Origin of the sequence: Kitasatospora sp. NPDC101157 (genome assembly GCF_044768255.1) — a bacterium.
Taxonomy (GTDB): Bacteria; Actinomycetota; Actinomycetes; order Streptomycetales; family Streptomycetaceae; genus Kitasatospora.
Genome location: NZ_JBIWPL010000004.1, coordinates 112,285 through 169,136, shown reverse-complemented (window position 1 = coordinate 169,136; position 56,852 = coordinate 112,285). Strand labels below are relative to the sequence as shown.

47 protein-coding genes (2 of these 47 only partly in view) are annotated in these 56,852 nt (G+C 72.1%); 30 read left to right on the top strand and 17 right to left on the bottom strand.

All coding sequences use genetic code 11. The annotated features are described in order from the left end of the window. From ACIRVF_RS10470 to ACIRVF_RS10460, 3 genes are all read left to right on the top strand, one after another. Window positions 1–1,273 carry the 3' portion of a DHA2 family efflux MFS transporter permease subunit gene (locus ACIRVF_RS10470; protein ID WP_402815897.1) on the top strand. Its footprint begins 350 nt before the window's first position, so the window shows 1,273 of its 1,623 coding nt (coding positions 351–1,623); its start codon lies beyond the left edge, outside the window; it ends in the stop codon at window positions 1,271–1,273. A 215-nt stretch (window positions 1,274–1,488) separates the two neighbouring features. Beyond that, window positions 1,489–2,118 (top strand): TetR/AcrR family transcriptional regulator, encoded by a 630-nt coding sequence (locus tag ACIRVF_RS10465; RefSeq protein WP_402815896.1) that lies wholly within the window; start codon window positions 1,489–1,491, stop codon window positions 2,116–2,118. A gap of 235 nt (window positions 2,119–2,353) precedes the next feature. After that, window positions 2,354–3,400 carry an endonuclease/exonuclease/phosphatase family protein gene (locus ACIRVF_RS10460; protein ID WP_402815895.1) on the top strand — a complete coding sequence of 349 codons (1,047 nt, stop codon included), beginning with the start codon at window positions 2,354–2,356 and terminating at the stop codon, window positions 3,398–3,400. A gap of 1 nt (window position 3,401) precedes the next feature. On the opposite strand, the gene ACIRVF_RS10455 is transcribed toward ACIRVF_RS10460, so the two are convergent. Then, a complete protein-coding gene (locus tag ACIRVF_RS10455) occupies window positions 3,402–5,156 on the bottom strand; it encodes an NAD+ synthase (protein WP_402815894.1) in 1,755 nt (584 codons plus the stop codon). Between the two features lie 176 nt (window positions 5,157–5,332). Between ACIRVF_RS10455 and glnA (ACIRVF_RS10450) the strand changes: the two genes are divergently transcribed. Further along, a complete protein-coding gene (glnA, locus tag ACIRVF_RS10450) occupies window positions 5,333–6,694 on the top strand; it encodes a type I glutamate--ammonia ligase (RefSeq protein ID WP_380419757.1) in 1,362 nt (453 codons plus the stop codon). A 179-nt stretch (window positions 6,695–6,873) separates the two neighbouring features. After that, window positions 6,874–7,581: a class E sortase gene (locus tag ACIRVF_RS10445; RefSeq protein WP_402815893.1), complete on the top strand. Its 708-nt coding sequence runs from the start codon at window positions 6,874–6,876 to the stop codon at window positions 7,579–7,581. Between the two features lie 33 nt (window positions 7,582–7,614). Here ACIRVF_RS10445 and ACIRVF_RS10440 read toward each other — a convergent pair whose 3' ends face one another. Continuing rightward, window positions 7,615–8,406: a beta-glucanase gene (locus tag ACIRVF_RS10440; protein ID WP_402815892.1), complete on the bottom strand. Its 792-nt coding sequence runs from the start codon at window positions 8,404–8,406 to the stop codon at window positions 7,615–7,617. A gap of 335 nt (window positions 8,407–8,741) precedes the next feature. Here ACIRVF_RS10440 and ACIRVF_RS10435 point away from each other — a divergent pair, with 335 nt between their 5' ends. Continuing rightward, complete coding sequence (locus ACIRVF_RS10435) at window positions 8,742–9,968, top strand: glycosyltransferase (RefSeq protein ID WP_402815891.1); 1,227 nt, start codon at window positions 8,742–8,744, stop codon at window positions 9,966–9,968. 112 nt (window positions 9,969–10,080) lie between these two features. Next, a complete protein-coding gene (locus ACIRVF_RS10430) occupies window positions 10,081–13,107 on the top strand; it encodes a bifunctional [glutamine synthetase] adenylyltransferase/[glutamine synthetase]-adenylyl-L-tyrosine phosphorylase (protein ID WP_402815890.1) in 3,027 nt (1,008 codons plus the stop codon). Between the two features lie 72 nt (window positions 13,108–13,179). On the opposite strand, the gene ACIRVF_RS10425 is transcribed toward ACIRVF_RS10430, so the two are convergent. Next, window positions 13,180–14,145, bottom strand: a complete 966-nt coding sequence (locus tag ACIRVF_RS10425) for a phosphatase PAP2 family protein (RefSeq protein ID WP_402815889.1) — start codon at window positions 14,143–14,145, stop codon at window positions 13,180–13,182. A 317-nt stretch (window positions 14,146–14,462) separates the two neighbouring features. Here ACIRVF_RS10425 and pulA point away from each other — a divergent pair, with 317 nt between their 5' ends. The 4 genes from pulA (at window position 14,463) to ACIRVF_RS10405 (ending at window position 25,252) form a co-directional block, all read left to right on the top strand. Further along, window positions 14,463–20,000, top strand: a complete 5,538-nt coding sequence (gene pulA, locus ACIRVF_RS10420) for a pullulanase-type alpha-1,6-glucosidase (protein WP_402815888.1) — start codon at window positions 14,463–14,465, stop codon at window positions 19,998–20,000. A gap of 575 nt (window positions 20,001–20,575) precedes the next feature. Further along, window positions 20,576–22,906: a M4 family metallopeptidase gene (locus ACIRVF_RS10415; protein ID WP_402815887.1), complete on the top strand. Its 2,331-nt coding sequence runs from the start codon at window positions 20,576–20,578 to the stop codon at window positions 22,904–22,906. 250 nt (window positions 22,907–23,156) lie between these two features. Further along, window positions 23,157–24,917 carry a carbohydrate-binding module family 20 domain-containing protein gene (locus ACIRVF_RS10410; protein ID WP_402815886.1) on the top strand — a complete coding sequence of 587 codons (1,761 nt, stop codon included), beginning with the start codon at window positions 23,157–23,159 and terminating at the stop codon, window positions 24,915–24,917. 110 nt (window positions 24,918–25,027) lie between these two features. After that, window positions 25,028–25,252 (top strand): hypothetical protein, encoded by a 225-nt coding sequence (locus ACIRVF_RS10405; protein ID WP_402815885.1) that lies wholly within the window; start codon window positions 25,028–25,030, stop codon window positions 25,250–25,252. Window positions 25,253–25,342: 90 nt separating this feature from the next. Here the strand turns inward: ACIRVF_RS10405 and ACIRVF_RS10400 are convergent, their stop codons facing one another. Further along, window positions 25,343–26,095: an SDR family oxidoreductase gene (locus tag ACIRVF_RS10400; protein ID WP_402815884.1), complete on the bottom strand. Its 753-nt coding sequence runs from the start codon at window positions 26,093–26,095 to the stop codon at window positions 25,343–25,345. Window positions 26,096–26,527: 432 nt separating this feature from the next. Here ACIRVF_RS10400 and ACIRVF_RS10395 point away from each other — a divergent pair, with 432 nt between their 5' ends. Together ACIRVF_RS10395 and ACIRVF_RS10390 are read left to right on the top strand one after the other, a co-directional pair. Then, window positions 26,528–27,589, top strand: coding sequence for an alpha/beta hydrolase (locus ACIRVF_RS10395; protein ID WP_402815883.1), 1,062 nt, complete (start codon window positions 26,528–26,530; stop codon window positions 27,587–27,589). Window positions 27,590–27,763: 174 nt separating this feature from the next. After that, on the top strand, window positions 27,764–28,561 hold the full coding sequence (locus tag ACIRVF_RS10390) for a hemerythrin domain-containing protein (RefSeq protein ID WP_402815882.1): 798 nt from the start codon (window positions 27,764–27,766) through the stop codon (window positions 28,559–28,561). A 215-nt stretch (window positions 28,562–28,776) separates the two neighbouring features. Here ACIRVF_RS10390 and ACIRVF_RS10385 read toward each other — a convergent pair whose 3' ends face one another. Continuing rightward, the gene (locus ACIRVF_RS10385) at window positions 28,777–29,412 is read right to left on the bottom strand and encodes a DUF6891 domain-containing protein (RefSeq protein ID WP_402815881.1); all 636 of its coding nucleotides are present in this window, start codon (window positions 29,410–29,412) and stop codon (window positions 28,777–28,779) included. Between the two features lie 69 nt (window positions 29,413–29,481). On the opposite strand from ACIRVF_RS10385, the gene ACIRVF_RS10380 reads away from it, so the two are divergent. Next, a complete protein-coding gene (locus ACIRVF_RS10380; protein WP_402815880.1) occupies window positions 29,482–30,444 on the top strand; it encodes a DUF1152 domain-containing protein in 963 nt (320 codons plus the stop codon). 14 nt (window positions 30,445–30,458) lie between these two features. On the opposite strand, the gene ACIRVF_RS10375 is transcribed toward ACIRVF_RS10380, so the two are convergent. Both ACIRVF_RS10375 and ACIRVF_RS10370 read right to left on the bottom strand, forming a co-directional pair. Further along, the gene (locus tag ACIRVF_RS10375; protein ID WP_402815879.1) at window positions 30,459–31,004 is read right to left on the bottom strand and encodes an FHA domain-containing protein; all 546 of its coding nucleotides are present in this window, start codon (window positions 31,002–31,004) and stop codon (window positions 30,459–30,461) included. 148 nt (window positions 31,005–31,152) lie between these two features. Beyond that, complete coding sequence (locus ACIRVF_RS10370; protein ID WP_402815878.1) at window positions 31,153–31,701, bottom strand: DUF1697 domain-containing protein; 549 nt, start codon at window positions 31,699–31,701, stop codon at window positions 31,153–31,155. A gap of 138 nt (window positions 31,702–31,839) precedes the next feature. Here ACIRVF_RS10370 and ACIRVF_RS10365 point away from each other — a divergent pair, with 138 nt between their 5' ends. Then, a complete protein-coding gene (locus tag ACIRVF_RS10365; protein ID WP_402815877.1) occupies window positions 31,840–32,310 on the top strand; it encodes a pyridoxamine 5'-phosphate oxidase family protein in 471 nt (156 codons plus the stop codon). 79 nt (window positions 32,311–32,389) lie between these two features. Here the strand turns inward: ACIRVF_RS10365 and ACIRVF_RS10360 are convergent, their stop codons facing one another. Then, window positions 32,390–32,746 carry an arsenate reductase family protein gene (locus ACIRVF_RS10360; RefSeq protein WP_402815876.1) on the bottom strand — a complete coding sequence of 119 codons (357 nt, stop codon included), beginning with the start codon at window positions 32,744–32,746 and terminating at the stop codon, window positions 32,390–32,392. Between the two features lie 140 nt (window positions 32,747–32,886). Here ACIRVF_RS10360 and ACIRVF_RS10355 point away from each other — a divergent pair, with 140 nt between their 5' ends. Then, window positions 32,887–34,104: a cytochrome P450 gene (locus ACIRVF_RS10355; protein WP_402815875.1), complete on the top strand. Its 1,218-nt coding sequence runs from the start codon at window positions 32,887–32,889 to the stop codon at window positions 34,102–34,104. 177 nt (window positions 34,105–34,281) lie between these two features. Further along, the gene (locus ACIRVF_RS10350) at window positions 34,282–35,445 is read left to right on the top strand and encodes a PP2C family protein-serine/threonine phosphatase (protein ID WP_402815874.1); all 1,164 of its coding nucleotides are present in this window, start codon (window positions 34,282–34,284) and stop codon (window positions 35,443–35,445) included. On the opposite strand, the gene ACIRVF_RS10345 is transcribed toward ACIRVF_RS10350, so the two are convergent. Beyond that, window positions 35,357–36,049, bottom strand: coding sequence for an exonuclease (locus ACIRVF_RS10345; RefSeq protein ID WP_402815873.1), 693 nt, complete (start codon window positions 36,047–36,049; stop codon window positions 35,357–35,359). The genes ACIRVF_RS10350 and ACIRVF_RS10345 overlap by 89 nt on opposite strands. 105 nt (window positions 36,050–36,154) lie before the next feature. Next, window positions 36,155–37,567, bottom strand: a complete 1,413-nt coding sequence (gene glnA / locus ACIRVF_RS10340) for a type I glutamate--ammonia ligase (RefSeq protein ID WP_402815872.1) — start codon at window positions 37,565–37,567, stop codon at window positions 36,155–36,157. 422 nt (window positions 37,568–37,989) lie between these two features. Here glnA (ACIRVF_RS10340) and ACIRVF_RS10335 point away from each other — a divergent pair, with 422 nt between their 5' ends. Next, window positions 37,990–38,457, top strand: coding sequence for an RDD family protein (locus ACIRVF_RS10335; RefSeq protein WP_030282685.1), 468 nt, complete (start codon window positions 37,990–37,992; stop codon window positions 38,455–38,457). A 100-nt stretch (window positions 38,458–38,557) separates the two neighbouring features. Here the strand turns inward: ACIRVF_RS10335 and ACIRVF_RS10330 are convergent, their stop codons facing one another. From ACIRVF_RS10330 to ACIRVF_RS10300, 7 genes are all read right to left on the bottom strand, one after another. Beyond that, window positions 38,558–39,256 carry a DUF4191 domain-containing protein gene (locus ACIRVF_RS10330; protein WP_402815871.1) on the bottom strand — a complete coding sequence of 233 codons (699 nt, stop codon included), beginning with the start codon at window positions 39,254–39,256 and terminating at the stop codon, window positions 38,558–38,560. 100 nt (window positions 39,257–39,356) lie between these two features. Further along, a complete protein-coding gene (locus ACIRVF_RS10325) occupies window positions 39,357–39,566 on the bottom strand; it encodes a hypothetical protein (RefSeq protein WP_402815870.1) in 210 nt (69 codons plus the stop codon). A gap of 244 nt (window positions 39,567–39,810) precedes the next feature. Next, window positions 39,811–40,764: a lipoyl synthase gene (lipA, locus tag ACIRVF_RS10320; RefSeq protein ID WP_270147375.1), complete on the bottom strand. Its 954-nt coding sequence runs from the start codon at window positions 40,762–40,764 to the stop codon at window positions 39,811–39,813. Window positions 40,765–40,938: 174 nt separating this feature from the next. After that, on the bottom strand, window positions 40,939–41,736 hold the full coding sequence (lipB, locus tag ACIRVF_RS10315; protein ID WP_402815869.1) for a lipoyl(octanoyl) transferase LipB: 798 nt from the start codon (window positions 41,734–41,736) through the stop codon (window positions 40,939–40,941). 145 nt (window positions 41,737–41,881) lie between these two features. Continuing rightward, window positions 41,882–43,825, bottom strand: a complete 1,944-nt coding sequence (locus ACIRVF_RS10310) for a helix-turn-helix domain-containing protein (protein WP_402815868.1) — start codon at window positions 43,823–43,825, stop codon at window positions 41,882–41,884. A 129-nt stretch (window positions 43,826–43,954) separates the two neighbouring features. Continuing rightward, window positions 43,955–45,328, bottom strand: coding sequence for an MFS transporter (locus tag ACIRVF_RS10305; protein WP_402815867.1), 1,374 nt, complete (start codon window positions 45,326–45,328; stop codon window positions 43,955–43,957). A gap of 175 nt (window positions 45,329–45,503) precedes the next feature. Next, window positions 45,504–46,124: a TetR/AcrR family transcriptional regulator gene (locus tag ACIRVF_RS10300; protein ID WP_402815866.1), complete on the bottom strand. Its 621-nt coding sequence runs from the start codon at window positions 46,122–46,124 to the stop codon at window positions 45,504–45,506. Window positions 46,125–46,501: 377 nt separating this feature from the next. On the opposite strand from ACIRVF_RS10300, the gene ACIRVF_RS10295 reads away from it, so the two are divergent. The 12 genes from ACIRVF_RS10295 to ACIRVF_RS10240 form a co-directional block, all read left to right on the top strand. After that, window positions 46,502–46,786: an acyl carrier protein gene (locus tag ACIRVF_RS10295; RefSeq protein WP_402815865.1), complete on the top strand. Its 285-nt coding sequence runs from the start codon at window positions 46,502–46,504 to the stop codon at window positions 46,784–46,786. Continuing rightward, window positions 46,776–48,032, top strand: coding sequence for a beta-ketoacyl-[acyl-carrier-protein] synthase family protein (locus tag ACIRVF_RS10290; protein ID WP_402815864.1), 1,257 nt, complete (start codon window positions 46,776–46,778; stop codon window positions 48,030–48,032). The genes ACIRVF_RS10295 and ACIRVF_RS10290 overlap by 11 nt, the downstream gene beginning before the upstream one ends. Next, complete coding sequence (locus ACIRVF_RS10285) at window positions 48,032–49,123, top strand: beta-ketoacyl synthase N-terminal-like domain-containing protein (RefSeq protein WP_402815863.1); 1,092 nt, start codon at window positions 48,032–48,034, stop codon at window positions 49,121–49,123. The genes ACIRVF_RS10290 and ACIRVF_RS10285 overlap by 1 nt, the downstream gene beginning before the upstream one ends. Then, a complete protein-coding gene (locus ACIRVF_RS10280; protein WP_402815862.1) occupies window positions 49,120–50,646 on the top strand; it encodes an FAD-dependent oxidoreductase in 1,527 nt (508 codons plus the stop codon). The genes ACIRVF_RS10285 and ACIRVF_RS10280 overlap by 4 nt, the downstream gene beginning before the upstream one ends. Further along, window positions 50,643–51,575: an AfsA-related hotdog domain-containing protein gene (locus ACIRVF_RS10275; protein ID WP_402815861.1), complete on the top strand. Its 933-nt coding sequence runs from the start codon at window positions 50,643–50,645 to the stop codon at window positions 51,573–51,575. The genes ACIRVF_RS10280 and ACIRVF_RS10275 overlap by 4 nt, the downstream gene beginning before the upstream one ends. After that, on the top strand, window positions 51,572–52,243 hold the full coding sequence (locus ACIRVF_RS10270; protein ID WP_402815860.1) for an HAD-IA family hydrolase: 672 nt from the start codon (window positions 51,572–51,574) through the stop codon (window positions 52,241–52,243). The genes ACIRVF_RS10275 and ACIRVF_RS10270 overlap by 4 nt, the downstream gene beginning before the upstream one ends. Then, window positions 52,240–52,950, top strand: a complete 711-nt coding sequence (fabG, locus tag ACIRVF_RS10265) for a 3-oxoacyl-ACP reductase FabG (protein WP_402815859.1) — start codon at window positions 52,240–52,242, stop codon at window positions 52,948–52,950. The genes ACIRVF_RS10270 and fabG overlap by 4 nt, the downstream gene beginning before the upstream one ends. Before the next feature lie 68 nt (window positions 52,951–53,018). Next, window positions 53,019–54,296, top strand: coding sequence for a hypothetical protein (locus ACIRVF_RS10260; RefSeq protein WP_402815858.1), 1,278 nt, complete (start codon window positions 53,019–53,021; stop codon window positions 54,294–54,296). Between the two features lie 30 nt (window positions 54,297–54,326). Beyond that, complete coding sequence (locus ACIRVF_RS10255; RefSeq protein WP_402815857.1) at window positions 54,327–55,859, top strand: MFS transporter; 1,533 nt, start codon at window positions 54,327–54,329, stop codon at window positions 55,857–55,859. Beyond that, window positions 55,856–56,236, top strand: a complete 381-nt coding sequence (locus ACIRVF_RS10250) for a 3-hydroxyacyl-ACP dehydratase FabZ family protein (RefSeq protein ID WP_402815856.1) — start codon at window positions 55,856–55,858, stop codon at window positions 56,234–56,236. Before ACIRVF_RS10255 ends, ACIRVF_RS10250 begins: the two co-directional genes overlap by 4 nt. After that, window positions 56,233–56,721: a 3-hydroxyacyl-ACP dehydratase FabZ family protein gene (locus ACIRVF_RS10245; RefSeq protein WP_402815855.1), complete on the top strand. Its 489-nt coding sequence runs from the start codon at window positions 56,233–56,235 to the stop codon at window positions 56,719–56,721. The genes ACIRVF_RS10250 and ACIRVF_RS10245 overlap by 4 nt, the downstream gene beginning before the upstream one ends. 6 nt (window positions 56,722–56,727) lie before the next feature. Next, window positions 56,728–56,852, top strand: the 5' end (the start) of a protein-coding gene (locus ACIRVF_RS10240) for an ACP S-malonyltransferase (RefSeq protein ID WP_402815854.1). It continues 823 nt past the right edge of the window; the window shows 125 of its 948 coding nt (coding positions 1–125); the start codon lies at window positions 56,728–56,730; its stop codon lies off the right edge, out of view.

Here is a 56,852-nt window from a genome sequence, read left to right as displayed (position 1 = left end):
CTACCGCGGCCTGATGGGCGTCGGCGCCGCGCTCGCGATGCCCGCCACGCTGGCGATCATCATGAACGTCTTCGAGCGCGAGGAGCAGCCCAAGGCGATCGGCATCTGGGCCGGCGCGGTCGGTCTGGCCATCGCCATCGGCCCGATCACCGGCGGCCTGCTGATCGAGCACTTCTGGTGGGGCTCGGTCTTCCTGATCAACGTCCCGATCGTGATCGTCGCGGTGATCGCGATGGCGATCCTGGTGCCCGAGTCCAAGGACCCCGACCCGGGCGCGCTCGACCCGATCGGCGTGCTGCTGTCGATCGTCGGCCTGGTGGCGCTGATCTACGGCATCATCAAGGGCGGCGAGCTGGCCGACTTCACCGCCTTCGCGGCCTGGGGACCGACCCTGCTCGGCGTGGTCGCGCTGGCCGCGTTCGTCGTCCACGAGCGCCGCATCCCGTTCCCCGCGCTGGACGTCACCTGGTTCCGCAACAAGGTGTTCAGTGCCTCCGTGGTCGTGGTCGGCGTGATCTTCTTCGCGCTGATGGGCGTCTCCTTCTTCGGCGTCTTCTACATCCAGAGCGTGCGCGGCTACAGCGCACTCCAGGCCGGTCTGCTGATGCTGCCGCTGGCCGTCGCCCAGCTGCTGTTCGCCCCCCGGGCCCGGCTGGTGGTCGAGCGCCTCGGCGTCGCCGCCACCGCCGCGGGCGGCATGGTGCTGGTCGCGCTCGGCTTCGTCGGCTACACCGTGCTGACCGCGACCACCCCGATCTGGGTGCTGATCGTGCTCGGCCTGGTGATGGGTACGGGAATGGCGCACGTCATGCCGCCGGTCACCGTCGCGATCATGGGGTCGCTGCCCCGGGAGAAGGCGGGCGCCGGCTCGGCCGTCAACAACACCTTCCGCCAGGTCGGCGGCTCGCTCGGGGTCGCGGTGCTCGGCGCGGTGCTCTCCACCGTCTACCGCGACGGGATGTCGGACACCCTCACCCACCTGCCCGAGGGGCTGCGCGACAAGGCGGGCGAGTCGCTGGAGGCCACCCTGGCCATCGCCGACCGGCTCCCCAACGGCGCGGGCAAGGCGCTGGTCGCCCCGGCGAACGACGCCTTCATCCACGCCATGCACGTGGTGGCCTCGCTCTCCGTCGGAATCTCGCTGGTCGGCGCGCTGGTCGCCTGGTTCCTGCTGCCGCGCCGCGCCGCGGCCCCGGCCGGCCCGGGCGGTCCCGGTGGCCGGGCCCCCGAGCAGCAGGACCGGGCCCGGGAGGCCGCGACCGCGGAGGCGTGATCCCGTGGGCGCCCGACCCGCGGAGGCCGCCCACGGGCGCTGACCAGCGGGTCGACCGACCTGCGAGTCGACTGAGCGACAATGGCCCTGCCGACCGGTGCGTCCGGTCGGCAGGGCCTCGGTCCAGGGTGGGGACGACCCCGCCCGCGGGCCGGATCGACCGACACACCACGGCGCCCGCGGGCCCGGGACCCAGCGAGGGAGAGACAGCCGGGATGAGGACGGACACGCCGAGCGCCGACACCGGGCAGCCCTGCGCGGCGGCACGCCGCGGCCGGCCCCGCAGCGAGGCCGCCGAGCAGGCCATCTTCACCGCCGTCGAGGACCTGATGGCGGACGGCAACACGCTGTCCGAGCTCACCATCGAGGGCATCGCCACCGCCGCCGGCGTCGGCAAGGCCACCATCTACCGGCGCTGGCCCAACAAGGAGGCCCTGCTGGTCGACGTCGTCAGCCGGCTGGAGGAGCCGATCCCGGCCCCCACCGGCGGCGGCGCCCGCGAGGACCTGATCGCGATGGTCGACTACATCCGCCGCCGCGGCCTCGCCAAGCGCACCCGCTGGGTGCTCAAGGCGGCGCTCGGACAGATGCAGACCCTGCCCGAGCTGTACACCGCCTACCGGGAGCGGGTGATCAGGCCGCGCCGGGAGGTCGGACTGCACCTGATCCGCCAGGCCGTCGCCGAGGGCGTGATCCGCGACGACCTCGACGTGGAACTGCTCGGCGACCTGCTGATGGGGCCGATCCTCTACCGCAGCATCCTGTCGGAGGACTCCGACCTGGAGGATCCGGAGCTGTCCCGCAAACTGGTCGACTCCGTCCTCGACGGCGTCGCACCCCGCTAGAGCCTGTCCCGGGGCGTCCTCCCGGACCCCGCCGCGCGCCGGAGCGCATGCTTCGTGCCCGACGTGGCCTGGCTCACCAAACCGGGCCACGCCGGAACCCGGTCCCGGGGGCGTGCGTCTGTCCCGGCATAGGCTGAGCCGGGTATCCGATCAAACCGGCACCGGTCCGGCGCCGCGCCCGTACCCCCACGGACCGGACACCGGACCGGCGACGGCACGAGCGACGGGAGCCACGATGGCGCAGGCGGACAGCACCGAGCGGACCGCGGTCCCCGGGGGTGCGGACGCGCCCGCCGACCGGACCGGCGGCTTCCTCGGCCTGCGGCACTGGGGCCGGGACGCCCGTGGCAGCAGCACCTGGCGGCGCGGGCTGGTGATCGCCCTGCTGGCCCTGCTCACCGCCGTGCTGCTGGCCTTCCACGCCGAGATGACGAACGGCGTCGGCAACCTCGGCAGCCTGCTGGAGACCTTCCTGCCCTGGGTCGGCCTGGCCGTCCCGGTGCTGCTGGTGCCCGCCCTGCTGCGCCGCTCCGCCACCGCGCTGCTCGCCCTGCTGGTGCCCGCCGTGCTGTGGGCCAACCTGTTCGGCGGGCTGGTGTCCGACAAGAGCGGCGGCAAGGGCGACTGGACGGTGGTCAGCCACAACGTCGAGGCCGGGAACACCGACGTGCCGGGCACCATCCGCGGCCTGGTGGCCTCGGACGCCCAGATCGTGGCCCTGCAGGAGCTGGCCGGGAACCAGCTGCGCTCGTACGAGACCGGGCTCGCCGGGACGTACCCGTACCACACGGTGGAGGGGACGGTCGGGCTCTGGTCCAAGTACCCGATCAGCGACGTCTCCCCGGTCGACCTGAAGATCGGCTGGACCAGGGCCTTCCGGGCCCGGGTCACCACCCCGCAGGGCCCGGTCGCGGTGTACGTCGCGCACCTGCCGTCCGTCCGGCTCAGGGCCGAGAGCGGCTTCACCGTCCACCAGCGGGACGTCAGCGCGCAGGCGCTCGGCGACGCCGTCCAGGCCGAGCCGGAGAAGAAGGTGCTGCTGCTCGGCGACCTCAACGGCACCATGAACGACCGCAGTCTGGCGCCGGTCACCTCGCAGATGCGCTCGGCCCAGGGCGCTGCCGGGGACGGCTTCGGCTTCAGCTGGCCCGCGGCGTTCCCGATGGCGCGGATCGACCAGATCATGAGCAAGGGCGGCCTCAAGCCGGTGGACTCCCGCACCCTGCCCCGGGACGGCAGCGACCACCTCGCGGTGGCCGCCACCTACCGGTACTCCTCCTAGTTCAGCCGCGCCGCCAGCGGTTGGTGATCGGCAGGCGGCGGTCCCGGCCGAAGTTCTTCACCGAGATCTTCGGGCCCGGCGGGTACTGGCGCCGCTTGTACTCGGCGGTGTCGACCAGCCGGACCACCCGGTCGACGACCGCCGGGTCGAAGCCGGCCGCGACGATCGCGTCCCGGCCCTGGTCGCCCTCGATGTAGCGGTCCAGCACGCTGTCCAGCAGGTCGTAGTCCGGCAGCGAGTCGGTGTCCACCTGGTCCGGCCGCAGTTCGGCGGACGGCGGCTTGCTGATGGTGTTCTCCGGGATCGGCGGCACCTCGCCGCGCCGTTCCGCCTCCTCGTTGCGCCAGCGGGCGAGGCGGAAGACCAGCGACTTGTAGACGTCCTTGATCGGGCCGTACGCGCCGACCGAGTCGCCGTACAGGGTCGAGTAGCCGACCGCCAGCTCGCTCTTGTTGCCGGGCGCGAGCACGATGTGCCCCTCCTGGTTGGAGATCGCCATCAGCAGGGTGCCGCGCAGCCGGGACTGCAGGTTCTCCTCGGCCAGGCCGGTCAGTTCGGTGGCGCCCAGGTAGGCGTCGAACATCGGCGCGATGGAGACGGTCCGGAAGTGCAGTCCGGTGCGGCGGGCCAGTTCGGCCGCGTCGTCCCGGGAGTGCTGGGAGGAGTAGCGGCTCGGCATCGAGACGCAGTGCACGTTCCCGGCCCCGACCGCGTCCACCGCGATCGCGGCCACCAGCGCCGAGTCGATGCCGCCGGAGAGGCCGATCAGCACCGACCGGAAGCCGTTCTTCACGACGTACGCCCGGGTCCCGGAGACCAGCGCCGCCCAGATCTCCGCCTCGTCGGACAGCCGTGGCGCGATCTCGGCGGTGAGCCTGTCGGCGGGGGCCGGTGACGGTTCGTCACCCAGCTCGGTGCGGACCAGGTGCAGCCCGTCGCTCAGCAGCAGGCCGTCGGTGTGGTCACTGCTCGCGGCCGGCAGGTCGAGGTCCAGGACCAGCAGGTGCTCCTCGAACTGCGGGGAACGGGCCAGGACCCGGCCGTCCGCGTCGACCACGATCGAGTCGCCGTCGAAGACCAGTTCGTCCTGGCCGCCGACCATGTTGACGTACGCCAGGGCGCAGCCCGCCTCGACCGCGCGGCGGCGCACCAGTTCCAGCCGCTGGTCGTCCTTGTTCCGCTCGTACGGCGAGCCGTTGACCACCAGCAGCAGCCCGGCGCCGGCCTCCCTGGCGGCGGTGACCCGCCCGCCGTCCTGCCAGATGTCCTCGCAGATCGCCAGTGCGACGTCCACCCCGTGCAGCCGCAGCACCGGCAGCTGGTCGCCGGGGACGAACCAGCGGAACTCGTCGAAGACGCCGTAGTTGGGCAGGTGGTGCTTGGCGAAGCGGGTGACCACGTCGCCCCGGTACAGCACCGCGGCGCAGTTCTGGGGTGACCCGGCGGGCCGGCCGAAGCGTGGCGAGGCGTGCTCGGAGCGCCCGAGGTAGCCGACCACCACCGGCACCCCGCCCAGCCCGTCGTCGGTCAGCCGGCCGGCCAGCTCGACCAGGGCGCCGCGCGAGGCCTCGACGAAGGAGTGGCGCAGCGCGAGGTCCTCGACCGGGTAGCCGGTCAGGACCATTTCGGGGAACGCGACCAGCTGGGCGCCGGCTTCCACGGCCTGCTTCGTCCAGCGCACCACCTCGTCGCCGTTGCGGGCGAGGTCACCGACCCAGGGGTCGATCTGGCACAGGGCGACACGGAGATTGGGCATGCCTCGAAGTGTAATCGTCTAACTGACGCAATGTCCTCCGAGGGCGGGCCCCGAGGGGGTCGGCCCTGCCGTGGCGCCCGATGATCGGCCATGATGGGGGCAGTCGCTCCGCGGGGGTCCCTCGGGGTCCTCCCGGGCGTAACACGAGCGTAAAGAGCAGAGGTGAGACTGTCCCCATGGGCAAGCAGCAGCAGTTCGTGCTTCGGACGCTCGAAGAGCGTGACATCCGGTTCGTCCGGCTGTGGTTCACCGATGTGCTCGGGTTCCTGAAGTCGGTCGCGGTGGCGCCGGCCGAGTTGGAGCAGGCCTTCGAGGAGGGCATAGGGTTCGACGGCTCGGCGATCGAGGGATTCGCCCGGGTGTACGAGTCCGACATGATCGCCAAGCCGGATCCGACCACCTTCCAGATCCTGCCGTGGCGCTCGGAGACCCCGGGCACCGCGCGGATGTTCTGCGACATCCTGATGCCGGACGGCTCGCCCTCCTACGCCGATCCCCGGTTCGTGCTCAAGCGCACCCTGGAGAAGGCCTCCGACCTGGGCTTCACCTTCTACACCCACCCCGAGATCGAGTTCTTCCTGCTGAAGAACCTGCCCGGCGACGGCACCGCGCCGATCCCGGCCGACCAGTCCGGCTACTTCGACCACACCCCGCGCGGGGTGGGCCACGACTTCCGCCGCCAGGCGATCACCATGCTGGAGTCGATGGGCATCTCGGTCGAGTTCTCGCACCACGAGGGCGCCCCCGGCCAGCAGGAGATCGACCTGCGCTACGCCGACGCGCTGTCCACCGCCGACAACATCATGACCTTCCGGCTGGTCATGAAGGAGGTCGCGCTGGAGCAGGGCGTGCACGCGAGCTTCATGCCCAAGCCGTTCTCCGAGCACCCCGGCAGCGGCATGCACACCCACGTCTCGCTGTTCGAGGGCGACCGCAACGCCTTCCACGAGTCCGGCGCCGAGTACCAGCTCTCCAAGGTCGGCAGGTCGTTCATCGCCGGCCTGCTGCGGCACGCCGCCGAGACGGCCGCCGTCACCAACCAGTGGGTGAACTCCTACAAGCGCATCTGGGGCGGCTCCCAGCGCACCGCCGGCGCCGGCGGCGAGGCCCCCTCGTACATCTGCTGGGGCCACAACAACCGCTCGGCGCTGATCCGGGTGCCGATGTACAAGCCGGGCAAGCAGGGCTCCACCCGGATCGAGGTCCGCTCGCTGGACACCGGCTGCAACCCCTACCTCGCCTACGCCGTCACCCTCGCGGCCGGCCTCAAGGGCATCGAGGAGGGCTACGAGCTCCCGCCGGGCGCCGACGACGACGTGTGGGCGCTGTCCGACTCCGAGCGCCGCGCCCTCGGCATCCAGCCGATGCCGCAGAACCTCGGCGAGGCCATCGACCTGATGCAGCGCAGCGAACTGGTCGCCGAGACCCTGGGCGAGCACGTCTTCGACTTCTTCCTGCGCAACAAGCGCCAGGAGTGGGAGGAGTACCGCTCCGAGGTGACGCCGTTCGAGCTGCGCAAGAACCTCCAGGTGCTCTGAGGGACTGCCGGAGGAGGCCCGCCCGGTGACGGTCGCCGGGCGGGCCTCCTCGCGTTCCCGGGGCCCCGGCACTGCTGCGTTCGGGGGACGGGCGCCGCCCCGGAGTGTGTCCGCTTGCGGTCGGGCGGGGCGGGGCGCTGGAGTGGCGGCCGGTTCGGTGGCGGCGACGGGAGCCCGGGATGGCGCGGGAGCGGGGCGTGGTGGTGCGGGCGGTGGCCCGGTGGGTCGGGGACGGGCTGTTGACGTTCGGCCTGCTGGTGGCGCTCTTCGCGGTGTACGTGCTCTGGTGGAGCAACGTGGTCTCGGACCGGGCGGCGGACCGGGCCGCCGGGCGGCTGCGCGACAGCTGGTCGGCCGCCGCGCCGCCGACCGCGGCCGCGGATTCCCCGGTGGCCGGGCTGGGCCGGGGTGACCTCGGTTTCCTGCACGTGCCCGCGATGGGCCGGGACTACCAGGTGCTGATCAGGTCCGGTACCGACGAGGAGACCCTGGCGGACGGGGTTGCCGGCGCGTACACCGTGCCGTACCGCGCGGTCCCTCCCTGGGAGGGCGAGGGCAACTTCGCCCTCGCGGCGCACCGCGACGGCCACGGCGCGAAGTTCCACGACCTGGACCAGGTCGGCCCGGGTGACGCGGTGGTGGTCGAGACCAGGGACCGGTGGTACGTCTACCGGGTCGACGGCGTGCTGCCGGAGACCTCCCCGGACGACGTGGGCGTGATCGCGCCCGTCCCCACCGGTTCGCCGTACCGCTCGCCGGGGCGCTACATCACGCTGACGACGTGCACCCCGGAGTACACGTCGCTCTACCGGCTGGTGGTGTGGGGGAGCCTGGTCCGGGAGGAGGCGATGGCGCCCGGGCGGGTGCCGCCGGCGGAACTGCGCTGAGCGGCGCCCGCCCGGGCCGTACGGTCGGGGCTCCTACCCGGGGCGTTCGACGCTCAGCAGGTCGACCTCCATGGTGACCGGGTCGGTGCGGGTCGGCGGTTGGTGGAACGTTCCGTCGCCGATCGAGAGGTTGAGGATCAGGTAGGCGGAGAAGTCCGGCCCGACGCCCGTCCCGTCGGACCACACGGGGGTCAGCCGGTCCCGGGACGGTCCGACGTACCAGGTGTCGTCGTCGGCGCCGAGCCTGACGGCCACGTACACCCACTGCTCGGGGCCGATGTCCGGGCCGGAGTAGACGGTGCTGTTCTCGCGCACGTGGTTGACGAACTCGATCCGGTCCGGGTGGTCGGCGTACCACTCGAACAGGTCGAGCTCGTTGCCGCCGTCCCGCCAGGTCCACAGGCAGGGCCAGGCGGCGGTGCCCGCGGCGGGCAGTCGGACGTGCACCACCACCAGGTCGCCGGTGCGCAACTGGAACCCGCTGCCGCCGGAGTCGCAGGAGTCGCCGGTGGTCAGGAGTCCGGTGTCCCAGTTGCCGTCGGCGCGGTGCTGGGCGGTGACGGTCAGGTGTCCGGCGGCCGTGGACAGCGCGTCGGTGGTCAGCCGGTCGAGTTTCCAGCTGTTCGGGTTGTCGGTGCAGTTGGCGTAGGCGGCGGTCTGCCAGCCCCACCGCCGGCCCGGTCCCAGGTCCAGCGCGGTGAAGCGGTCCAGGAGGACGGTGTGCTGCGACCGCGGAGCCACGGCCACCGCCGCGGCGGGGGCGGCGGCCGACGTCGCGGCGGTCGTAGCCGCCATCGCCAGCGCCACCAGCAATCGGATAGCCATGCCGTTCACGATCCACGCAGGGCGTCCCGTCCGCGCCGCGGGCGGAGCCGACCGGATGAATTCCGGGCGGACGCATCGACTGGCGGGGCCCGTAATGGCGTGTTAAGGGCGGCGGCCGGTGGATTCATGATAGAAGAAATGCGGGTTGTGGCGGTGGCCCGATGTCAGTGAATTCTCTCGAATTCGGCATGAATTCACCGATCGGCAATTCGGAACAGTCAGTGAGGAACAGTTATGTACGGACTCGCTCACACCGGCGTCGCTTCGCTGGCGCTCCTGGCGACCGGCGGCGCCGCCGCCGCGATCGGCGCGGCCGTGAAGTGGCTCGCCCGGCGGTGACCGATTCACTGACCGTGCTGATCCCGGCACACGACGAGGCGGACTTCATCGCGGACGCGGTGAGGTCCGCCTTCGGCCAGACGGTGCGGCCGCGCACCGTGCTGGTGCTCGCGGACTCCTGCACCGACGACACGGCGGAGATCGCCCGGCGGTGCGGCGCCGAGGTGCTGGAGGTCGACTGCAGGAGCAAGCCGGAGTCGCTCAACCTCGCCCTCGCGGAGGTGACCACCGAGTTTGTCGCGCTGCTCGACGCGGACGGCTACTTCGCCTCCGACCGGGCGCTGGAGATGTGCCTGGAACGGATGCGCGCCAAGGGATTCGGGGGCGTCTGCATGTCGGTCACGCCGCACAGCGTGAAGGGCGTGTTCCAGCGCTCGCGCGTGATCGAGTGGGCCGCGGCCCACCGGATGTCCCGGACGGTCGAGTCGTGGCACGGGTGGGTCGCCGTGCTCTCCGGCTGCGCGGGCGTGTACCGCACCGAGGCGGTCCGGGCGGTGGGCGGCTGGTCCACCGACAGCCTCTGCGAGGACGTCGAGCTGGCGCTCAAGATGAACCGCGCCGGGCTGAACGCGGGGTTCGTGCCCGGCGCGTTCGTGTGCGTCCGCGATCCGGGCAGCTGGTCCGTCTACTGGGCGCAGACCCACCGGTGGGCGGCCGGCTGGGCGCAGGCGCTGTACAAGCACCGCGGTCTGTTCCTCCACAGCTGGGGCTTTACCCGGGTATTCGGCGCGATGCTCGTGGACAGCGTCCTGATGGCTTCCGGATACCTCTCGCTGCTTTATCAGCTGGCCACCAGGTTCACCCATTTCGACGCATTCCGGTGGATGGGTGTGTGGTTCCTCGTGATGGTGGCCCTGACTTTCGGGACGGCCGCCCTGCAAATCGGGATCCGGCGGACGCTCAGCTGCTATCCGGCGTATCTCGTCGTGGGCACCATGGGCACCGTCGTCTCCCTCTGGGTGATGTTCCGGGAATGGGTCCTGGGCCGACATCTGATCTCCTGGACGGGCCGTCAGGGGCGCCGGGTGGAGATCACCCGGATGTCGGAGCGGCGGCGGCTGGTCCTCGCTCTGACGGGTGCGGGCGCGGGGCTCGTCGGCGTGTTTTCCGGCCGCGTTCTCGACCGGGAGTACCTGTTCCTGATCGGCGCCGCCGCGACCGCTTCGGTGCTGTTGTCGGCCCTGCTCTGGCACCTGGTGAACCGGATGCCGGAACGGGTCTGACGTCGTAACCACCGCCCGCGCCACGGTCCCCGTGGCGCGGGCGGACCGGCTCCTGGGAAGGTAGGTCCAGGGCCGCGTGACCGCGTGGGCCACTGGGCGTTCCGGGAGAGCGATGACGGTGGAGGAGCAGCGGGCCGGGAGCCGGGTCAGCCGGCCCGAGATCAGGTTGGTCCGGCGCGGGTTCACCGACCCCGCGAAGGCCGTGCGGCTGCTGGACGGGCCCGGCCTGGAGGGCCTGGCCGACGACCCTGTGCTGCTGGACGCGCTCGGCGCCACCGCCGACCCCGACCTCGCGCTGCTGGGCCTGGCCCGGCTGCTGGAGGCCGCCGACGAGTCCGAGCGGCACACCCTGCGTGACACCCTCACCACCTCCAAGCCGCTGCGCGACCGGCTGCTCGGGGTGCTCGGCGTCTCCACCGCGCTCGGCGACCACCTGGCCCGGTACCCCCACGACTGGCACGCGCTGGTCACCTTCGAGCTGCGCGACATGCACCCCGGCCCGCAGGACTTCCGCCGCGCCCTCGCCGAGGGCGTCAAGGACGACGCCCTCGGGCCGGCCAACGCGCTGCGGGTCGCCTACCGCCGCTGCCTGCTGGCCATCGCCGCCCGCGACCTCACCGGCACCACCGACCTCGCCCAGACCGCCGCCGAACTCGCGGACCTGGCGGGCGCCACCCTGCAGACCGCCCTGGACCTCGCCGCCGAGCAGGACCCGGAGGCCGCCGCGGCCTGCCGGCTCGCGGTGATCGGCATGGGCAAGTGCGGCGGCCGCGAACTCAACTACGTCTCGGACGTCGACGTCATCTTCGTCGCCGAGCCGCGCGAGGGCGTGGACGAGCACGAGGCGGTCAAAGCCGCCACCCGGCTGGCCGCCGCGCTCACCCGGCTCTGCTCGGACACCACCGGCGAGGGCACCATCTGGCCGGTGGACGCCAACCTGCGCCCCGAGGGCCGCAACGGCCCGCTGGTGCGCACCCTGGCCAGCCACCTCGCCTACTACCAGCGCTGGGCCAAGACCTGGGAGTTCCAGGCGCTGCTCAAGGCCCGCCCGGTCGCCGGGGACGCCGAGCTCGGCGCCGCGTACGTCGAGGCGCTCGCCCCGATGGTCTGGCAGGCCGCCGCCCGGGAGAACTTCGTCGCCGACGTGCAGCAGATGCGCCGCCGGGTGGTCGACTCCATCCCGGCCACCGAACTGGACCGCCAGCTCAAGCTGGGCCCCGGCGGGCTGCGCGACGTCGAGTTCTCCGTCCAGCTGCTCCAGCTGGTGCACGGGCGCACCGACCCGGCGCTGCGCAGCGGCAACACCCTGGAGGCGCTGGCCGCGCTCTCCCGCGGCGGGTACGTCGGCCGGGCGGACGCCGCCTCGCTGGACGCCGCGTACCGCTTCCTGCGCTCGCTGGAGCACCGCATCCAGCTGCACCGGCTGCGCCGCACCCACCTGATGCCCACCGCCGAGGAGGACCAGCGCCGCCTCGCCCGTTCGCTCGCCGCGCTGATCAACGACGACACCCGCTCCGACCCGGTGGCCGCGCTGCAGCGGGAGTGGAAGCGGCACGCGGTGGAGGTCCGGCGGCTGCACGAGAAGCTCTTCTACCGCCCGCTGCTCGACGCGGTCGCCGAACTGCCGCCCGGCGCCGCCGGGTTGACCCCGGACGCGGCCCGGGCCCGGCTGGAGGCGCTCGGCTACGCCGACCCGGCCGCCGCCCTGCGGCACATCAGCGCGCTCGCCTCCGGGGTGAGCCGCAAGGCGGCGATCCAGCGCACCCTGCTGCCCGTGCTGCTCGGCTGGTTCGCCGAGTCCGCCGACCCGGACGCCGGGCTGCTCAACTTCCGCCAGGTCTCCGACGCACTCGGCCGCACCCCCTGGTACCTGCGGCTGCTGCGGGACGAGAGCGCCGCCGCCGAACAGCTGGCCCGGGTGCTGTCGGCCGGCCGGCTGGCCCCCGACCTGCTGCTGCGCGCCCCCGAGGCGGTGGCCATGCTGGGCGACCCGCAGGGCCTGGCCCCGCGCGGCCGGGCGGCCCTCCAGTCGGAGGTGCTGGCCGCCGTCGGCCGGGCCGGGTCCACCTCCGCCGCCGTGGCCGCCGCGCGCTCGGTGCGCCGACGGGAGCTGTTCCGCACCGCCGCCGCGGACGTGCTCGGCCGGCTCGGCGAGGACCCGGCCGAGGCGCTGGACGCCGCGGGGGAGGCGCTGACCGCGCTCAACGCCGCCACCCTGCAGGGCGCGCTGCGCGCCTGCACGGCCGGCTGGGAGGCCGAGCACGGGGACCTGCCGACCCGGATCGCGGTGATCGCGATGGGCCGCTTCGGCGGGCACGAGCTGGGTTACGGCTCGGACGCCGACGTGCTCTTCGTCCACGAGCCGCTGCTCGGCTCGCTGGAGCAGGAGGCGGCCCGGGCGGCCCAGGCGATCTGCAACGAGCTGCGCACCCTGCTGGCCGCGCCGTCCACCGAGCCGCCGCTGCTGGTCGACGCCGACCTGCGGCCCGAGGGGCGCAGCGGTCCGCTGGTGCGCACCCTGGCCTCGTACGCGGCGTACTACCGGCGCTGGTCGCACGCCTGGGAGAGCCAGGCGCTGCTGCGGGCCGAGCCGGTGGCCGGGGACGAGGAGCTGGGCGCCCGGTTCCGGCAGCTGATCGACCCGCTGCGCTACCCGGGCGCCGGGGTGCCGGAGCGGGACCTGGTGGAGATCCGCCGGATCAAGGCGAGGATCGAGGCCGAACGGCTGCCGCGCGGCGCCGACCCGACCACCCACACCAAGATCGGCCGGGGCGGACTCGCGGACGTCGAGTGGACGGTGCAGCTGCTCCAGCTCCAGCACGGGCACGAGGTGCCCGCCCTGCGCACCACCCGGACCAGGGCCGCGCTGGCGGCCGCCGCCGCGGCCGGGCTGGTGGAGCGGGCCGACGCGGAGGTGCTGGAGGCGGCGTGGGTGCTGGCCTCGCGGGTGCGCTCGGCGGTGATGCTGGTGCGCGGACGGCCGGGGGACAGCTTCCCCGGGGACGCCCGGGAGCTGAGCGGGGTGGCCCGCTACCTCGGGTACGGCGCCGGGCACAGCGGGGAGCTGGTGGACGACTACCGGCGCACCACCCGGCGGGCCCGGGCGGTGGTTGACCGGCTGTTCTACGGGGCCGAGTGAGGCCTCGCATAAGGAAAGGGCCCCTCGGGAGGGGCCCTTTCCAGGTCTTCGCGTTCTCGCGTCTTGGTGTCGCTAGCGCCGTGCGCTGCTGACCGCCGGTTCGCTCCACTGCTCGGGCACGGTGACCGGCCGGCCGGCCGTCTCCCGGGCGGGCACCTGCGGCAGCTTGTAGACCCACTCGTGGTAGAGCCAGCGGGCGGTGAGGAAGCCCACCGTGAGGCAGATCTCGCCGCCGACGGCGTCCATCCAGAAGTGGTTGGCGGTCGAGATGATGACCGTCAGGGTGGCCAGCGGGTACAGCAGGCCGAGCACCCGGACCCAGGTCCGGCGGGCCAGGAAGAAGATCGCCAGACCGCACCACATCGACCAGCCGATGTGCATCGAGGGCATCGCCGCGTAGAGGTTGGAGACGTGCGCGGCGGGCCCCGAGGCGAAGGAGCCCCAGGTGTGGTGGGCCTGGACGGTGTCGATGAAGCCGCCGTCGGTCATCAGCCGGGGCGGGGCCAGCGGGAAGAAGTAGAAGCCGACCAGGGCGATCCCGGTGGTGACGAACAGCACCGTACGGGCGGCGACGTAGCGGCCCGGGTGGCTGCGGTAGAGCCAGACCAGCACGCCGATGGTGATGATGAAGTGCAGCGTCGCGTAGTAGTAGTTCATCCCCGTGATGAGCCACCCGACGCCGTCCACGGCGTGGTTGACCGAGCGCTCGACGGCGATGCCGAGGTGGTGCTCCAGGTCCCAGATCCAGCGGGCGTTCCGCTGCGCCACCGCCTCCTGCTCGGGGACGGCGTTGCGCACGATCGAGTAGAGCCAGTAGCTGATCCCGATCAGGGCCAGCTCGATCCAGATCCGCGGGCGGGCCGGGGAGCGGCGCTGGTCGCGGATGCGGTCGCGCAGGGCGGCGGTACGGGACTGGGCGGCGCGGGTGGCTCCTTCGGGCTGCCGGGCCGTGCCGGCCCGGGCTGCCTCGGAACCGCCGTCGTGGGCCGCGTCGGCGCGCGCGGCGTCGCCCTGCTGGATCTCGGTCGGTTCCCCCATGGACGAGAAGTCTGCCAGACCACTCGTCGCCGTCCGCTCATCCTCCGGAAGTGGATTCTTCACCGGTTGTCCCCCTCCAGGGGTAGGGGGCGGATCCCACCGGGGTAGGGGGTGCGGGGGGATCTGGTGCTTACCGGTGGGGCGGACATACGTCCCATTGTCACGCGGTACGCCGTTGGGACGTAACCGGGGTCGGCGGCGGCCCCGCCGACCTGGATTTTCCCGGCACGAAACCGTTTCTGCATCTTGCTGAAACATATTGCAGGCCGCTAGCTTCCTGGGAAATCGATCGCCCCTTCCCCTAAGGGAGCCCCTCAGTGGCCGATACGCCGCTCCGCCCCCGACGGAGCCGTCCTCGCCGCGGCGCCCGCGCCGCACGGACCAGACCCGGCCGCACGGCCGTCCTGCTGGCCGTCGCGCTGACCGCCGCCACCCTCGGCGGCGCCCCCGCGGCCCTCGCCGCCGCCCCGCCGCCCCCGCCCTCCGACGCCGCGCTGGCGGCCACCGCCGGGCGGCACGACCTCACCCGCGAGCAGTTCTACTTCGTCCTGCCCGACCGCTTCGCCAACGGCGACACCGCCAACGACACCGGTGCCGAGGTCCCCAACGGCATCACCGGCGGGCGGCTCGACAACGGCTTCGACCCGAGCGACAAGGGCTTCTACCACGGCGGCGACCTGGCCGGCCTCATCCAGAAGCTCGACTACATCCAGAACCTCGGCACCACCGCTATCTGGATGGCCCCGATCTTCAAGAACAAGCCGGTGCAGGGCAGCGGCGCCGACGCCTCGGCCGGCTACCACGGGTACTGGATCACCGACTTCACCCAGGTCGACCCGCACTTCGGCACCAACGAGCAGCTCAAGGAGCTGATAGCCAAGGCGCACGCCCGCGGCATCAAGGTCTTCTTCGACGTCATCACCAACCACACCGCCGACGTCATCGACGATGCCGAGCAGCAGCACGGCTACCGCTCGACCGGCGCCTACCCGACCCTCGACGCGGACGGCAACCCGGTCGACGAGACCGCGGTCGCCGACGCCGGGGCCCCCTGGCCGAAGATCACCAAGGACTCCTTCCCCTACACGCCGGTCTTCCGCAACCCGGCCGACGCCAAGGCCAAGAGCCCCTCCTGGCTCAACGACCCGGCGCTGTACCACAACCGGGGCGACTCGACCTTCGTCGGCGAGTCCGCCACCGAGGGTGACTTCAACGGTCTGGACGACCTCGACACCCAGAACCCCCGGGTGGTCAAGGGCTTCGAGCAGGTCTACCAGCAGTGGGTCAAGGACACCGGGGTGGACGGCTTCCGGATCGACACCGTCAAGCACGTCGACATGGCCTTCTGGCAGCAGTGGGCCCCCGCGCTCAAGGACTTCGCCGCCAAGCAGGGCAACAAGAAGTTCTTCATGTTCGGCGAGGTCTACTCCGGCGACCCGGCCGTCACCTCGCCCTACGTCACCAAGGGCAAGCTGCAGGCCACCCTGGACTTCCCGTTCCAGGGCGCGGCCCGCTCCTACGTCTCCCAGGGCGGCTCGGCGAGGAACCTCGCCGACCTCTACGGCCAGGACTACCGCTACACCAGCGCCGACACCGACGCGTACGAGCTGCCGACCTTCCTCGGCAACCACGACATGGGCCGCTTCGGCTCCTTCCTGCTCGCCGACAACCCGGGCGCCGACGACGCGACCCTGCTGAAGAAGGACCGGCTCGGCAGCGAGCTGCAGTTCCTCACCCGCGGCCAGCCCGTCGTCTACTACGGCGACGAGCAGGGCTTCACCGGCGCGGGCGGCGACAAGGACGCCCGGCAGGACATGTTCGCCTCCAGGACCGCCTCGTACAACAGCGACCGGGTGCTCGGCGGCCCCTCCGGACCGGCCGACCGGTACGGGCAGGGCGGCGAGCTCTACCGGGGCATCGCGGGCCTGGCCGAGCTGCGCCGCGACAACCCGGCGCTGGCCGACGGCGCGCAGATCGAGCGCTACGCCGCCGACGGCGCGGGCGTGTACGCCTTCTCCCGGATCGACGCGGGCCAGCAGGTCGAGTACCTGGTGGCGGTCAACAACGCCGCCGAGGCGAAGACCGTCACCCTGGACACCTTCTCGGCGGGCATGGGCTTCGACCGGATCTACCCGTCGGCGGGGGACCGGCTCACCAGCGGCGGGGACCGCAAGGTGACCGTCACCGTCCCGGCGCTGTCCTCCGTGGTGTTCAAGGCCGGCGGCAGGCTCGCCCCGGTCGCGGCCGCGCCGCAGCTCTCGGTGCAGCCGCCCGCCGACGGATCCACCGGGCTCGTGACGGTGGGCGCCAAGGCGGACGGCGGCTTCAACCGGGTCGGCTTCGCCGCCCAGATCGGCAACGGGCCCTGGCAGACGCTGGGGACGGCCGACACCGGGAGGTACGCGGTCACCCAGGACCTGAGTGCGGTCGCCCCCGGCACGGTCGTGCGCTACAAGGCCGTCCTGCAGGACTCCAGCGGCCATCTGCGCTCGGCCACCGCGAGCTTCACCACCGGAACCCCCGCGCCCAAGCCGGTGCCCACCGCCGGCGCCCGCCCGTACGCCGTCGTCCACTACAACCGGCCGGACGGCGACTACGAGGGCTGGAACCTCTACGCCTGGGGCGACCTCGCCGACGGCGAGGGCACCCAGTGGCCCGCCGGGCACCCCTTCACCGGACGGGACGCGTACGGTGCCTTCGCGTACGTGCGGCTCAAGCCCGGCGCCTCGGACGTCGGCTTCATCGTGGAGAAGAACGGCGTCAAGGACGTGGACGCCGACCGCCACATCGACGTCGGGGCCACCGGAGAGGTCTGGCTCAAGCAGGGCGACGCCACCGTCGGCACGGTGAACCCCGGCCCGGCGAACACCCCGCCGGCGAACACCGCCGTCATCCACTACAGCCGGGCCGACGGCAACTACGACGGCTGGGGCCTGCACGACTGGACCGGCGCGGCCGACCCCACCGACTGGGGCAAGCCGCTGATGCCGGTGCGCCGCGACGCCTTCGGCGCCGTCTTCGAGGTGCCGCTCGCCCCCGGGGCGACCAGCCTGAGCTACATCCTGCACAACGGCAACGACAAGGACCTGCCCGCAGACCAGTCGCTGGACTTCGCCGTCAACGGCAAGGAGGTGTGGATCCTCGGCGGCCGTGAGGGCTACCTGCTGCCGCAGAACCCCGCCGCCTCCTCGCAGTTGGACCCGGGCAGCGCCAAGGCCCAGTGGATCGACGCCAGGACCGTCGTCGTCCCGGCGAACTACGGTGCCACCGACCAGGCCCTGGCCGGCGGCACCAGCGCCCAGCTGGTCTACGACCCCGAGGGCGGCATCCACGCCGACAAGGGCGTGCTGACCGGGCCGGGCAAGTGGATCCGGCTCACCCCCGTCGCGGGCGGGCTGACCGGCGCCCAGAAGGCCAAGTACCCGCACCTGGCGGGGTACCGGGCCTTCACCGTGGACGCCCGGGACACCGCGCGCGTCCCGGCCGCGCTGCGCAGCCAGCTGCTGTTCACCGAACACCTGCCCAGCGGCGCGGCGTTGGCCGCCACCGGGGTGCAGACCCCGGGGGTGCTGGACGACCTGTACGCCGGTCGCACCGGCAAGGTGGACTTCGGCCCGGCCTACTACGACGGCAAGGTCGCCCTCTCGCTCTGGGCGCCGACCGCGCAGCAGGTGTCCGTCCAGGTCTTCGACAGCGCCACCGGCGGCAACCCGAAGACACTGCCGCTGAAGCCGGACGACGAGACCGGTGTGTGGGAACTCGTCCGCGACAAGAAGGAGTTGGACGGCAAGTACTACCTGTACCAGGTGAAGGTCTGGGCGCCCTCGGTGCAGCGGCTGGTGGTCAACACCGTCACCGACCCGTACTCGGTGGCGCTGTCCACCGACTCCAGGCGCAGCCTGGTCGCCGACCTGGACGCCAAGGAGCTCAAGCCGGCGGGCTGGGACGACCAGCCGCACCCGGCGGCCGTACCGCCCGGGAAGGAGCAGATCCAGGAACTGCACGTCCGGGACTTCTCGGTGGAGGACACCGGCGTCCCGGCCGCCGAGCGCGGCACCTACCTGGCGTTCACCGAGTCCGGCTCGGCCGGGATGCGGCACCTGCGGGACCTCGCCAAGGCCGGGATCACCACCGTCCACCTGCTGCCGACCTTCGACATCGCCACCGTCCACGAGAACCGGGCGGACCAGAAGCTGCCGTCCTGCGACCTCAAGTCCCTTCCCCCGAACGGGCCGAAGCAGCAGGAGTGCGTGGCGGCCGTCGCCGCCGACGACGCGTACAACTGGGGCTACGACCCGCTGCACTACAACGTGCCGGAGGGCTCGTACGCGACGGATCCGAACGGGACCGCCCGTACCGTGCAGTTCCGGCAGATGGTCCAGGCGATGCACGCGGCCGGGCTGCGGGTGGTGCTGGACGTGGTCTACAACCACACCGCCGCCAGTGGCCAGGCCGACAACTCGGTGCTGGACAAGGTGGTGCCCGGCTACTACCAGCGGCTGGACGCGGACGGCAAGGTCACGACGGACAGCTGCTGCGCCGACACCGCGCCCGAGCACGCCATGATGAACCGGCTGGTGGTCGACTCGGTGACGCTGTGGGCCCGGGAGTACCAGGTCGACGGCTTCCGCTTCGACCTGATGGGCCTGGACCCGAAGTCCACCATGCTGGACGTGCAGGCCGCGCTGCGGAGGATGACACCGGACTCCGACGGGGTGGACGGCAAGAACGTCTTCCTCTACGGCGAGGGCTGGAACTTCGGCACCGTCGCGAACAACGCCCGGTTCGTGCAGGCCACCCAGGCCAACATGGCCGGCACCGGCATCGCCACCTTCGACGACCGGCTCCGCGACGCGGCCCGCGGCGGCAACTTCATGCTGAGCTCCGCACCCCAGCAGGGCTTCGCCTCGGGCCTGTACACCGACCCCAACGGCTCGGCGGCGAACGGCGGTCCGCAGGAGCAGAAGGCCCGGCTGCTGCACCAGATGGACCAGCTGAAGGTCGGGCTCACCGGGAACCTGGCCGGGTACTCCTTCACCGACAGCTCGGGGAAGGCCGTCACCGGCGCCCAGGTCGACTACAACGGTTCCCCGACCGGGTACGCGGCCGCGCCGGGCGAGGCGGTGGAGTACGTGGACGCCCACGACAACACCGACCTGTTCGACGCCCTCGCGTACAAGCTGCCCACCGGCACCGCGCCCGCCGACCGGGCCCGGATGCAGGCGCTCGGCCTCTCGCTGACCGCCCTCACCCAGGGCGCGGGCTTCGCCCAGGCGGGCAGCGACCTGCTGCGCTCCAAGTCGCTCGACTCCAACTCCTACGACTCGGGCGACTGGTTCAACGCGATCCACTGGGATGCCTCCCAGGGCAACGGCTGGGGCCGCGGCCTGCCGCCGGCGAAGGACAACCAGGAGCTCTGGCCGACGGCCCGGTCCCTGCTGGCCGACCCGAAGCTGACCGTGGGCGCGGCCGACATCAGGGCGACGACCGCGCAGTACCAGGACTTCCTGCGGATCAAGCGGTCCTCGCCGCTGTTCTCGCTGCCCACCCTGGCCGACGTCCAGCAGCGGTTGTCGTACCCGCTCTCCGGCACGCCGGGTGAGACGCCCGGGGTGATCACCCTGCACCTGGACGGCACCGGGCTGGCCGGCGCGGAGAAGGGCATCACCGTGGTCCTCAACGCCACGCCCACCGCGCAGACCCAGACCCTGACGGCCCTGAAGGGGACGAACCAGGCGCTGCACCCCGTCCAGGCGGGCGGAGTGGACCAGGTGGTGAAGCGGTCCGGCTTCGACGCCGCGACCGGCACCTTCACCGTGCCGGGTCGTACCGTGGCGGTGTTCGTGCAGAGCTGATTTCCGCCGACGTCCGACTCCCGGGTCCCGTACCGCCGTTGAGGCGGTGCGGGACCCGGTTCCGTTCCGGCCGGGGAATGGCCGGAAACAGGCGGTGGCACGGCCGGAAGTGTGACGTGCCGCTCCGGCGCGGCGCTGCCCGGGGAGCGGCCGGGCGGGCTCCGCGCCTGAGCGCTGGTCAGTCACCTCCGGTGGTGATCGAACTTTACAGGTGGCATGAAAACCGTGTTCAAGACTTCGTCTTGCCGTAACACAACTGACTAACCGTCGTGCATACGGTTTCGGTAATGAATCGGCCAATCGGTGGCATGCATCTGTCATTAACGGCGCGTTTGCTGCCACGATTCCTCCGGCTGCAGACGAGAAGGCCCCACCTCCCGGTGCAGCTGCTCAAGTTCAGGTGCAGCGCCTCCAAACCTGCAACGAACCCCTGCACGACTTGTGAGCACCGCAACCCGCACCCCCGTTGCACCCGGCGGGGGCCCCCACTGCGCCGCAACCCCGCGGCCCAGGTTCTCTCCACCGGGTACGCCGAGTTGATCCCTCTCGGCGCGCCGGTCGGATAAGGAGTCCGCATGTCACGTCACGCTCACGCCCGGAAGGCGGCCGTTGTCATGGCCGCCACCACCGCGCTGCTGGTCACCGGCATACCGGTCATCGCGCAGGCCGCTCCCGACGCGCCGACCGCCGTCGCCTCCCAGCAGGCCACCCGGGCCGCGCTGATCGCCTCCGCGAACCAGCAGACCACCTCCCTCGCCCAGGCCCTCGGCCTGGACGGCAAGGAGAAGCTGGTCACCAAGGACGTCGTCCAGGACGCCAACGGCGGACGCCACCTGCGCTACGAGCGCACCTACGCCGGGCTCCCCGTCCTCGGCGGCGACCTGATCGTCCACCAGGACGCGGCCGGCGCCACCAAGAGCGTGACCAAGGCCAGCGAGGCCAACCTCGCGGGCGTGGACACCACCCCCGCCCTGGCCGCGCCGAAGGCCCAGGAGGCCGCCCTCGCCGCCGAGCAGGGCTCCGTCGACGGCGCACCCCGCCTGGTCGTCTGGGCCGCCGACGGCACCCCGAAGCTCGCCTACGAGACCGTGATCGACGGCCGCGAGTCCGACGGCACCCCGAGCAAGTTGCACGTCGTCACCGACGCCAAGACCGGTGCCGTGCTCAGCAAGGCCGACGGCATCAAGCGCGGCACCGGCACCGGCGTCTTCGTCGGCACCGTCCCGCTGACCACCACCCAGAGCGGCTCGCAGTACCAGCTCAAGGACGGCAGCCGCGGCGGCCAGTACACCACCGACATGGCCAACGGCACCTCCGGCAACGGCACGCTGTTCACCAAGTCCTCGGACACCTGGGGCAACGGCCAGGCGAGCAACCGCGAGTCGGCCGCCGTCGACGCCCAGTACGGCGCCGCCGCCACCTGGGACTACTACAAGAACACCTTCGGCCGCAGCGGCATCAAGAACGACGGCGTCGGCGCGATGAGCCGGGTCCACTACGACACCGGCTACGTCAACGCGTTCTGGGACGACAGCTGCTTCTGCATGACCTACGGCGACGGCTCGGGCGACACCCACCCGCTCACCGAGATCGACGTCTCCGGCCACGAGATGAGCCACGGCGTCACCTCGGCCACCGCCAACCTGAACTACTCGGGGGAGTCCGGCGGCCTCAACGAGGCGACCTCCGACATCATGGGCACCGGCGTCGAGTTCTACGCCAACCTGCCCTCCAACCCGCCGAACTACTGGATCGGCGAGCTGATCAACCTGAACGGCAACGGCACGCCGCTGCGCTACATGGACAAGCCCTCCAAGGACGGCACCTCGGCCGACTCCTGGTACTCGGGCGTCGGCAACCTGGACGTCCACTACTCGTCCGGCGTGGCCAACCACTTCTTCTACCTGCTGTCCGAGGGCAGCGGTGCGAAGACCATCAACGGCTTCAACTACAACAGCCCGACGGTCAACAACATCACCGTCACCGGCATCGGCCGCGACAAGGCGCTGCAGGTCTGGTACAAGGCGCTCACCGCCTACATGACCTCCACCACCGACTACGCCGCCGCCCGCACCGCGACCCTGAACGCGGCCACCGACCTGTACGGCGCCAACAGCGCCGAGTACAACGCGGTCGCCACCGCCTGGGCCGCCGTCAACGTCGGCTCGCTGCCCAACCCGGGCGGGGTCAGCGTCACCAACCCGGGCAACCAGTCCACCGCGGTGGGCGGCTCGGTCAACCTGCAGATCAAGGCCTCGGGCGGGACGGCCCCGCTGTCCTACAGCGCGACCGGCCTGCCGGCCGGCCTGGTCATCAACGCCGGCACCGGCGTGATCACCGGCTCCCCGACCACCGCGGGCAGCTCCAACGTGACGGTCACGGTGAAGGACTCGGCCGGCAAGACCGGCTCCACCAGCTTCACCTGGACGGTCACCGGCGGTGGCGGCGGTTCCTGCACCCCGGCGCAGCTGCTCGGCAACCCGGGCTTCGAGACGGGCTCGGCGGCGCCGTGGACCGCTTCCAGCGGCGTGGTCGACAACAGCTCCTCGCAGGCGGCGCACGGCGGCAGCTGGAAGGCCTGGCTGGACGGCTACGGCAGCAGCCACAGCGACACGCTGTCCCAGACGGTCACCATCCCGGCCGGCTGCAAGGCGACGCTGAGCTTCTGGCTGCACATCGACACCGCCGAGACCGGCTCGACCGCGTACGACAAGCTGACCGTCTCGGTGAACGGCACCACGCTGAAGACCTACTCCAACGTGGACGCCGCGGCCGGCTACCAGCAGCGCACCTTCGACCTCTCGGCCTACGCGGGCCAGACGGTCACCGTGAAGTTCACCGGCACCGAGGACTCCTCGCTGCAGACGAGCTTCGTGATCGACGACACCTCGGTCCAGACCGGCTGAGGCCGTACCCGGCTCCTGAGGGACCGGTGAACCAGGACAGGTGAGGGGCCCGGTGGCTACGGCTGCCGGGCCCTTGCCGTGCTTCCGGGCGCGGGCGGTGCGGAACGCGTTGCAGAAACGTTCAGTCCGGAGCCTTGACGACCCCTCCGGGGCGCCCTAGGTTCAGCGCTGCAAGTTTCCGGCAAGTTACAGAAACTTCCTGCAGGTTTCACCCCGGCTGCCCCCACCCCAGCCACCCCCAGGAGACAACGTGGTCACCACCGCCCCCACCCGCCGGCCTTCCCGCCGGCCCGCCCGCCGGTCCGCCCGCGCGGGCGGTGCGCTCGCCGCCTCGGCGGCGCTCGCGCTCTCGCTCACCGGGAGCCTGGGCGCCCCCGCCGCCCAGGCCTCCCCGCCCGCGAACAACGGCAAGGACGTCACCGCCACCCTCTTCGAGTGGCGCTTCGACTCGGTCGCCCAGGCCTGCACCACGACCCTCGGCCCGAAGGGCTACGGCTTCGTCGAGGTCTCGCCGCCCCAGGAGCACATCCAGGGCCCGCAGTGGTGGACCTCCTACCAGCCGGTCAGCTACCGGATCGCCGGGCGGCTCGGCGACCGCACCTCGTTCAAGAACATGGTCGACACCTGCCACGCGGCCGGGGTCAAGGTGATCGCCGACGCGGTGATCAACCACATGTCGGCCGGTTCCGGCACCGGCACCGGCGGCACGGTGTACACCAAGTACAACTACCCCGGCACCTACCAGGACGCGGACTTCCACACCTGCCGCCAGCCGATCACCAACTACCAGGACCGCACCAACGTGCAGGACTGCGAACTGGTCAACCTCGCCGACCTGGACACCGGCAGCGCCTCCGTCCAGACCACCATCGCCCACTACCTGGACGACCTCGGCTCGCTCGGCGTCGACGGCTACCGGATCGACGCCGCCAAGCACATCGCCGCCACCGACCTCGCCGCCATCAAGGCCAGGACGGCCAACCCCAACGCCTACTGGGTGCAGGAGGTCATCTACGGGGCCGGCGAACCGATCCAGCCCACCGAGTACACCGGCACCGGCGACGTCGACGAGTTCCGGGTCGGCACCGACCTCAAGCGCGTCTTCACCAGCGACAAGCTCGCCGGCCTCAGCAACTGGGGCGCCTCATGGGGCTACCTGCCGAGCAACCAGGCACGCAGCTTCGTCGACAACTGGGACACCGAGCGCAACGGCTCCACCCTCAACTACACCTACGGCAACACCTACACCCTGGCCAACGTCTTCCTGCTGGCCTCGACCTACGGCTCGCCCAACGTCTACTCCGGCTACAGCTTCACCAGCAACGACGACGGCCCGCCGAACGGCGGCACCGTCAACGCCTGCTACCAGGACGGCTGGAACTGCACCCACGCCTGGCGGCAGATCGCCAACATGGTCGGCTTCCGCAACGCCGTCGCGGGCACCGGGGTGACCGACTGGTGGTCCGACGGCAACAACGCGATCGCCTTCGGCCGCGGCGACCGGGGCTACGTCGCCATCAACCACGAGGGCGGCGCGATCACCCGGACCTTCCAGACCGGGCTGCCGGCCGGGACGTACTGCGACGTCCAGCACGGTGACCCGCAGCCGGGCGGCGGCTGCACCGGCCCGACGTACCAGGTCGGCGCCAACGGGCAGTTCAGCGCGACGGTCGGCGCCGGCGACGCGGTCGCGCTGTACGTCCAGCCGGGCGCGACCGTCTCGGGCGCCTCCTTCAACGTCAACACGACCACCGCGTACGGGCAGAACGTCTACGTGGTCGGCGACGTCCCGGCGCTCGGCGGCTGGGACCCGGCCAAGGCGCTGCCGCTGTCCTCGGCCGGCTACCCGGTCTGGTCGCTGGCGCTCTCGCTGCCGGGCGGTACGTCCTTCCAGTACAAGTACGTCATCAAGGACGCGAGCGGGGCGGTGACCTGGGAGTCCGGTGCCAACCGGACGGCGACCGCACCGGCCTCGGGGAACGTCACGCTGAACGACACCTGGCGGCCGTAGCTCCGGCCGCCCCGGCGGCCCCGTCAGCCGTGGGCTGACGGGGTCACCCGTGGGAGTGGCCGCACCGTTTCAAACCCCTCGGAAGGGGTCTGCGCTGCCACCATCACGGGATGAGAACCACCCCTCTCGTCCTGGACCTCGAACTCTGCGGCGGCCGTTGGGACGGCCACCGCAAGCGCGTCAACGCCGCCGCCCCGCCACCTGCGCTGCGGATGGTGCTGCGCGCCGAACTGCCCGTCGCGGAGAACGGCGAGTACTGGCCGACCACCAGCGTCTACCGGCTGGACGAGGAGGACGGCGCCGCGCTGCGGTACCGGTACTCCCACGACGAGTGAGCGCGGTCCGGGCCGCTCCGGTTCGGTCCGCTCCCGTCCAAGCCGCTCCGGTTCGTTCCGCTCCGGTTCGTAACGGTTCCGGCCGTTCGGTCAGCCCCGCCCGATGTACGGCATGGCCGTCGCCATCACCGTGGCGAACTGGACGTTGGCCTCCAGCGGCAGCGCGGCCATGTGCCGGACGGTGCGCGCCACGTCCGCCACGTCCATGGTCGGCTCGGGCGCGATCCGGCCGTCCGCCTGTCGCACCCCCGCGCCCATCGCGGCCGTCATGTCGGTCGCCGCGTTGCCGATGTCGATCTGCCCGCAGGCGATCCGGTACGGGCGGCCGTCCAGTGACAGTGACTTGGTCAGGCCGGTGACCGCGTGCTTGGTCGCGGTGTAGGCGATCGAGCGCGGGCGCGGGACGTGCGCGGAGACCGAGCCGTTGTTGATGATCCGGCCGCCCTGCGGGTCCTGGCCCTTCATCTGCCGGAAGGCGGCGCGGGCGCAGAGGAAGGCGCCGGTCAGGTTGAGGTCGACCACCGCCCGCCAGTCCTCGACCGCCAGCTCCTCCACCGGGACGGCCGGGCCGAAGGTGCCGGCGTTGTTGAACAGCAGGTCCACCCGGCCGTGGCGCTCGGCCGCGGTGGCGAACAGCGCGTCCACCGCGGCCGGGTCGGTGACGTCGGTGGGGACCACCTCGGCGGCCAGGGCGCCCGCGGGGAACGCCCCGGCCGTCTCCCGCAGGTGCTCGGCCCGGCGTCCGGCCAGCACCAGCCGCCAGCCGGCCGCGGCCAGTTCGACCGCGACGGCCCGGCCGACGCCGCTCCCGGCTCCGGTGACGACGGCAACCTGCTCGATCATGGGGCTCTCCTGGGGTCGGTGCGGTGGCCCGGTACCGGTACGGTCACGGTCTTTCCGCTCGGCACCGGAGGCGTGTCGAGGAGATCGTTCCGGATGCGGCGGGCCGCCGTCACTGGTCAAAGCACCCAAAATCCGGACGGCCTGGCAGGCCGGTGGCCGTGGACCCCGCCGACCGGCCCCCGCCGTCCGACGGGAGCGGTGAAGGGCTTTACCTGATCGCGAACAAACATTGGATTTCCGGTGGCCGCCTCGCAACCGGCCGGCCCCGGCCCACGTCATAAGATCGCAGGAAGGTGCGCCCACCGCGAGGGGCGGCGCGCCGACGTTCCGGGGGCCGCACAGCCCCGCGCTCCCGGGCCTGTCCGGCCCCACCGGGGGGCCGCCGCCCGGTCAGACGGACCGGGCGCGACATTCGGTCGGAGAGTCCTCACCGTGCTTAGGCAGTCGTCCCGTTCCCGTGCCGTCCTGACCGGCGCCGCCGTGCTCGCCCTGGCCGCCTCGCTGGCGGCCTGCGGGGGGTCCGACGACGGCAAGGGCAAGAGCCCCTCGGCCGACGGCACCCCGGCGGCGACCGCCGGCTCGGGCACTCCGGCCGCCCCGGGCAGCTCGGCCCCGGGCACGCCCGCCGCCGAGCAGCCCACCCCGGCCAACGGGAAGGTGCTGATGCCGACCGGCCCGGCGGCCAGCCTGAACAAGGTCCGGGACACCGCCGCCGGCCCGATCATGATGACCAAGGTGACCGGCGCGAAGTCCGGCGTCACCGGCCAGGTCTGGGTCTGGCTGCCGCCCGAGTACAACGACCCCAAGTTCGCCAAGACCGGCTTCCCGGTGCTCACCCTCTACGCGGGCGGCCAGAGCAACGGCTACAACACCTGGACCGACAACCAGCTGCCGATCCAGGAGGAGGACGAGCAGCTGGTCAAGCAGGGCAAGGCCCATCCGTTCATCATGATCATGCCGGTGCAGAACTTCAACAGCGACGAGAAGAACGCGCTGGACTGCTCCGACATCCCGGGCCAGCCCAAGATGGGCACCTGGATGGCCGAGGACATCCCGGCCTGGGTGCGCGCCAACTTCCGCACCCTCCAGGGCCGCGACAGCTGGGGCATCATGGGCGCCTCCACCGGCGGCTTCTGCAGCGCCAAGCTCGCGCTGCAGTACCCGAACGTCTACAAGGCCGCGGTGCCGATCGACGGCTACTTCATCCCGGACTCCGGGCTGTGGAAGGGCCACGACGCCGAGAAGGCCGCCAACAACCCCAACCTGCTGGTCACCCAGGGCAAGGCCGACGTGAAGATGTACGTCACCGCGGGTGGCGCCAACGGCTACGAGAAGGAAGTGGTCAAGAGCTGGGTGGCCAAGGCCGTCGCCCCGGTCTCCATCCAGTACTACGAGCAGCCCGGTGGCAAGCACCTGACCTCGGACTTCAAGAAGATGATCCCGGACACGCTGCAGTGGCTCAGCGCCAACCTGGCGGGCCCGGCCTCGGACTGACCCGGAACGGCACCTGGCTCCCGTCCTCCGGCGGACGGCCCGGAGCCCGCGCGCAGGCCCGTGACCTGCGCGTCAATCGGACATTGATTCGCTTCTGATCGACTGCGAGCACCTTGGATGGGGCGGTCCTCACCGGCCGCCCCGTCCGCCTCACCAAGTCGTGAAGAGAGTGCCATGCCGATCCGTCTGCTTCCCCAGCCCGCCCCCTCCGTCCCCGCGCAGGCAGGGCCCGGGGCCGACTCCCGGGGCGCGGACGCGTACGGGCCGGCCTCCGGCGAGGAGCCGTTCACCGCCCGGTTCGCCGGACTGCGGCTGGTGCACGCCGCGCTGCGCCGGGACCTCGCCCGGCTGCCCAACGCCCTGCGGCTGCTCCAGCCCGACGAGGAGGAGAAGGGCGAGGCGCTGCTGCGGCACTGGACCTTCATGACCGCGATGCTGACCTGCCACCACGAGCAGCAGGACACCCGGATCTGGCCGATCGTGCGGCGCTTCGCGCCCGAGCTGCGGCTGCTGCTCAACTGGCTGGAGGCCGACCACCACAACCTCGACCACTCGTTCACACGGGTCACCACGCTGGTCCGGATCGCCAGCCGGGACACCGGCAGCGCCTGGCCGGTCGCGTACGCGATGGAGGACCTGGCGGCCCGGCTGGAGACCCACCTGCGGATCGAGGAGCGGCAGTTGCTGCCCCGGATGGAGCGGGTGGTCGCCGACAGCTCCCGGCTCGGCGGCCTCGGCGAACTGCTCGACCTGCTGCGCTCGGCCGACGGCCCGGGCACGGCGGACGCGCTGGCCTGGCTGCTGGACGGGGTCGACCCGGTGCAGGTCGAGCGACTGCTCGACGAGTGCGACGACGACGTGGCCCGCAACTGGCCGCACTGGCAGGCGACCTACCAGCGCTGCACCGCGCCGCTGTGGGGGCCGTCGGACGGCGGTGCGAGCGAGGGCAGCCTGGGGAGCCTCGTCGACTGAGCGACGGGCGTTTTCGAGGGGCTTCGATCTACGCGCGTGGCGCTTGTCGTTGGCATATGCCCGGCAGGGGTGGGAACCCCTTCCAGCAGCCGTCAGCCACCACGCCATCAGCCGTCAGCCACCCCCGCCGCCCGCCACCAGGCGTCAGACGTCGGCCGCCCGGCGCCGCTCGCCGCGGCCGCCGGCTCCCACCCGTTCCGCTGTCCGCGGTTCCGCTACTCCGGCAGGCGGTTGAGCCACTCCAGCGGAGCGACCCGGATCGCCGTCCGGGGCGAGCCGTTCCACTCCACCGGAAGGCCCACCGCCTCCAGCGCGGCCACCACGGCCCGGCCGACCTCCGCCGTCCGCCGCCCCGCGTCCTCCTCCGCCTCGTCGTCCGACTCCTCGCCCGGTCCTCCGCTCGGCTCCTCCGCGGTCCGGAAGGTGCCGTAGCGCAGCATCAGTCCGCGTCCGGCCGCGGCGGCCTCGGTGTCCTGCTGGTGGAAGAAGACGAAGCCCCGCGAGTCCTCGTCGGCCTCGCCGCCGATCTCCGCGTAGCCGCAGCCCGCGCAGCAGGTGAAGTCCATCGCCGCGACGATGCCCTGGTCCTCCAGCAGGTCGAAGGCGTCCACCAGCCGGTCCACGTCCGTGGTCTCCGGCCAGTCGGCCTGCTCGGCCAGCCGCTCGGCCCACAGCGGAGCGACGATCCGCTCCGCCTCCTCCTGCGTCAGTCCCTGGTCGTCGAGGACCTCGACCAGGGACTCGGCTATCTCGTCCGGCTCCTGGAAGCCGCACCGGATCAGCTCGCGGGCCCGCTCCTGGGCTTCGAGCAGCACGTCGGGGGAGAGCGCCGTGTCCGTGTCCTGGGTCATGCCGGGATCCTCGCACCTGCCACTGACAATTCGGACCCGCGGACCCCGCCGGTGCGCTACCGTCCGCCGGTGACCTCTCTGCTGCAACCCCCGCTGATCACCAGGCTGCTGGCCGCCGAACGCATCCTGGTCGCCGGAGCGGGCGGCGGGTTCGACGTGTACGCCGGACTCCCGATCGCCCTCGCCCTGCGCGCCGCGGGCAAGGAGGTGCACCTGGCCAACCTCTCCTTCACCCACCTCTACGGCCTGCCCGGCGAGGTCTGGCAGGAGCCCGACGTGGCCAGGATCCGACCGGACACCGCCGCCCCCGAGGGCTACTTCCCGGAACGCACCCTGGCCCGCTGGCTGCGGCTGCACGGGATGCCCGACACCGTGTGGGCCTTCCCGACGGTCGGCGTCAAACTGCTGCGCGAGGCCTACCGAAGACTCGTCGACCACCTGGGCGTGGACGCGGTCCTCCTGGTGGACGGCGGCACCGACATCCTGATGCGCGGCGACGAGGCCGGCCTGGGCACCCCCGAGGAGGACATGGCCAGCCTGGCCGCGGTGGCGGGGCTGACGGAGGTGCCCGAACGGCTGGTCGCCTGCCTGGGTTTCGGCATCGACGCCCACCACGGGGTCAACCACGCCCTGGTGCTGGAGAACCTCGCCGCGATCGACCGGGCCGGCGGCTACCTCGGCGCCTTCTCCATCCCGCGCGGCAGCCGGGAGGGCGCGCTCTACCTGGACGCCGTCGAGCACGCCCGGGCCGCCTTCCCGCAGCACCCCAGCATCGTCAACGGCTCGGTGGCGGCGGCGCTGCGCGGCGAGTTCGGCGACGTGCAGTTCACCGAGCGGACCAAGGGCGGCCAGCTCTTCGTCAATCCGCTGATGACGCTCTACTTCGGTGTCACGGTCGAGGCCCTGGCCGCCGAGAACCGCTACCTGGACCGGCTGGAGCACACCGTGCTGACCCGGCAGATCAGCACCGTGATCGAGGAGTTCCGGGACGAGCTTCCCCGGCAGCGCCCGCCCCGGCAGTTCCCGCACTGACGGCGCCCGGCAGGTCAGTGCGGGGCGAGCCGGAACTCCAGGTTGCCGAACCGCACCTGGTCGCCCGGCCGCACCGGGATCCCGCCCGCGATCCGCCGCCCGTTCACATGGGTGCCGTTGGTCGAGCCGAGGTCGTACAGCACCCAACCGCCGTTCTCGTGCCGCAACTCGGCGTGGTGCCGGGAGACCGAGGCGTCGTGCAGTCGCAGCCCCGAGCCGGGGATCCGTCCGATCGTCAACGGCTCCGCCCCGGCCTGGGGCAGGCTCAGCCCCGGCAGCCGCTCGCTGCGCCAGGCCCGGTTCAGCCGGTCCCCGAAGGCGGACACCCGGCCGACCGCCCGCAGCACGAACCGCTCGACCGGCCCGCCGGTCGGCAGCCCGGCCACCGCCGCGTCCAACTCGCCGCGGCTGGTGGCCTGCAGGACGATGTCCATCCGGCCGAGGAAGGTGTCGTGCGACAGCCGGCCGCTGCCCGCGCCGTCCCGCAGCACCCCGAGCGCCTGGTCCCGTTCGGCGTCGGAGGGCCGGACGGCGCCGGTGGGGACCTCAGGCTGCGTCATGGCCCGATTGTCGGTTCGACCGGCTCGGACTGTCCAGATCACGCCGCGGTCCGGCGCACGGTTCGTACGTCACTGAGCGACAGACGTCCGCCCCGCCCACGCGGTTCCAGCACCCGCCGATCGCGCTCCCGGCGCGGTGGACGGACCGTCAGGCCTTCCGGGCGGCCGCCAGGATCTTCTCCGTGGTGTGCAGGAACCGGGAGGTCACGGCGCCCCGGTACTTCCCGCCGAACATCTCCTTGGTGACCCACTTGCCGTCCCGGAGGTGCACCACGATGTACGCGGCCCCCGGATCGGCGCCGAGCACCTCGAAGTCGCCCTTCACCGAGCGGTGCGGAAGGGCGAGTTCGGCCGGCAGCGGCTCGGAGAGGAAGGCGATCACCAACCGGACGTCCGGCGTGACCTCGACGCCCCGGAACGGCTCGGCGGCGAGCAGTGCGGCCACCTCGTCGACGGTCCGCAGCAGCACCGGCACCGGGTAGCCGAGCGAGCGCTCCAGGTGCTCCTCGATCCGCGCGGTCAACGCGGCGCGGTCCGGTTCGTCCGTGGTGAAGAAGACGTTCCCGCTCTGGATGTACGAGCGGACGTTCCCCAGCCCCAGTTCGGCGAAGAGCGCCCGCAGCCGCTCCATCCTCACCGTCCGGCCACCGACGTTGATGGCGCGCAGGAAGGCGATGTACGTGGTCGTGGTGGTCACCCCGCCAGTGTGGCACCGGCCACCGACACCGCCCGTCGGCCGACCGCCGACAACGCCCGTCGGCCGGCCACCGGGACGCCCGGCGCACGCCGCCGTTCGCGCCCGGCGGTTGTCGGTGCCGGATGCCAGACTGGCGCCATGGCTACCTGGCAGGATTTCGAGCAGCAGGAACCCGAACTCGCGGCCCTGGTACGGGCCCGGTTCGAGGCCGAGAAACACCACGTCCTGGCGACGCTGCGCAGGGACGGTTCACCTCGGGTGAGCGGCACGGAGGTGAACTTCGTCGGCGCCGACGCCTGGCTCGGGTCGATGTACGGCGCGGTCAAGGCGCGCGACCTCCAGCGGGACGGCCGCTTCGCGCTGCACGCCCATCCGGGGGACGAGACCATGGCCGGCGGGGACTCCAAGCTCTCCGGCCGCGCGGTGGAGGTGACCGACGAGGCCGAGCTCGCCGCCTTCGCGGCCGACCTGCCCGAGCCGCCGCCCACCCCGTTCCACCTGTTCCGGCTGGACCTCCAGCAGGTGGTGCACACCGCCCTGGAGGGGGACGCCCTGTGGGTCCTCAACTGGCACCCGGGCCGGCCGGTGGAGAAGATCCAGCTCCACTGACCGGCCGGACGGGCCGGACGGGCCGGACAGGCCTCAAGGGTCGCATGGGCCGGTCGGGGCCCTACAGGCCCGACGCGCCTTACGGCAGAACGGACTTGAGCGCCTCAGGAGTCCGGGCCACGACGGCGTGCCCGTCGTCCGCGGTGATGATCGGGCGCTGGATCAGCACGGGGTGCTCGGCCATCGCCGCGATCCAGCGCGCCCGGTCGCCCGCCTCCCGGGTCCACTCCTTCATGCCCAGGTCCTTCGCGACCTGCTCGTCGGTGCGGGTGATGTCCCAGGGCTCCAGGCCCAGCCGCTCCAGCACCTGCTCCAGCTCGGCCGCGGTCGGCGTGTCCTCCAGGTAGCGCCGCACGGTGTACGTCACCCCGGCGGCGTTCAGTTCGGTGAGCGCGGTCCGGCACTTGCTGCAGCGCGGATTGATCCAGATCTCCATGCCGGCCAGCCTATCGGGGCTCCGGCCGGCCCCCCGGTGGCGGGAACTCCGCCGGGCCCGCCGGTGGTTCACGAACCAGGAGCCGGGACGTCGGTGCGTCGTGGGCCCGTTACGTCGGCACGTCGGAAGGGGAGCACCGCATGGACGGCGCTGCGATCATCGAGCAGTTGATGACCACCGAGGTCAGGACCGACCCGTACCCCCTCTACGCCAGGGCGCACGAACTCGGCCCGGTGGTCCCGGCCGGGGACGGGGTGTTCGTGGTGCACGGCTACGCGGCGGTCAACAAGGTGCTGCGCACCTCCGCCTTCGGCGTGGCGACCGCCGACATGATGGCCGGCCTCGCCCCCGAGTTCGTCGAGCACTCCTCGCTCGCCCTGTTCGGCCGCTCGATCCTCCAGCGCAACGCCCCCGACCAGCCCCGGGTCCGCTCGCTGATCGCCTCGGTGTTCACCGCCCGCCGGGTCGCGGCGCTGCGCCCGGCCGTGGAGGCGGCGGTCGGCCGGCTGCTGGACGAGATGGCCGAGCAGGGCTCCGACGGCTCCGCGGTGGACTTCATGGACGCCTTCGCCTTCCGGCTGCCGGTCGGAGTGATCTGCGAACTGCTCGGCGTTCCCGAGCGGGACCGCTACCGCTTCCGCGGCCTCGCCTCCGACCTGACCGTCGCCCTGGAGATCGTCCAGGGCCTCGACGGCCTGGACGAGGCCGACCGGGCGGCCGACGAGCTGTCCGGGTACTTCACCGAGCTGGTCGCCGAGCGGCTGGCCCGTCCGCAGGACGACCTGGTCAGCGACCTCGCCCGGATCGCGGTCGACGACGGCGGGCGGCTCTCCGGCCAGGAGCTGCTGGCCAACCTGGTGCTCCTGCTGGTGGCCGGCTTCGAGACCACCACCAACCTGCTCGGCAACGGCCTCGCCCTGCTGTTCCGCCACCCCGAGGCGGCCGCCGGGCTGCGCAGCGGCACACTCGACCCGGCCGGGTTCACCGACGAGGTGCTGCGCTTCGACTCCCCGGTCCAGGCCACCGGCCGGGTCGCGCTGGCCGACGGCCTGTCGATCGAGGGCCTGCCCGTCCCGGCCGACAGCGGGCTGACCCTGCTGATCGGCGCGGCCAACCACGACCCGGCCCGGTACGACCGGCCCGGAGCGTTCGACCCGACCCGAACCGACAGCCAGCCGCTCAGCTTCGGCGGCGGCACCCACTTCTGCCTGGGATCCCAGCTGGCCCGGATGGAGGGCGAGGTCGCGGTGACCGCCCTGCTGGACCGTTTCCCCCGGCTCGCCCAGGGCGGTGTCCCGACCCGGCGTGACCGCCTGGTGCTGCGCGGCTACGAGACGCTCCCGGTGACCGTCCGATGAAACCGGCTGTTCCGTGCCGCTGCCGCTGCCGCTGCCGCTGCCGCTGCCGCCGCTGAACGCGGAGCCCGGGACGTTAGGCCTTCGTGACCGGGCCCTTCGTAGGGGAGCATGGAGGGGACGAAATCGGTCATTCCTCGCGAATCACCCAGGCCGGTCAGCCAGGAGGTTCCCGCCGAAATGTCAGCACCCCGCCCGCCGCAGCTCGCGGTCGCGAAGCCCAGGGTGCCGCGCTGGGTGCCCTGGCTGCCGGTCGTCCTGCTGGCCCTGGACCTGGTCGCCGAGGCTGTTGTCCCGGACGCGGTCGCCGCCGGCTTCCTGTTGACCGCCCTGCCGGTGGTGGCCGCGTTCAGCTACGGTCCGGTGGTGACCGCCGGGGCCACCGGCGGCGCCGTGGGCCTCCAGCTGCTGCTGGCCCTGCGCGCGGGCCACATCAACGAGCAGCACCACGTGTGGGTGTACATCGCCACCGCGCTCTCCGGAGCGATGGGCACCGCCCTGTCCTGGCAGCGCACCCGGCAGAACCACGACCTGCTGCAGGCCCGTACGGTCGCCGAGACGCTCCAGCGCACGGTGCTGCGGCCGGTGCCCGAACACGTCGGCGGCCTGCGGGTCGCCGGGCTCTACCGCCCGGCCCAGGCGGAGGTGCTGGTCGGCGGGGACCTGTACGAGGTGTGCGACACCCGCTTCGGCGTCCGGGTGCTGCTCGGCGACGTCCGTGGCAAGGGCCTCGCCGCGGTCCGCACCGTCGCCGACGTGCTCGGCGCCTTCCGGGCGGCCGCCCACGACACCCCGGGCCTGGTCGAGCTGGCCGACCAGCTGGACCGCGCGGTGCTGCGGGACGCCGCCGACCGCGGCGACGACGAGCTCTTCGCCACCGCCGTCCTGCTCCAGTACCGTCCGGGCGCCGACTGCGTGGAGGTCGTCAACCGCGGCCACACCACCCCGCTGCTGCTCTCGGGGGCCACCATCACGCCGGTGGCCTGCGCCGACGAACTCCCGCTCGGCCTCGGCCACTTCGCCCGCCAGGACGCGCCCGCCAAGCCGACCACCGTCGCCCTGCCCCCGGGCCACACCGTCCTGCTCTACACCGACGGCGTCAGCGAGGCCCGCGACGCCACCGGCTCCTTCTACCCCCTCGCCCCGCGCCTGGCCGCCCTGGGCAGCACGGCCCCCGACCGCCTGGTCTCCTTCCTGGTCCAGGACGTCCACCAGTACGCCGGCCTGCTCGCCGACGACCTCGCCGTCCTCGCCCTCACCCCCGAGCCGGAGCGTGCGGACCTGGACCGCCCGGAGCCGGACCGTCCGGAGCAGGACCGTCCGGAGCAGGACCGCCGGGAGTAGGTCCCGGCCATTCCCACAGGTTCGCGAACAGCACCGCCTGCTCCCGCGCGTCGTCCAGTGCGTGGTGGGTGTGCGGCAGGTCGGGCAGCAGCTCCGCGGGCATCGACCGCTTCCCGATCCCGGCGAACGGCACCCCCGCCCGGGCCGCGTACAGCGTCTTCAGGTCCAGGCATCCGGAGTGCCCGAACGGGCTGGACCCGGTGAACCGCATCAGGTACCAGTACAGGAACTGCCAGTCGTACACCGCCGGGTACGCCACCATCACCGGCCGGTGGCGCCGTCCGTCCGGCCCGGTCCGCGTCCGTTCCACCCACCGCGCGAACTCCCGCAGCGCCACCTCCGGCTCCGCGCCGCCGGCCTCCAGCGCCGCCCGCTCCAGCCCGGACACCGCCAGGGCCTCCGGGTCGTACTCCGCACTGATCGGCCGCAGCTCCCGGTAGAACCCCGCTGCCCCCGGCGCCGCCCGCCGGAACCCCTCCCCGTCGTCCCAACCGGCCACCACCGCCCCGAAGCTCACCATCGAGTACGGCCCCGGAATCGGCCCGTCGGCCTCCACGTCCACCGACAGGTACACCGTCGGCGTCACCTTCCGCTTGCTCCCCATCCCCCCATCCAACCGCCCCCCTCAAATGGTTTTCCGGGCCCGGACACGGCCGTGCCCCGGCCGGGGGCGTCCCGGCCGGGGCACAGTGCGACGGGCTGCGGCTTCCTACAGGTCGTAGTAGAGCTCGAACTCGTGCGGGTGGGGGCGGAGGGCGATCGGGGCGATCTCGTTGGTGCGCTTGAAGTCGATCCAGGTCTCGATCAGGTCCGGGGTGAAGACGTTCCCGGCGAGGAGGTACTCGTGGTCGGCTTCGAGGGCCTCCAGGACGGCGGGGAGGGAGGAGGGCACCTGGGGGACGTTGGCGTGCTCCTCGGGGGCGAGCTCGTAGAGGTCCTTGTCGACGGGCTCCAGCGGCTCGATCTTGTTGCGGATGCCGTCGAGGCCGGCCATCAGCATGGCGGAGAAGGCCAGGTACGGGTTGGAGGACGGGTCCGGGGCGCGGAACTCGATGCGCTTGGCCTTGGCGTTGGAGCCGGTGATCGGGATGCGGATGGCGGCCGAGCGGTTGCGCTGGGAGTAGACCAGGTTGACGGGCGCCTCGAAGCCCGGGACGAGGCGGTGGTAGGAGTTCACCGAGGGGTTGGTGAAGGCCAGCAGCGAGGGGGCGTGCCGGAGGAGGCCGCCGATGTAGTAGCGGGCGGTGTCGGAGAGGCCGGCGTAGCCCTGCTCGTCGTAGAAGAGCGGCGAGCCATCGCTCCACAGCGACTGGTGGACGTGCATCCCGGAGCCGTTGTCGCCGAAGATCGGCTTGGGCATGAAGGTGGCCGTCTTGCCGTTGCGCCAGGCGACGTTCTTGATGATGTACTTGAACAGCATCAGGTCGTCGGCGGCGTGCAGCAGGGTGTTGAACTTGTAGTTGATCTCGGCCTGGCCGGCCGTGCCGACCTCGTGGTGCTGGCGCTCGACCTCCAGGCCGGACCTGGCCAGCTCCAGGGACATCTCGGCGCGCAGGTCGGCGAAGTGGTCGACCGGCGGGGTGGGGAAGTAGCCGCCCTTGTACTTGACCTTGTAGCCGCGCACGTCGCCCTCGGCGGCGCCGGAGTTCCAGGCGCCGGCCTCCGAGTCGATGTGGTAGAAGGACGCGTTGGCGCTGGTCTCGAACCGCGCCGAGTCGAAGACGTAGAACTCGGCCTCGGGCCCGAAGAAGGCGGTGTCGGCGATGCCGGAGGAGGCGAGGTAGGCCTCGGCCTTCTTGGCGACGTTGCGCGGGTCGCGGCTGTAGGCCTCGCCGGTGACCGGGTCCTGGATGAAGAAGTTGATGTTGAGGTGCTTCTCGGCCCGGAAGGGGTCGAGGCGGGCGGTGGCCAGGTCCGGCACCAGGGCCATGTCGGACTCGTGGATGGCCTGGAAGCCGCGGATCGACGAACCGTCGAACATCAGGGTCTCGGACGGATCGAAGGTCGCCGCAGGTACGGAGAAGTGCTGCATGACGCCCGGCAGATCGCAGAAGCGGACGTCGACGAACTTCACGTCGTTGTCCTGGATGAACTGCTTCACTTCGGCGGCGTTGTTGAACATCCATCCTCCTCGGCGTGCGAATTGGGCTCACCCTAGGAATGGGTCGTTTCCGGCCGGTGACCCGCTCGTTTCCTAGATGTTAACCACGACGGCCGAACGGGCGGCAAAGACGTACGGTCCTGGGCAAATCGCCCCGCCCGCCTGGGGGCCGTCCCAGAAGTGGTCTGGACCACTTGGTAAGCCCGGCGCACGCGATTCACCCGGTCGTGGACGGATACCCCCCGATACCCCCCCGTCCCGATACCCCCGTCCCGATACCCCCCGTCCCGGGACGGCCCGGCCCGGGACGGACCCCCGGCCGCCCCGGGACGGGCCCCGGCCGGTGTGGGGCGGGGCCGTACGGCCCCGGGCAGCCTTCGGCCGCGCCCCGCCGGGAGGGAGCCGGTGCCGGGCTGCGGCGTGAGCCCGGTTAGTGTGGATTCGTGGACACCAGAGAAGCGTTGGGATCGTGGATCGACGGCCCCAAGGCCGCCGCCGAGAAGATGGGCGCCGACTTCGGCTACCGCGGCGAACGCCTCGGGCTGCCCAAGGAGGGCCCCGGCTCGATCGCCGGCCCCGGTCGACGGATCGGCGCCCTGTTCGTGGACGGCTGGCTGGTCTCGCTGGTCTCCTTCGGCATGCTCGCCAAGGGCGACCCGGCCGAGGCCAACCTGTGGACCCTCCCGCTCTTCTTCCTGGTCGCGGTGCTCCTGCTCTCCACCACCGGCACGACCCTCGGCAAGCGGCTGTTCGGCCTCCGGGTGGTCCGCCTGGACGGGCGCCGCGCGACCATCCCGCAGGTCCTGCTGCGCACCCTGCTGCTCTGCCTGGTGGTGCCGCCGCTGGTCTGGGACCGCGACACCCGCGGTCTGCACGACAAGGCGGTCGGCACCGTCGAGGTCCGGATCTAGAGCCGGACGGTTCCCGCGGGCGTCGCCCGCCGCAGGACGTGGAACGGCCCCGCTCCGGAAGCTTCCGGAGCGGGGCCGTCGTCGTCAGGGGAGGGGAGGGTCAGCGGGCCTGGCCACCCTTGGGCATCCGGGCGCCCTTGGGCATCGGGCCCTTGGGGATCGGCGCCTTGGAGAGCAGGTCGCCCAGCGCGCGCAGCCGGTCGTTGGTCTCGGTGACCTGGGCGGCGGTGATGGAGCGGGGCAGGCGCATCAGGTGGATCTGCAGCTTCTTCAGCGGGATCTCGCCCTCGCCGTTGCCCACCACGATGTCGTGCACCGGCACGTCGCCGACCACGCGGGCCATCTTCTTCTTCTCGGAGATCAGCAGCTGGCGCACCCGGTTCGGGTTGCCCTCGCCGATCAGCGCGATGCCGGCCCGGCCCACCGCGCGGTAGACCGCGTCCTGGTTGCGGGTGACCGCGACCGGGGTGGAGCTGGAGCTCCAGCCGCGCCGGATGTTGTTCAGCACCGCGGCCACGGCACCCGGCTGCCCCTCCATCTGTCCGAACGCGGCGCGCTCGGCCCGGCGACCGAAGACGATCGCCATGGCCAGGACGGCCACGATGAAGCCCAGGATGCCCAGGTAGATGGGGTGGTCGATCGCGAAGCCGATGGCGAGGAACACGCCGAAGGTCAGCAGGCCGACGCCGGCGATGATCAGGCCGATCTTGGTGTCGACCTTCTTGGTCATGGTGTACGCCAGGCGGATCTGCTTCAGTCGCCCGGGGTTCTCGGATGTTTCCCTCGCCATAACGCTCATGGTACGTGGCGCAGGTGCGGGATATCCAAGCCCGGGTACCCGTTCGCCCGAACCGTGACCCGGGTGCCGGTACGCCGTCGCGCACAGCGACGTGAGGACCTCACCGCCGCGCGGACCGCGGGCCCGTGCTCCCGGCCGCGTTCGAGGCCCCGAGCGCGTCGTGCCGCCGGTCGGCCGCGTACTCACGGTTCTCGCACACCGCCGCCCAGGCGTTGCGGCGCGCGTGTCGCTGGCCGGGCGCCAGCAGGACGCTCTCGGCGAACCGCAGCGCCGCCCCCACCGAGCGGATCCGCATCTGCAGCATCTGCATCCCGAACAGCTCCTCTTGCGACCGTCGTGGCCGCCCTGGCTGGGGCGCGGCCGAGCGTGGCCGCGCCGTGGCTGAGAAGAATCGAACGCCTACCGGGCGTCCATCGTCCCCACCCCGTGTTACCAGCCCGTGACCAGGCAGTCAAAGCGTGGTGAAAGCCGGAAGGGCGGAGCCGCGGCTCCGCCCTTCCAATGGCCGACATGGCGCAGAACCGACCCGGGGGCCGGTCCTCGAACGCCCGCCGTCAGACCGCGGCCTGCTCCCGCCGCTCCAGCGCCTGGCGGTACAGCCGGCCGGCCCGGTACGACGAACGCACCAGCGGCCCCGACATGACACCCGCGAAGCCCAGCTCCTCGGCCTCCTCCTGGAGCTCGACGAACTCCTGCGGCTTCACCCAGCGCTCGACCGGGTGGTGGCGCAGCGAGGGCCGCAGGTACTGGGTGATGGTGATCAGCTCGCAGCCGGCCCCGACCAGGTCGGCCAGGGCCTGGCTGACCTCCTCACGGGTCTCGCCCATGCCCAGGATCAGGTTGGACTTGGTGACCAGACCGGCCGCGCGGGCCTGGGTGATGACGTCCAGCGAGCGCTCGTAGCGGAAGGCCGGGCGGATCCGCTTGAAGATGCGCGGGACGGTCTCGACGTTGTGCGCGAGCACCTCGGGGCGCGAGGAGAAGACCTCGGCCAGCTGCTCGGGCACCGCGTTGAAGTCGGGGATGAGCAGCTCGACGCCGGTGCGGCCGCCGGCGCGCTCGGCGGTCATCGCGTGCACCTGGCGCACGGTCTCGGCGTACAGCCAGGCACCGCCGTCCTCCAGGTCGTCACGGGCGACGCCGGTGATGGTGGCGTAGTTGAGGTCCATGGTGACGATGGACTCGGCGACCCGGCGCGGCTCGTCGCGGTCGAACTCGGCGGGCTTGCCGGTGTCGATCTGGCAGAAGTCGCAGCGGCGGGTGCACTGGTCACCGCCGATGAGGAAGGTCGCCTCGCGGTCCTCCCAGCACTCGAAGATGTTGGGACAGCCGGCCTCCTGGCAGACCGTGTGCAGTCCCTCCTTCTTCACCAGCGACTGGAGGGCGTTGTACTCCGGCCCCATCTTCGCGCGGGTCTTGATCCACTCGGGCTTCCGCTCGATGGGGGTCTCGCTGTTGCGGACCTCCAGGCGGAGCAGCTTCCTGCCGTCGGGCGCGACAGCGGACACGTGCGACTCCTAGAACTAGACGGGGTACCCCCAGGGTACGCCTGTGGTTGTACGGCCTTCGCCGGGCCTGGCGCCCTGCAATCGCAGGGCAACGTGGCTACCGGCCAGTAGATTCCCAGTATTTCCCAGGGATTCCCGGCGATTCCCCTCGACCGGGAAGGACTTGCGGGGGATTCAGCGGCTGAGCGCCGGCTCCGGAAGCTCGGCCAGCACGTCCTTGAGGTGGCGCTCGACCGAGGGCAGCGCCTCGCTCACCGGGACGTCGCGCCCCAGCTCACCGGCCAGCGAGGCGACGCCCGCGTCCCGGATGCCGCAGGGCACGATCTTGTCGAAGTACGTCATGTCGGGGTCGCAGTTGATCGCGAAGCCGTGCATGGTGACCCCGCGGGCGACCCGGACGCCGATCGCCGCGAGCTTGCGGTCGCCGCCGCGCTGCCCGGCGTTGGAGGGAGCGTACTCGGGCCCGGCCAGCCGCGGGTCGATGCCCAGCGGCAGGCCCATCCGCAGGGTCAGCTTGCCGATGTCCACCACCTCGGACGGGTCCACCACGGCGTCCGGGATGTTCTCGCCGAGCACCCAGACCCCGCTGCGGCCCTCGACCCGGGTGGTCCCGATGCCGAAGTCGGCGGCGGCGCGGATCAGCGCCTCCTCCAGCCGGCGGACGTAGGCGATCACGTCGATCGGGTCGGGCAGCTTGACGATCGGGTAGCCGACCAGCTGGCCGGGGCCGTGCCAGGTGATCTCGCCGCCCCGGTTGACCTCGACCACCGGGGTGCCGTCCAGCGGCAGGTCGGCGGGGTTGGTGCGCTTCCCCATGGTGTACACGGGCGGGTGCTCCAGCAGCAGCACGGTGTCGGGGATCTCGTCCGCGACCCGCAGCGCGTGCAGGCGCTGCTGCTCCTCCCACGCCTCCTCGTACGGGACGAGGCGCTCGCCTATGCCCAGGCGGACGAAACGCACGTCCTCGCTCATGCGCCCGCCCCGTTTCGCTCGGCGGTCGCTTCGCGAGACGCGCCCCGGCCGATTGTTCGCTCGCTCCGCTCGTTCACCGCTGCCGCTCCTTGCCAGGCGTTCGAGACCAACCTCGCCACTGTACGCCCACGGTCGTGGCACCCGTTCAGCCGTCCCCGGGCCCGTCCCCGCCCCCGGCGAGCAGCTGCAGGCGCAGCGCCAGCTGCAGTTCCAGCGACCGCTCCGGCTGGTTCCAGTCCCGCCCGAGCAGTGCCTCCACCCGGTCCAGCCGCTGCACCACGGTGTTCACGTGGACGTGCAGCTCGTCCTTGGCCCGGGTGAGGCTGCCGCCGCAGTCGAAGTAGGCGCGCAGGGTGCGCACCAGCTCGGTGCCGCGCCGGGCGTCGTAGGCGAGCAGCGGGCCGAGCGCGGAGCCGACGAAGCCGTCCACGTCGTGGCCGTCGCCGAGCAGCACCCCGAGGAAGCCGAGCGCGCGGGCGGAGGCGCCCTCACCGGCGCGGCCGAGCACCCGCAGGGCGCGCACGCAGCGCAGGCCCTCGCCGTACGAGGCGGCCAGCGCGGCCGGACCGGCGGCCGGGCGGCCGGCGCCGACCGTGACCGGGAAGCCCGCCAGCCGGGCCAGCCGTTCGGCGGCGCGCCGGGCGGTCGAGTCGGCGGTCTGCTCCGCGTCGTCGGTGTCGCCCGGTCCGACGGGCACCAGCAGCACCACCGCCTCGCCGTGCTCGGCGCTGACGCCGCGGGAGCCGAACAGGTACCGCCGGGCCGCGCCCGCCAGCCGTCCCCGGTCGTCGCCGGCGCGGTCGGCGGGCTCCGCGACCAGCACCAGGTGCGGCCGGGCGAGGTCGACGCCGAGCCGGCGGCCGCGCGCGGTGAGCCCGGCCGGGTCGCGTCCGGGGGCGGTGAGCAGGTCGGTGAGCAGCTCGCCGCGGACCCGGTTCTCGGTCTCCGCGACCGAGCGGCGCAGCAGCAGGAGCAGGGCGGTCACCACGCCGGCCCGCTCGAACAGCCGCCGGTCGGCGTCGTCGAGACCGGGCCGGCCGCGCAGCACCAGCGTGCCGAGGGTGTCGTGCCCGGCCAGCACCGCGCACACCCACAGCTCGCCGTGCCGCACGGAGCGGCCCTCGGCCCGGGAGGCGGCCACCGCCGCGGCCAGGTCGGCGGCGGGGGCGGGGCGCCCGGCCAGCGGTTCGCCCTCGGCGTCCAGGACGGCTATCTCCCCGTCCAGCAGGTGGGCGACGGCGGCGGCCACGTCCGGGACCTCGGCGCCGCGCAGCACCAGGTCGGTGAGCCGGTCGTGCGCCTGCTCGGCGCGCTGGACGGCGGCGGAGTGGGCCCGGACCAGCTCGTTGGCGGTGTTCAGCTCGGCGAGCGCGGCCCGGGTGTCGGCCAGCGACTTGGCGGTGTCCAGGGCGATCGCGGCGTGCGCGGCCAGGGTGCAGAGCAGCGCGACCTCGTCGGGGGAGAAGGCGCGCGGGGAGCGGTCGGCGGCGAACAGGACGCCGATGACCTGCCCGCCGAGCAGCAGCGGGACCCCGATGATCGCCACCAGGCCCTCGTCCAGCACGCCGGCGTCGATCGTGCCGGTGTGGTGGAAGCGCTCGTCGGTGCGGTAGTCGGGGGTCGCGTAGGGCCGGGCGGTCTGGGCGACCAGCCCGCCCAGGCCGTCGCCGAGGCTGAGCCGCAGGGTCTGGAACAGGACGGAGACCGAGCCGTCGGTGACCCTCATGTAGGTGTCGCCGGCGGCCTCGTCCGGCAGGGTCAGGTACGCGGTGTCGGTGCCGAGCAGCATCCGGGCCCGGCGGACGATCGCCTGCAGCACGGTGTCCAGGTCCCGGGAGGCGGCGAGGTCCCCGGCGGTGTCGAACAGGGCCGTCAACTCGGCCTCGCGACGCCGGTGTTGACGCAGGGTGCGGTGCACCCGCAGGGCCTGCCAGGTGGCGTCGTCGATCTCGGCGAGGACGCCGGCCGGCGCCCCGCGGCGGCGGGCGTCGGCCAGCACCTCGGCGAAGTCCTCGGTGGCGGCGCCGGAGGCGAGCAGGTCGAGCAGCCGTCGCAGTGCGGGCGCGGCGCTCTCGTCGGGGGAGTTCATGGCGCGTGGTTCATGGTGCGGGCCGCCAATCGGCGTCGGTTCCGTCGGTGCCGAGAAGTCGCTCCCGGAGGGCCGAACTCGGATCGGAGACGTCGCTTCCGGGAAATCGCGATGCTATCGGCTCAACCGTCAGGTGACAGCAGGCTTTCCGACCGCGCCGCCGTCCACCGGCAGGCCCTCCGCCGACCGTTCCTCGACCTCCGCGAGGTCCTGCCCCCTGGTCTCCCGCCCGCACAGCACCGCCAGCACGGTGAGCGCCGCCGCGGCGGCCACGTACACCGAGATCGGCGTGGCGCTGCCGTGGTCCCTGAGCAGGGCGGTCGCGATCAGCGGCGCGGGCGCGCCGGCCGCCACCGAGGCGAACTGGGCGCCGATCGAGGCCCCCGAGTAGCGCATCCGGGTCGCGAACAGCTCGGAGAAGAAGGCCGCCTGCGGCGCGTACATCGCGCTGTGGAAGACCAGCCCGACGGTCACCGCCAGCACCAGCGTCCCGAAGGAGCCGGTGTCGACCATCCCGAAGAACACGAACGCCCACACCCCGACCCCGGCCGCGCCGACCAGGTACACCGGCTTGCGCCCGACCCGGTCCGAGAGCGCTCCGAACAGCGGGATCAGCGCGAACTGGATCGCGGAGGCGATGAGTACGGCGTTGAGCGCGCTCTGCTTGTCGAAGTGCGCGTGGGTGACGGCGTAGGTGAGCACGAAGGTCGTCATCACGTAGTACGAGATGTTCTCCGCCATCCGCGCGCCCATGGCCACCAGCACCTCTCGCCAGTGGTGCCGCAACACCCCCACCAGCGGCGGCTTCTGATCCGTTCTGCCCTGCCGCGCGGCCAGCGCCTGCTGGAACAGCGGCGATTCGTCCACCGCCAGCCGGATCCACATGCCGATCCCGACCAGCACCGCCGACAGCAGGAACGGCACCCGCCACCCCCAGGCCAGGAACGCGCTCTCGGACTGTACCGACGTCATCAGCGACAGCACGCCCGCCGCCAGCAGGTTCCCGGCCGGTGCGCCGCCCTGCGGCCAGGAGGCCCAGAACCCCCGCCGCCGCCGGTCGCCGTGCTCCGAGACCAGCAGCACCGCGCCGCCCCACTCGCCGCCGAGCGCGAACCCCTGCACCAGGCGCAGGGCCGTCAGCAGCACCGGCGCGGCCACCCCGACCGAGTCGTAGGTGGGCAGCAGCCCGATCGCGGTGGTCGACCCGCCCATCAGCAGCAGGCTCACCACCAGCAGCTTCTTGCGCCCGATCCGGTCACCGAAGTGCCCGAACACCAGGGCTCCGACCGGCCGCGCCGCGAAGCCGATCGCATAGGTCAGGAACGACAGCAGGGTCCCGGTCAGCGGATCGGCGTGGGGGAAGAACAGCTTCCCGAACACGAGAGCCGCAGCCGTTCCGTATACGAAGTAGTCGTACCACTCGATGGTCGTACCGATCAGGCTCGCAGCCACCACTCGGGGGAGTGAGCTGCTCACCGCCGAACCACGTGCAGAGCCCTCCATGGCTACCGCTCCTCCCAGAACCGGACGGGGACGCGTCGCCACAAGGTAGGAACCCCGCGTCCCCGGGACTATGTGGTTGACCCACGTAGCCCATGGGGTGGATATAGCCGTCCACCCCATGACGACCCCGGCTACTGGTCGGCTCTGTCCGGTCCGGACCGGGCCGTGGGGGGGATCAGGCCGACGGGGGGTCGGCTCCGAGGTGCTTCACCAGGTCGAACGCCTCCCGCCTGATCGCGGCCAGTGAACTGACGGTGCGGTCGCCGGCCTCGCGCCAGCGGCTCTGGGCGATGCGCCACGAGGCCAGGAAGACCCCGACCCGCATGTGGGTCACCAGGCTGTCCTGGGCGCCGTTCGCGACGACCCTGCCGAGGATGGTGAGTTCCATCTCGACGCAGTGGTCGAAGCTGTGCTTGGCCAGCGTCATGCTCCCGGCCGCGAGGTCGAGGGACGCGGCGAAGTCGTCGGCCCACTGTTCGCCCGCGGTCGACAGCACGTGTTCGAGCGGTTCGTTGAGGTCCGCCATCGTCGACGCCTCCGGGGACAGTTCCTCCAGGTACCGGTCCCACAGCTCGACTTCGGGGGCCAGGAACACCCCCTGCTTCTCCGGGAAGTAGCGGAAGAAGGTGCTGGTGCCCACACGGGCGTGCCGACAGATCTGCGCGACGGTGGTCGCGTCGTAGCCGAAGGCGGCGCCGAGCTCGCGCGCCGAGCGGAGGATCTGCTCCTTGACCTCGGCCTTCTTGATGTCGCGTAGCGACTCCGGCTGGTGTTTCTGAGGGGATTTGCTCGTCATAAGCGGAAGGTAGCAGCACCCGCATGGGTTTGACCCCCACTAGGCAGCGATTACCTTCTGGGTGTATAACCCTTGTGGGAGTCACCCCCACATGGGGCTGACCGTCGCTACGGGGGTGAGCGAAGACGTGGGTAGCAACCGCAGGTGGGCGTCAGTGGCCGATGACGCGGGCGGAGTCGTGCCCGCGGGAGCCGATCGCCGCCGGACCGGGGCGAGTCGAGTCCCCGACAACCGGACCGATCGGCCGCACCGCGCGTGAGCGCGCGGGAGTCCTCCGTCCACGACGGGGACTCCGCCGGAAATCGGCGTTCCAGAGCAATCCCCTTCCCGGCGTTGCCGGTGATGACGGCTGCCCATATCCAGTCATGGAGGCGCAAGTGGAAACCAAGCTCAGCGACGAGACGATCAAGCAGGTCACCCTGGAGATCGTCGTCGACGAACTCGAACTCGATGTCGAGCCCGACGAGGTCGACCTGACCGCGAACCTGATCGACGACTACGAGGCGGACTCGCTCGGCCTGATCCAGGTCCTCGCGAGGGTGAACAAGGAACTGGCGATCCGCCTGCCCCGTGAAGAGGTCGGGGAACTGCGCACCGTGGACGAGATCATCCGGCGGATCATCCAGCTGCGCGCCGCCGAGGAGGCCGGCGATGAAGGCTAGGACCCGTCGGGTGGTCGTCACCGGAATCGGCTGCGTCAGCAGCATCGGCACCGGTGTCGAGAACTTCACCGAAGGCATCAAGCACGGCCGGAGCGGGATCTCGGAGATCCGCTCCTTCGACAGCAGCGACTTCAGCAGCCACCTCGGCGGCGAAGTGCACGACTTCTCGCCGGAATCGATCGTCCGCACGATCGACCCGGGCGACTGGGGCCGGACCGCGCAGATCGCGGCCGCAGCCGCTCGGCTGGCCGCTCAGGACTCGGGCATCGAGCTGACCGAGGAACTGCGGCTGGTGACCGGGGCGATCATCGGGACGACCAACGGGGAGGCCCCCACCGTCGACACCCTCACCGGCCACTGGCTGGACCACGGCCCCGGCCTCATGGACGCCGGCCTGGTGAGCCAGTTACCCGCCGGCAACATCGCCGCCGCCGTCTCGGTCGAACTCGGCCTCCACGGCGAGACGATGACGATTCCCACGGCCTGTTCGGCGGCCAACTACGCCATCGGCAGCGCCGGCGACAAGATCGCTTCGGGCGAGGCGGACGTGATGTTCGCGGGTGGCGCCGACAGCGTCAACCGCTTCACCCACGCGGGTTTCCTCAGCCTCGGCGCCATCGCCGACGGGGTGGGAAGGCCGTTCGACCGCAACCGGACCGGCATCGTCACGGCCGAGGGCGGCGCGGTGCTCATGCTGGAGGAACTGGAGCACGCCACCGGCCGCGGTGCCCACATCTACGCCGAACTCCTCGGCTACGGGCTCTCCTGCGACGCGCACCACATCGTGCACCCGGACGCGGACAGCATCGCGGACTGCATCCGGAAGGCCCACGCGCACTCCGGGATCGACGCGGGCAGCGTCGACTACATCTCCGCCCACGGCACGGGCACACCGACCAACGACGTCACCGAAGTCACCGCGACGCGCAGCGTCTTCGGTGACGCGCACCCGCCGATGAGCTCCATCAAGTCGATGCTGGGGCACACCATGGGCGCGGCGAGCGGATTCGGTGCCATCGCCTGCTGCAAGGCGATCGAGGATTCCTTCCTTCCGCCCACGATCAACCTCACCGAGGTCGATCCCGAGCTCGGACCCGGCATCGACTTCGTCGCCGGGAAGGCTCGGAGCGCGGACGTGAAGGTCGCCCAGAACCACGGTTTCGCGTTCGGCGGGAACAACGCGATCACGATATTCGGCGCCGTCACGGATCGTCCCGTGGCCGCCGCGACGGGGGAGTCGCTGTGATGAGCCGGACCGGTGCACCTCGGATCACCGACATCTCCGTCCTGTCCGTCGCCGGCCTCGGCACGGACGCGTTACGGGAACGCCTGAACGCGGCCGACGGTCTGCCGCAGAACCCGCCGCCGGAGGCGGACGCCGGTGACTACGTCGGAATTCCCGGCCGGATCTCGGCCGTGCCCTCCTTCAGGATCACCGATTACGTGCCCAAGAAGGGCACGAAGAACATCGACCGCACCACCGCCCTCGGACTGGCGGTCAGCGCCACGCTCAAGCGCACGCTGACCGAGCGGGCCGGAATCACCGACGACTCCTGGCTGTCCACCGGGGTCGCGATGGGCAGCACGGTGGGCAGCCTCCGCAGCAGCATCGAACTGGACTCCCGGGTGATCGAGGGGGCCGGCATCGACCTGGTCAACCCGGCCCAGTTCCCCAACACCACGATGAACTGCTGCGCCAGCCAGATCGCGATCTGGCACCGGTTCAGCGGCCCCAACTCCACGCTGGCCAACGGGAACCTCAGTGCCGTCTCGGCGCTGCAGTACGCGGCGCGGCTGATCAGCCGCGGCCACGGGCAGCGGATGCTGGTGGGCGGGGTGGAGGAGCTGTCCCCGCACACGGCCTGGGGCATCCGCTCGAAGAAGATCGTGCACGAGACCGTGCCGGTCAGCGAGGCCGCCGCGGTGTTCGCGCTGGAGCCCGAGGGGCTCAGCGAGGCGCCCGCGCTGGCGACCGTACCGGCGTGCGCGGTGGGCTTCGCTCCCGACCGCTCGGCCGCCGGCTACAGCGACGCCCTGCGCCGGGTGATCACCGGAGTGCTCCGGCAGGCCGGGGTGGAGGGCACCGCCGTCGACCTCGTCCTGCCCGGTTCGGAGAGCACGGTGCTGGCCGCGGCCGAACAGGCCGCACTGGCCGGCTTCGCGGCTCCGCGGGTGGACGTGCGCAAGGCGCTCGGCGAGTGCGGCAGCGCCACCGGGGCCCTCCAGGTCGCGGCCGCCCTGGCGGTCGGACGGCCCGGCGACACGGCGCTGATCACGGGGATCGACATCTCCGGCGCCGTCGGTGCGGCCGTCCTGCGGATCGGGGCCGGGACATGAGCCCCCGGATCCTGGTCGTGGGCGCCGGCCCGGTCGGCCTGTCCGCCGCCGTCTCCCTGCGCCTCCAGGGGCTGCCGGTGACCGTGGTCGACAAGGCCGCCGCCCCGCACACCCACCCGAAGGCCGTGGTGCTCTGGCCCCGCGCGCTGGAGAGCTTCGAACGCCTGGGCGTCGCCGACCGGTTGGTGGCCGAGGGCCACCGACTCACCGGCCAGCACTACCACTCCAACGGCACCCGCGTCGCCAGCATGACCTTCCGCAGGCTGCGGCACACCAAGTACCCGTACGCGCTGGCCATCCCGCAGCACACCACCGAGCGCGTCCTGCGGGACCGCCTGTCCGAGCTCGGCGGCTCGGTCCGCACCCACACCGAACTGACCGCTCTGCGGCAGGACGCGGACGCGGTGACCACGACGCTGACCGACCTGGAGACCGGCGCGGCGCGGGAGGAGGCCTACGACTGGTTGATCGGCGCGGACGGCGTCCACAGCGCCGTCCGCTCGGCGATCGGCGTCGAGTTCGTGGGCCAGACCTACGAACAGACCTTCCTCCTCTCGGACGGCCCCTGCGACACGGAGCTCTCCACCGACTCCGCGCACTACTTCATGACCGACACCGGTGTGCTCGTCATGGTGCCGCTCCCGAACGAGCAGTGGCGCGCCTTCATCAGCGCGCCCCGCGAGATCCCGGAGGGCGAGGCGCTGGTCGACACGGTGGCGCGCGTGGTGGGCCGGCGGTCGCCCGTCCCGGTCCGGTTCCTCGACGGCCACGTGGCCGGCCGGTTCCGGATCCACCGCAAGGCCGCGGAACACGTGTGGCGGGACAGGGTGTTCCTGGTCGGGGACGCCGCCCACGCGCACAGCCCGGCGGGCGGGCAGGGCATCAACACCGGCGTGGAGGACGCGACCGGCCTCGCCTGGCGCCTCGGCGCGATCTGCCGCCACCCGCGGTCCGCGGCGGAGTCCGGCCGGGTCTTCACCCAGTGGGCGGACGAACGCCACCAGGTGGTCGAGAACGTGCTGCGCGACACCGACCTCCAGACCCGGCTCTGGGGTGTGCGCGGACTGCGCCGCCGCCTGCGGGACGCGGTGCTGTACGGCGCCGAGCGCACCGGGCTGCTCGACCGCGTGGTGATCCCCCGCCAGACCCAGATCGCCCAGCGGTTCAGCCCGGGCCCCGGGCAGGGCCGTCCGAAGGCCGTCGGGGTGCTCCGCAGCCACGCCAGGCTGCCGAACGTCGCGATCCCCACGGACACCGCCGGCGGGGCGCGCCTGCACGACTTCCTGTCGTTGACCGAGCCGGTCGCCATCGAGTTCGACCCCGCGGGCACGGCGGGCCGCCACAGCAAGGTGCGGCACTCGGTCGTCCAGCGGGCGGGGCGCGACGTCGTGTCGCTGACCGGGCCGGCCCTGCGGTCCGCCCTGGGCATCAGCCGGCGCGTCACCTGCGTCGTGCGCCCGGACGGGATCGTGGCCGACATCGCACCGGAGACCGCTCGCAACAGGGGGGACAGCACTCGATGACCACGGCCGTCAACCGCATCACCCAGGAGCTGGTGCACCGCGCGAACCAGGAGATCCTGGTCTCCCCGCCGAGTTGGGGCGCCGAACACCGCTACCACACCACGACGGTCACCACCGACATCAGCTCCTACTACCTGGACCACCACGGCCGGCACCGGCTCGACCTGCTGCTGATGACCGAGGCGTGCAGACAGGCGGCGATCAGCGCGGCGCACCGCTTCGAGGGCGTTCCGCTCGGGGTCGCGGCGTTCTTCAACTCCATCGACATCCGGCTGAGCAACGTCGACACCCTGGTGAACTCCACCAAGGAGCTGATGATCACCACCTCCATGGAGCAGATGAAGCTGCGCGCCGACGGTTCGCCGAAGCAGATCGTCTACTCGCAGGAGGCCGTCGTCACCGGTTCGAACGAGCCCGTGCTGAACTCGCGGATGGCCGTCCAGGGGGTGCCCAAGGGGCGGTACGCGGACCTGCGCGCCTACCAGCGCAACGGTTCCCCGGCACCGACCACCGCGACGATGCGGGCCACCTTCCGGCGCCACCGGGACATCGCCGAGCCCGCGCGGGTCGGCCGGACGCAGACGGCCAACGTCGTGCTGGCCGGGCTGGAGCGGACCGCCGACGGGGCCACCGCGCTCCTCGACGCGGACCTGGCCAACACCAGTCTGTTCGACCACGACTACGACCACTACCCCGCGATGGTGCTCATCGAAGCGGGCCGCCAGCTCGCCCTGGCCTGCACCGACCGTCCGGTGGACTGGATCATCAGCGGCTGCCGCGCGGAGTTCCCCGGGTTCGCCGAACTCGACACCCGGACCACCGTCCTCGCCCGCAGGTCCGGCAACGAGGTCGAGGTCAGCTGCCGGCAGGACGACCGCGTCGTCACCGGGATGTGGTTCGAACTGACGTCGATGGCGAGGCGGTCATGACCCGGATCGCGATCTGGAGCGACTTCCGCGGCGTCCTCACCCCGCCGCTGGCCGAGGGGGTGCGACGGTTCTGCGAGGGCACGGACTTCACCCCCGCGCAGATCGTGCGGTGCCTGCGCGCGATCGCCGAGCGCCACGGCTGCCCGGACGGAATGGCGGTGCTCGACTCCGGCGTCCTCGACGAGCGCCGCTGGACCGGGGAGATCGAACGCGAACTGCTCGGCCGCTACGACGTCTCCGCCGACCTGTCCGACTTCGCCACCCGCTGGTGGAGCGACCGGCGGCTCGACGAGGACTGGGTGGCGGCCCTGCGGGAGTGGCGGGCGGCCGGCGCCTTCGTCGGGCTGATGTCCAACCTGCCGGTCGAGTGGCGGGGCCACCTGGCCGCCTTCCCCACCGTCGCGGACGGCTTCGACGACGTCGTGCTGTCCTGCGACGTCGGCACCCGCAAACCCGAAACCCGGATATTCCGTCTCGCCGAGGCCCGCTCGGGCCTGGCCCCCCGGTTCAACGTCCTGGTCGACGACCTGCCGGGCAACGTCGCAGGCGCCCGCGAGGCGGGCTGGTGCGGCGTGCTCTCCGGCGGGGACGCGACGAAATCCGCGATCGCGCTCATCGACTCGATGATCAGCGGCTCCGCGGCGATCTGTGAAGGAGTGTCGCGATGAGCTCGCGATCGGCATTTGTCACCGGGGCCAACCGGGGCATCGGCGAGGCCATCGCCAGGGACCTGGCCAAGCGCGGGTACCGCGTCGTCGGCACCTACCGCAGCACCCGCCCCGAGGTGGACGGCGTCTCGTTCGTCCACTGCGACGTCCGCGACCCGGACTCGGTGGCCTCGGCGGTGCGCGAGGCCCGGGAGGTGCTCGGCGAGATCGACATCGTCGTCAGCAGCGCGGGCATCACCCAGGACGGGCTGCTGGTCACCCAGAACGCCGACGACGTGGCCGGCGTGCTGGACACCAACCTCACGGGCGCCTTCAACGTCGTCCGCGAGGCGGTGTCCGACATGATGTCGAACAAGTGGGGCCGGATCGTGTTCGTCTCCTCGGTCATGGGCCTGTGGGGCTCGCCGGGGCAGACCAGCTACTCCGCCTCCAAGAGCGGGCTGATCGGCCTGACCCGCTCCCTCGCCTGGGAACTGGGCCGGGCGCGCATCACGGCCAACGCCGTCCTGCCCGGCCTCATCGAGACCGAGATGATCGCCGGTCTGACGGACCGCAGGCGCGACCAGGTGGTCTCCCAGACCCCGCTGCGCCGCACCGGAACACCCGAGGAAGTGGCCGCTCTGGTCGGCTTCCTGATCTCCGACGAGGCCGGGTTCATCACCGGGGCCTCGATACCCATCGGGGGCGGCATCGGGATGGGCGTGTGACCCGCCCGCCCGCCCCGTCCGCCCCGCCCCTGACAACCGATCCGAACCACCGATAGGAACACCCAGACATGGACGCAGCCCTGACCACCTCCTTCCGCCCCTGGCGCGAGGAGTACGTGACCCTCCCGGTGCCGACCGGGACTTCCACGGACGCCTCGATCGGCCTGCTGAAGATCGGCAACCCGCACGCCTCCACGGTCGTGCTGTTCCTCGGCGGCAAGGAGGGCACGGCCGCCGGCTTCACCGCCCTGGGCCGCAGCGTCGCCGCGGTCGCGCCCGACCTCCAGTTCTGGGCCATGGACCGGCGCGAGGCGTTCCTCGCCGACACCTCCCGCGCCGGGGCGCCCCTGGACCAGGCCGTGGCCTACTACCTCGACGGCGGCTACCGGCGCCCCGACGAGGCCCGGTTCGCCGAGTACGCCGAGTGGGGGCTTCAGGTCCTGGTCGACGACATCCGGGTCGCGGTCGCCGCGGCCGCCGAGGGCGGGCGCAAGGTCCTGCTCGCGGGGCACTCCGTGGGCTCCGCCGAAGCCGTGCACTACGCGAGCTGGGACTTCGACGGCGTCGGCGGCCACCGGAGCATCGACGGCCTGATCCTGGTCGACGGCGGTGCGCTCAACGCCTTCCGCGGCGCCGGCATGGAGTTCGGCATCGACCTCGCCACCGCGCAGGGCTGGCTCGCCGGCATCCGCGCGGGCGGCGTGTTCGAGACCGACACCTCGACGTCGGCCACCCTCGGCTTCGACGGCCCGCCGGAGACCGCCGCGCTGTTCTACAAGCTGGCGGCCCGCGCGGTGCTGGAGCAGCCCACCGCCGTCTCGCCGCTGGCCGCCCACCTGCCGGAGCGGTACCCCGTCTCGGCCTCGGCCACCAACCACGAGGTCTTCGCCGCCCTGGTCAACCTGGGCAACGCCAAGCCGGGATACGGCGTGACGGCCGGGCACTTCGACGGTGGCACCTGGGTGCAGGACGGCCCGACCCGGCTCGGTGTCGTCGCCCACGCCCACGCGCTCGGCGCGGGCGGGTTCCAGTGGCACACGCTGAACCGCACCCTGCTCGACCTGATCGCCGCGGACCCGCTGCGGCCGAACGAGATCACCGAGCTGCTCGGCCTGCGCGGCCTGCACGCCAAGGAGATCGACGTCCCGGTGCTGGCCTACGCCTCCGCGTTCACCAACGGCTCCTCGCTGGAGGCCGCGAAGGAACTCGCCCAGCTGTCGGCCATCAGCCGTCTCGACCTCGTCGAGGACAAGGCCCTGAGCCACCACGACGTCCTGTTCGCCGACCTGCCCGCCAACTCCCTCGTGCGTGCCATCACCTCGTTCGCGGGCTCGCTCGCCGCGTAGGCCAACACCTCACAGACAGGAAGTCCAACAGTGACCAGCACGGAGTCCGTCATCCACACGGGCACCGCCGCCACCCGCGAACGCCGCACACCGTCGTGGTCGGTGCTCGCGGTGGCCGCGGTGGCCGTCGTGATCGTGCCCCTCGGAGTCAGCGGCACGCCGCTCCTGCTACCGGGGATCGGCACCGACCTGGGCGGTGGCCTGGCCCCGCTCCAATGGGTGGTCAACGCCTACAACGTGGCCGCGGCGAGCACCATGCTCGCCACGGGCGTGCTCGCCGACCAGTACGGCAGGCGCCGGGTCTTCCGCCTCGGCGCCGGGATGTACCTGGCCTCCCTGCTGGTCACCGTCCTGGCCCAGAGCACCCTGGTGATCGACGTGGCCAGGGCCGCCGCCGGGATCGGGGCCGGCGCCATCGTGACGTCGATGACCGCCATCGTGGCCAACTCGTTCGACGGCCCGGCCCGGGCCAAGGCCTTCGGGCTGGTCGGTGTGGTGATCGGCGCCGGGCTCGCGCTCGGGCCGACCATCAGCGGCTTCATCGCCCAACTCCTGAACTGGCGGGCGGTGTTCGGGTTCCATGCGGTGATCGTGGCGGCGGGCCTGCTCGGCTCGCTGGTGCTGACCGAGTCCCGCAGCAAGGGCGGCAACCGCTTCGACTTCCTCGGGGCGGGCCTGTTCACCGCCGCGCTGCTGCTGCTCACGATCGGCACGATCGAGGGCCCGCAGTCGGGATGGGCCGACGCGCGCACCATCGCCCTGTTCGCGGGCGCGGTGCTGACCTTCGTCCTGTTCGTCCTCCACGAGCGGCGCACGAGCAACCCGATGTTCGAACTGGGCCTTTTCGCCGACCGCCAGTTCCTCACCGTCAACCTGGTCAACATCGAGTTCGCGTTCGGCTTCATCGGGCTGCTCCTGCTGCTCCCCGCCTTCCTGTTCAGCGTGGGCGGACTGGGCAACGGCGCGGCCGGCCTGCGGATCCTGCTGCTGACCGTGCCCATCTTCCTGGTGCCGATGGTGTCCGGCCGGCTGAGCGCCGCGGGCGTGCCGCTGCGGCTGATCCTGGTCGGCGGCCTCGCCCTGATCGGCCTCGGCGCGTTCGGGCTGACCTTCGTCGAGGGCGACAGCGCGCTGTGGGCGCTGGCGGTCCCGCTGGCCGTCACCGGCGCAGGTGTCGGTGTGCTCAACGGCGTGATGGACGGTGCGGCGGTCGGCTCCGTGCCGAACACCTCGGCGGGCATGGCGGCGGGGATGTTCAACACCATCCGGCTCGCCGCGGAGTCCCTCGCCTCCGTGGTCGTCGTCGCCCTGGTCGCCTCGTTCGTCAACACCCGGCTCGCGGACGCCTCGCTGCCCGCGGACCTCAACGCCGCCAAGGCGGCGGACGAGTTGGCCGCGGGTGACGTCAAGCAGCTCTTCGCGCAGCACCCGGACCAGGTCTCCACCCTCGCCTCGGCGCACGCCTCGGCGTTCCACCAGGTGATGTGGATCTCGGTGGTTCTGGCCGCGCTGTCGGTGGTGGCCGTGCTGGTGCTGCTCCGCCGCCAGGACGGCGAGCGGTGACCGCCGCCCGGCAGTTGCCGCTGTCCGCGGTGGACGCGGTCGAGGCGCGGGAGGGCGGGTTCCTCGGCCGCAAGCGGGTGCGCGCCGACGACCCCTACCTGGCCGGGCACTTCCCGTCGCTGACGGTCTACCCCGGTGTGTTCCTGATCGAGGGCGTGCAGCAGATGCTCGAACTCCACCTGGACGGCGCGCCCGGGGGGATGGAACTGGTCTCCGTCGAGTCGGCCCGGTTCAGCCTGCCGGTCCTGGCGGGGGAGGAGGTGCTGTTCGACACGAGCGTCACCGGAGAGCGCCCGCTGCTGTCGACCACGACGACCTGCACCGTCGGCGGCCGGCGCTGTGCCCGGATCGCCGCGACCTGGAGGTGCGCGTCATGACCGGGTACCCGGACCCGGCCGACCTGCTGCCGTACGGCCACCCGGCGCTCCACGTCGACCGGATCCTCGCCCACGCGCCGGGCGAGCTGACCGCCGTCAAGGCCGTGTCCCGGCACGAGCTCGGCGGCCACGCCGGATCGGCCCGGCCGGCCCGGCTCCCGTCGACCCTGGTGCTGGAGTCCTTCCTCCAGGCGTGCGGGCTGCTGGCCGTGCTCGACGCCGAGGAGGGTTCGCGTGACCGGCTGCTGGTGTTCGGGTCGGCCCGCAACCTGCGCTTCGAGGGATCGGTCCGGGCGGGCGAGCTCCTCGTGCACTCGGTGCGGCTGCTCGACGCGCACGAGGACACCGCGGTGTTCTCCGGGGTTTCCCGCACCGGTGACGGACAGCCCGTGCTCACCGTGGAGCGCGCGATCACCCTGAGCCGGCCCCCGGACTCCCTCGCCACGGCGAGCAGCGCCGACCGACCTGCCGTCCAAGGAAAGTGAGGCACCATGTACGACCACGTGATCACCGTGCCGGGTCAGGGGGCGCACCGACCGGGGATGCTCGACTCCTGGCTGGCGTCGGCACCGTACGCCCGGGAGCTGCTCGCCGAGTGGTCCGAGGCCGCCGGGCT

What these genes read in the sequence shown, in the direction of transcription:
- ACIRVF_RS10465 (WP_402815896.1), top strand. Translation starts at nt 1,489, where the DNA reads ATGAGGACGGACACGCCGAGCGCCGACACCGGGCAGCCCTGCGCGGCG.
- ACIRVF_RS10460 (WP_402815895.1), top strand. Translation starts at nt 2,354, where the DNA reads ATGGCGCAGGCGGACAGCACCGAGCGGACCGCGGTCCCCGGGGGTGCG.
- ACIRVF_RS10455 (WP_402815894.1), bottom strand. Translation starts at nt 5,156, where the DNA reads ATGCCCAATCTCCGTGTCGCCCTGTGCCAGATCGACCCCTGGGTCGGT.
- glnA (WP_380419757.1), top strand. Translation starts at nt 5,333, where the DNA reads ATGGGCAAGCAGCAGCAGTTCGTGCTTCGGACGCTCGAAGAGCGTGAC.
- ACIRVF_RS10445 (WP_402815893.1), top strand. Translation starts at nt 6,874, where the DNA reads ATGGCGCGGGAGCGGGGCGTGGTGGTGCGGGCGGTGGCCCGGTGGGTC.
- ACIRVF_RS10440 (WP_402815892.1), bottom strand. Translation starts at nt 8,406, where the DNA reads ATGGCTATCCGATTGCTGGTGGCGCTGGCGATGGCGGCTACGACCGCC.
- ACIRVF_RS10430 (WP_402815890.1), top strand. Translation starts at nt 10,081, where the DNA reads ATGACGGTGGAGGAGCAGCGGGCCGGGAGCCGGGTCAGCCGGCCCGAG.
- ACIRVF_RS10425 (WP_402815889.1), bottom strand. Translation starts at nt 14,145, where the DNA reads ATGGGGGAACCGACCGAGATCCAGCAGGGCGACGCCGCGCGCGCCGAC.
- ACIRVF_RS10415 (WP_402815887.1), top strand. Translation starts at nt 20,576, where the DNA reads ATGTCACGTCACGCTCACGCCCGGAAGGCGGCCGTTGTCATGGCCGCC.
- ACIRVF_RS10405 (WP_402815885.1), top strand. Translation starts at nt 25,028, where the DNA reads ATGAGAACCACCCCTCTCGTCCTGGACCTCGAACTCTGCGGCGGCCGT.
- ACIRVF_RS10400 (WP_402815884.1), bottom strand. Translation starts at nt 26,095, where the DNA reads ATGATCGAGCAGGTTGCCGTCGTCACCGGAGCCGGGAGCGGCGTCGGC.
- ACIRVF_RS10390 (WP_402815882.1), top strand. Translation starts at nt 27,764, where the DNA reads ATGCCGATCCGTCTGCTTCCCCAGCCCGCCCCCTCCGTCCCCGCGCAG.
- ACIRVF_RS10385 (WP_402815881.1), bottom strand. Translation starts at nt 29,412, where the DNA reads ATGACCCAGGACACGGACACGGCGCTCTCCCCCGACGTGCTGCTCGAA.
- ACIRVF_RS10375 (WP_402815879.1), bottom strand. Translation starts at nt 31,004, where the DNA reads ATGACGCAGCCTGAGGTCCCCACCGGCGCCGTCCGGCCCTCCGACGCC.
- ACIRVF_RS10365 (WP_402815877.1), top strand. Translation starts at nt 31,840, where the DNA reads ATGGCTACCTGGCAGGATTTCGAGCAGCAGGAACCCGAACTCGCGGCC.
- ACIRVF_RS10360 (WP_402815876.1), bottom strand. Translation starts at nt 32,746, where the DNA reads ATGGAGATCTGGATCAATCCGCGCTGCAGCAAGTGCCGGACCGCGCTC.
- ACIRVF_RS10355 (WP_402815875.1), top strand. Translation starts at nt 32,887, where the DNA reads ATGGACGGCGCTGCGATCATCGAGCAGTTGATGACCACCGAGGTCAGG.
- ACIRVF_RS10350 (WP_402815874.1), top strand. Translation starts at nt 34,282, where the DNA reads ATGTCAGCACCCCGCCCGCCGCAGCTCGCGGTCGCGAAGCCCAGGGTG.
- ACIRVF_RS10345 (WP_402815873.1), bottom strand. Translation starts at nt 36,049, where the DNA reads ATGGGGAGCAAGCGGAAGGTGACGCCGACGGTGTACCTGTCGGTGGAC.
- glnA (WP_402815872.1), bottom strand. Translation starts at nt 37,567, where the DNA reads ATGTTCAACAACGCCGCCGAAGTGAAGCAGTTCATCCAGGACAACGAC.
- ACIRVF_RS10330 (WP_402815871.1), bottom strand. Translation starts at nt 39,256, where the DNA reads ATGAGCGTTATGGCGAGGGAAACATCCGAGAACCCCGGGCGACTGAAG.
- ACIRVF_RS10325 (WP_402815870.1), bottom strand. Translation starts at nt 39,566, where the DNA reads ATGCAGATGCTGCAGATGCGGATCCGCTCGGTGGGGGCGGCGCTGCGG.
- lipB (WP_402815869.1), bottom strand. Translation starts at nt 41,736, where the DNA reads ATGAGCGAGGACGTGCGTTTCGTCCGCCTGGGCATAGGCGAGCGCCTC.
- ACIRVF_RS10310 (WP_402815868.1), bottom strand. Translation starts at nt 43,825, where the DNA reads ATGAACTCCCCCGACGAGAGCGCCGCGCCCGCACTGCGACGGCTGCTC.
- ACIRVF_RS10305 (WP_402815867.1), bottom strand. Translation starts at nt 45,328, where the DNA reads ATGGAGGGCTCTGCACGTGGTTCGGCGGTGAGCAGCTCACTCCCCCGA.
- ACIRVF_RS10300 (WP_402815866.1), bottom strand. Translation starts at nt 46,124, where the DNA reads ATGACGAGCAAATCCCCTCAGAAACACCAGCCGGAGTCGCTACGCGAC.
- ACIRVF_RS10290 (WP_402815864.1), top strand. Translation starts at nt 46,776, where the DNA reads ATGAAGGCTAGGACCCGTCGGGTGGTCGTCACCGGAATCGGCTGCGTC.
- ACIRVF_RS10285 (WP_402815863.1), top strand. Translation starts at nt 48,032, where the DNA reads ATGAGCCGGACCGGTGCACCTCGGATCACCGACATCTCCGTCCTGTCC.
- ACIRVF_RS10280 (WP_402815862.1), top strand. Translation starts at nt 49,120, where the DNA reads ATGAGCCCCCGGATCCTGGTCGTGGGCGCCGGCCCGGTCGGCCTGTCC.
- ACIRVF_RS10275 (WP_402815861.1), top strand. Translation starts at nt 50,643, where the DNA reads ATGACCACGGCCGTCAACCGCATCACCCAGGAGCTGGTGCACCGCGCG.
- ACIRVF_RS10270 (WP_402815860.1), top strand. Translation starts at nt 51,572, where the DNA reads ATGACCCGGATCGCGATCTGGAGCGACTTCCGCGGCGTCCTCACCCCG.
- fabG (WP_402815859.1), top strand. Translation starts at nt 52,240, where the DNA reads ATGAGCTCGCGATCGGCATTTGTCACCGGGGCCAACCGGGGCATCGGC.
- ACIRVF_RS10260 (WP_402815858.1), top strand. Translation starts at nt 53,019, where the DNA reads ATGGACGCAGCCCTGACCACCTCCTTCCGCCCCTGGCGCGAGGAGTAC.
- ACIRVF_RS10245 (WP_402815855.1), top strand. Translation starts at nt 56,233, where the DNA reads ATGACCGGGTACCCGGACCCGGCCGACCTGCTGCCGTACGGCCACCCG.